51 protein-coding genes and 2 pseudogenes (2 of these 53 cut by a window edge) are annotated in these 57,671 nt (G+C 59.2%); 26 read left to right on the forward strand and 27 right to left on the reverse strand.

Annotated elements, in window-relative coordinates; all coding sequences use genetic code 11:
- From CMG77_RS06555 to CMG77_RS06570, 4 genes are all read right to left on the reverse strand, one after another.
- A protein-coding gene (locus CMG77_RS06555) for an efflux RND transporter permease subunit (protein WP_286806988.1) crosses the window boundary here: on the reverse strand, nt 1-807 show its start. 1,713 nt of this gene lie to the left of the window's left edge; the window shows 807 of its 2,520 coding nt (coding positions 1-807); its start codon is at nt 805-807; its stop codon lies beyond the left edge, outside the window.
- Nucleotides 808-1,123: 316 nt separating this feature from the next.
- Entirely contained in the window at nt 1,124-4,312 is a 3,189-nt protein-coding gene (locus CMG77_RS06560) for a PAS domain-containing protein (protein WP_286876190.1), read from the reverse strand.
- A gap of 39 nt (nt 4,313-4,351) precedes the next feature.
- Nucleotides 4,352-6,007, reverse strand: a complete 1,656-nt coding sequence (locus CMG77_RS06565) for a diguanylate cyclase (protein ID WP_286806991.1) — start codon at nt 6,005-6,007, stop codon at nt 4,352-4,354.
- The gene (locus CMG77_RS06570; protein ID WP_286806992.1) at nt 6,000-6,389 is read right to left on the reverse strand and encodes a response regulator; all 390 of its coding nucleotides are present in this window, start codon (nt 6,387-6,389) and stop codon (nt 6,000-6,002) included. The genes CMG77_RS06565 and CMG77_RS06570 overlap by 8 nt, the downstream gene beginning before the upstream one ends.
- Nucleotides 6,390-6,630: 241 nt before the next feature.
- Between CMG77_RS06570 and CMG77_RS06575 the strand changes: the two genes are divergently transcribed.
- Nucleotides 6,631-6,966 carry an ArsR/SmtB family transcription factor gene (locus tag CMG77_RS06575; protein ID WP_286806993.1) on the forward strand — a complete coding sequence of 112 codons (336 nt, stop codon included), beginning with the start codon at nt 6,631-6,633 and terminating at the stop codon, nt 6,964-6,966.
- A gap of 164 nt (nt 6,967-7,130) precedes the next feature.
- Nucleotides 7,131-8,015 carry an MBL fold metallo-hydrolase gene (locus tag CMG77_RS06580; protein ID WP_286876193.1) on the forward strand — a complete coding sequence of 295 codons (885 nt, stop codon included), beginning with the start codon at nt 7,131-7,133 and terminating at the stop codon, nt 8,013-8,015.
- Nucleotides 8,016-8,131: 116 nt separating this feature from the next.
- Here the strand turns inward: CMG77_RS06580 and lnt are convergent, their stop codons facing one another.
- The 5 genes from lnt to miaB all read right to left on the reverse strand — a co-directional run bounded on the left by lnt (nt 8,132) and on the right by miaB (nt 14,087).
- Nucleotides 8,132-9,640, reverse strand: a complete 1,509-nt coding sequence (gene lnt / locus CMG77_RS06585; protein WP_286876195.1) for an apolipoprotein N-acyltransferase — start codon at nt 9,638-9,640, stop codon at nt 8,132-8,134.
- 4 nt (nt 9,641-9,644) lie between these two features.
- On the reverse strand, nt 9,645-10,544 hold the full coding sequence (locus tag CMG77_RS06590) for a CorC family transporter (RefSeq protein WP_024460706.1): 900 nt from the start codon (nt 10,542-10,544) through the stop codon (nt 9,645-9,647).
- Complete coding sequence (ybeY, locus tag CMG77_RS06595) at nt 10,534-11,046, reverse strand: rRNA maturation RNase YbeY (protein WP_286805114.1); 513 nt, start codon at nt 11,044-11,046, stop codon at nt 10,534-10,536. Before ybeY ends, CMG77_RS06590 begins: the two co-directional genes overlap by 11 nt.
- Nucleotide 11,047: 1 nt before the next feature.
- The gene (locus CMG77_RS06600; RefSeq protein ID WP_286805112.1) at nt 11,048-12,097 is read right to left on the reverse strand and encodes a PhoH family protein; all 1,050 of its coding nucleotides are present in this window, start codon (nt 12,095-12,097) and stop codon (nt 11,048-11,050) included.
- A 613-nt stretch (nt 12,098-12,710) separates the two neighbouring features.
- A complete protein-coding gene (miaB, locus tag CMG77_RS06605; protein WP_286805110.1) occupies nt 12,711-14,087 on the reverse strand; it encodes a tRNA (N6-isopentenyl adenosine(37)-C2)-methylthiotransferase MiaB in 1,377 nt (458 codons plus the stop codon).
- A gap of 170 nt (nt 14,088-14,257) precedes the next feature.
- Between miaB and CMG77_RS06610 the strand changes: the two genes are divergently transcribed.
- Nucleotides 14,258-14,593, forward strand: coding sequence for a DUF1820 family protein (locus CMG77_RS06610; protein ID WP_024460702.1), 336 nt, complete (start codon nt 14,258-14,260; stop codon nt 14,591-14,593).
- Nucleotides 14,594-14,628: 35 nt separating this feature from the next.
- Here the strand turns inward: CMG77_RS06610 and CMG77_RS06615 are convergent, their stop codons facing one another.
- Nucleotides 14,629-14,892, reverse strand: a complete 264-nt coding sequence (locus CMG77_RS06615) for a hypothetical protein (RefSeq protein ID WP_246004354.1) — start codon at nt 14,890-14,892, stop codon at nt 14,629-14,631.
- 112 nt (nt 14,893-15,004) lie between these two features.
- Between CMG77_RS06615 and CMG77_RS06620 the strand changes: the two genes are divergently transcribed.
- From CMG77_RS06620 to CMG77_RS06635, 4 genes are all read left to right on the forward strand, one after another.
- On the forward strand, nt 15,005-15,667 hold the full coding sequence (locus tag CMG77_RS06620) for a 2OG-Fe(II) oxygenase (protein ID WP_286805108.1): 663 nt from the start codon (nt 15,005-15,007) through the stop codon (nt 15,665-15,667).
- Between the two features lie 121 nt (nt 15,668-15,788).
- The gene (locus CMG77_RS06625) at nt 15,789-17,237 is read left to right on the forward strand and encodes a circularly permuted type 2 ATP-grasp protein (protein WP_123637794.1); all 1,449 of its coding nucleotides are present in this window, start codon (nt 15,789-15,791) and stop codon (nt 17,235-17,237) included.
- 1 nt (nt 17,238) lies between these two features.
- Nucleotides 17,239-18,201 (forward strand): alpha-E domain-containing protein, encoded by a 963-nt coding sequence (locus tag CMG77_RS06630; protein ID WP_024460698.1) that lies wholly within the window; start codon nt 17,239-17,241, stop codon nt 18,199-18,201.
- 5 nt (nt 18,202-18,206) lie between these two features.
- Nucleotides 18,207-19,223, forward strand: coding sequence for a zinc-binding metallopeptidase family protein (locus CMG77_RS06635; RefSeq protein ID WP_286805104.1), 1,017 nt, complete (start codon nt 18,207-18,209; stop codon nt 19,221-19,223).
- Here the strand turns inward: CMG77_RS06635 and CMG77_RS06640 are convergent.
- Nucleotides 19,177-19,923, reverse strand: a complete 747-nt coding sequence (locus CMG77_RS06640; protein ID WP_123637792.1) for a proteasome-type protease — start codon at nt 19,921-19,923, stop codon at nt 19,177-19,179. The two genes, CMG77_RS06635 and CMG77_RS06640, sit on opposite strands and share 47 nt — an antisense overlap.
- Before the next feature lie 339 nt (nt 19,924-20,262).
- Here CMG77_RS06640 and CMG77_RS06645 point away from each other — a divergent pair, with 339 nt between their 5' ends.
- From CMG77_RS06645 to djlA, 3 genes are read left to right on the forward strand one after another with little or no spacing between them, the layout of a single operon-like run.
- Complete coding sequence (locus tag CMG77_RS06645) at nt 20,263-20,874, forward strand: hypothetical protein (RefSeq protein ID WP_123637791.1); 612 nt, start codon at nt 20,263-20,265, stop codon at nt 20,872-20,874.
- A gap of 34 nt (nt 20,875-20,908) precedes the next feature.
- A complete protein-coding gene (locus CMG77_RS06650; protein WP_286805101.1) occupies nt 20,909-22,531 on the forward strand; it encodes a protein adenylyltransferase SelO in 1,623 nt (540 codons plus the stop codon).
- A gap of 35 nt (nt 22,532-22,566) precedes the next feature.
- Nucleotides 22,567-23,373: a co-chaperone DjlA gene (gene djlA / locus CMG77_RS06655; protein ID WP_246004425.1), complete on the forward strand. Its 807-nt coding sequence runs from the start codon at nt 22,567-22,569 to the stop codon at nt 23,371-23,373.
- Here the strand turns inward: djlA and CMG77_RS06660 are convergent.
- From CMG77_RS06660 to fnr, 7 genes are all read right to left on the reverse strand, one after another.
- Entirely contained in the window at nt 23,348-24,106 is a 759-nt protein-coding gene (locus CMG77_RS06660; protein ID WP_123637789.1) for a lipoprotein intramolecular transacylase Lit, read from the reverse strand. The two genes, djlA and CMG77_RS06660, sit on opposite strands and share 26 nt — an antisense overlap.
- Before the next feature lie 59 nt (nt 24,107-24,165).
- Entirely contained in the window at nt 24,166-25,383 is a 1,218-nt protein-coding gene (locus CMG77_RS06665; protein ID WP_286805100.1) for an MFS transporter, read from the reverse strand.
- Between the two features lie 33 nt (nt 25,384-25,416).
- Entirely contained in the window at nt 25,417-26,547 is a 1,131-nt protein-coding gene (gene dapE / locus CMG77_RS06670) for a succinyl-diaminopimelate desuccinylase (protein WP_286805098.1), read from the reverse strand.
- A gap of 157 nt (nt 26,548-26,704) precedes the next feature.
- Nucleotides 26,705-27,739, reverse strand: a complete 1,035-nt coding sequence (dapD, locus tag CMG77_RS06675) for a 2,3,4,5-tetrahydropyridine-2,6-dicarboxylate N-succinyltransferase (RefSeq protein ID WP_123637786.1) — start codon at nt 27,737-27,739, stop codon at nt 26,705-26,707.
- Between the two features lie 70 nt (nt 27,740-27,809).
- Nucleotides 27,810-28,160 carry an ArsC family reductase gene (locus tag CMG77_RS06680; RefSeq protein ID WP_123637785.1) on the reverse strand — a complete coding sequence of 117 codons (351 nt, stop codon included), beginning with the start codon at nt 28,158-28,160 and terminating at the stop codon, nt 27,810-27,812.
- A 73-nt stretch (nt 28,161-28,233) separates the two neighbouring features.
- The gene (locus CMG77_RS06685; RefSeq protein WP_123637784.1) at nt 28,234-28,827 is read right to left on the reverse strand and encodes a DUF4202 domain-containing protein; all 594 of its coding nucleotides are present in this window, start codon (nt 28,825-28,827) and stop codon (nt 28,234-28,236) included.
- Between the two features lie 39 nt (nt 28,828-28,866).
- Entirely contained in the window at nt 28,867-29,607 is a 741-nt protein-coding gene (fnr, locus tag CMG77_RS06690) for a fumarate/nitrate reduction transcriptional regulator Fnr (RefSeq protein WP_246004352.1), read from the reverse strand.
- 311 nt (nt 29,608-29,918) lie between these two features.
- Here fnr and CMG77_RS06695 point away from each other — a divergent pair, with 311 nt between their 5' ends.
- On the forward strand, nt 29,919-30,125 hold the full coding sequence (locus tag CMG77_RS06695; protein ID WP_024460685.1) for a cold-shock protein: 207 nt from the start codon (nt 29,919-29,921) through the stop codon (nt 30,123-30,125).
- 80 nt (nt 30,126-30,205) lie between these two features.
- On the opposite strand, the gene CMG77_RS06700 is transcribed toward CMG77_RS06695, so the two are convergent.
- Nucleotides 30,206-31,018, reverse strand: coding sequence for a glutaminyl-peptide cyclotransferase (locus CMG77_RS06700; RefSeq protein ID WP_286805096.1), 813 nt, complete (start codon nt 31,016-31,018; stop codon nt 30,206-30,208).
- 52 nt (nt 31,019-31,070) lie between these two features.
- Here CMG77_RS06700 and CMG77_RS06705 point away from each other — a divergent pair, with 52 nt between their 5' ends.
- Entirely contained in the window at nt 31,071-31,724 is a 654-nt protein-coding gene (locus tag CMG77_RS06705; RefSeq protein WP_123637781.1) for a DUF502 domain-containing protein, read from the forward strand.
- A 25-nt stretch (nt 31,725-31,749) separates the two neighbouring features.
- Here CMG77_RS06705 and mnmC read toward each other — a convergent pair whose 3' ends face one another.
- From mnmC to CMG77_RS06725, 4 genes are all read right to left on the reverse strand, one after another.
- Nucleotides 31,750-33,891, reverse strand: coding sequence for a bifunctional tRNA (5-methylaminomethyl-2-thiouridine)(34)-methyltransferase MnmC2/FAD-dependent 5-carboxymethylaminomethyl-2-thiouridine(34) oxidoreductase MnmC1 (mnmC, locus tag CMG77_RS06710; RefSeq protein ID WP_502691767.1), 2,142 nt, complete (start codon nt 33,889-33,891; stop codon nt 31,750-31,752).
- Nucleotides 33,858-34,379, reverse strand: a complete 522-nt coding sequence (gene fldB, locus CMG77_RS06715) for a flavodoxin FldB (protein ID WP_123637779.1) — start codon at nt 34,377-34,379, stop codon at nt 33,858-33,860. Before fldB ends, mnmC begins: the two co-directional genes overlap by 34 nt.
- Nucleotides 34,376-34,840, reverse strand: a complete 465-nt coding sequence (locus tag CMG77_RS06720) for a flavodoxin domain-containing protein (protein WP_286903821.1) — start codon at nt 34,838-34,840, stop codon at nt 34,376-34,378. Before CMG77_RS06720 ends, fldB begins: the two co-directional genes overlap by 4 nt.
- A gap of 90 nt (nt 34,841-34,930) precedes the next feature.
- Nucleotides 34,931-35,398 (reverse strand): tRNA (cytidine(34)-2'-O)-methyltransferase, encoded by a 468-nt coding sequence (locus tag CMG77_RS06725; RefSeq protein ID WP_286903822.1) that lies wholly within the window; start codon nt 35,396-35,398, stop codon nt 34,931-34,933.
- Nucleotides 35,399-38,313: 2,915 nt separating this feature from the next.
- Between CMG77_RS06725 and mshL the strand changes: the two genes are divergently transcribed.
- From mshL to CMG77_RS06760, 10 genes and pseudogenes are all read left to right on the forward strand, one after another.
- A complete protein-coding gene (gene mshL, locus CMG77_RS06730) occupies nt 38,314-39,948 on the forward strand; it encodes a pilus (MSHA type) biogenesis protein MshL (RefSeq protein ID WP_286903823.1) in 1,635 nt (544 codons plus the stop codon).
- A 43-nt stretch (nt 39,949-39,991) separates the two neighbouring features.
- Nucleotides 39,992-40,879 carry an ExeA family protein gene (locus CMG77_RS06735; protein WP_286903830.1) on the forward strand — a complete coding sequence of 296 codons (888 nt, stop codon included), beginning with the start codon at nt 39,992-39,994 and terminating at the stop codon, nt 40,877-40,879.
- 1,188 nt (nt 40,880-42,067) lie between these two features.
- Nucleotides 42,068-42,235 carry a hypothetical protein gene (locus tag CMG77_RS06740; RefSeq protein ID WP_286903824.1) on the forward strand — a complete coding sequence of 56 codons (168 nt, stop codon included), beginning with the start codon at nt 42,068-42,070 and terminating at the stop codon, nt 42,233-42,235.
- Nucleotide 42,236: 1 nt separating this feature from the next.
- Entirely contained in the window at nt 42,237-43,973 is a 1,737-nt protein-coding gene (locus CMG77_RS06745) for a GspE/PulE family protein (RefSeq protein WP_286805081.1), read from the forward strand.
- Nucleotides 43,973-45,193, forward strand: coding sequence for a type II secretion system F family protein (locus CMG77_RS06750; protein WP_286903825.1), 1,221 nt, complete (start codon nt 43,973-43,975; stop codon nt 45,191-45,193). The genes CMG77_RS06745 and CMG77_RS06750 overlap by 1 nt, the downstream gene beginning before the upstream one ends.
- 715 nt (nt 45,194-45,908) lie before the next feature.
- A pseudogene (locus CMG77_RS15830) lies at nt 45,909-46,322 on the forward strand (type II secretion system protein).
- A 24-nt stretch (nt 46,323-46,346) separates the two neighbouring features.
- Nucleotides 46,347-46,766 (forward strand): annotated as a pseudogene (locus CMG77_RS15835) (type IV pilin protein).
- Between the two features lie 465 nt (nt 46,767-47,231).
- Nucleotides 47,232-47,711, forward strand: coding sequence for a type IV pilus modification PilV family protein (locus tag CMG77_RS15840; protein ID WP_353743462.1), 480 nt, complete (start codon nt 47,232-47,234; stop codon nt 47,709-47,711).
- Nucleotides 47,711-48,484, forward strand: a complete 774-nt coding sequence (locus tag CMG77_RS06755; RefSeq protein ID WP_286903826.1) for a PulJ/GspJ family protein — start codon at nt 47,711-47,713, stop codon at nt 48,482-48,484. Before CMG77_RS15840 ends, CMG77_RS06755 begins: the two co-directional genes overlap by 1 nt.
- A 1,326-nt stretch (nt 48,485-49,810) precedes the next feature.
- On the forward strand, nt 49,811-53,053 hold the full coding sequence (locus CMG77_RS06760) for a PA14 domain-containing protein (protein WP_502691771.1): 3,243 nt from the start codon (nt 49,811-49,813) through the stop codon (nt 53,051-53,053).
- A 264-nt stretch (nt 53,054-53,317) separates the two neighbouring features.
- Here CMG77_RS06760 and CMG77_RS06765 read toward each other — a convergent pair whose 3' ends face one another.
- The gene (locus CMG77_RS06765) at nt 53,318-53,842 is read right to left on the reverse strand and encodes a glycine cleavage system transcriptional repressor (RefSeq protein WP_024460661.1); all 525 of its coding nucleotides are present in this window, start codon (nt 53,840-53,842) and stop codon (nt 53,318-53,320) included.
- 71 nt (nt 53,843-53,913) lie between these two features.
- Between CMG77_RS06765 and CMG77_RS06770 the strand changes: the two genes are divergently transcribed.
- The 3 genes from CMG77_RS06770 to rlmM are packed head-to-tail and all read left to right on the forward strand — an operon-like array spanning nt 53,914 to nt 55,824.
- Entirely contained in the window at nt 53,914-54,144 is a 231-nt protein-coding gene (locus CMG77_RS06770) for a YheU family protein (protein WP_286805064.1), read from the forward strand.
- On the forward strand, nt 54,137-54,772 hold the full coding sequence (locus CMG77_RS06775) for an alpha/beta family hydrolase (RefSeq protein WP_286805063.1): 636 nt from the start codon (nt 54,137-54,139) through the stop codon (nt 54,770-54,772). The genes CMG77_RS06770 and CMG77_RS06775 overlap by 8 nt, the downstream gene beginning before the upstream one ends.
- Nucleotides 54,769-55,824 carry a 23S rRNA (cytidine(2498)-2'-O)-methyltransferase RlmM gene (gene rlmM / locus CMG77_RS06780; protein WP_123637757.1) on the forward strand — a complete coding sequence of 352 codons (1,056 nt, stop codon included), beginning with the start codon at nt 54,769-54,771 and terminating at the stop codon, nt 55,822-55,824. The genes CMG77_RS06775 and rlmM overlap by 4 nt, the downstream gene beginning before the upstream one ends.
- 12 nt (nt 55,825-55,836) lie before the next feature.
- On the opposite strand, the gene CMG77_RS06785 is transcribed toward rlmM, so the two are convergent.
- Nucleotides 55,837-56,127, reverse strand: coding sequence for an antibiotic biosynthesis monooxygenase family protein (locus CMG77_RS06785; RefSeq protein ID WP_123637756.1), 291 nt, complete (start codon nt 56,125-56,127; stop codon nt 55,837-55,839).
- 77 nt (nt 56,128-56,204) lie between these two features.
- Nucleotides 56,205-56,585 (reverse strand): hypothetical protein, encoded by a 381-nt coding sequence (locus CMG77_RS06790; RefSeq protein WP_123637755.1) that lies wholly within the window; start codon nt 56,583-56,585, stop codon nt 56,205-56,207.
- 150 nt (nt 56,586-56,735) lie between these two features.
- Between CMG77_RS06790 and tusA the strand changes: the two genes are divergently transcribed.
- On the forward strand, nt 56,736-57,155 hold the full coding sequence (tusA, locus tag CMG77_RS16130; protein ID WP_502691768.1) for a sulfurtransferase TusA: 420 nt from the start codon (nt 56,736-56,738) through the stop codon (nt 57,153-57,155).
- On the opposite strand, the gene CMG77_RS06800 is transcribed toward tusA, so the two are convergent.
- Nucleotides 57,056-57,671, reverse strand: the 3' portion of a protein-coding gene (locus CMG77_RS06800; protein WP_286903828.1) for a hypothetical protein. The gene runs 83 nt beyond the window's last position; 616 of the gene's 699 nt are visible here — the last part of the coding sequence; its start codon lies off the right edge, out of view; the stop codon is at nt 57,056-57,058. The two genes, tusA and CMG77_RS06800, sit on opposite strands and share 100 nt — an antisense overlap.

The following is a 57,671-nucleotide window of genomic DNA, read 5'->3' on the forward strand; positions in this document are numbered from 1 at the left end:
GGAAGACATGATATGAACGGTAAAACCGGCCCCGATCAAGGCGCCCATGGTGATCAATACCGTGCTCACGGAGACGATCATCGGTGCCACAATAAAAGGGATGTTGCGGAAAAACACCCACAACAGGATGAAGATCACCAGGCCTGCCAAGGGGGCGGAAATGCCCATCTGAACAAACATTTCATAGCCGAAGCGGTCCTCGGCGATGGGCAGACCGGTGATGTGCCAATCGTCCCCGGCCTCAAAGCCATCAATGTGGGACTGCAGCTCCCGACCAATCGCGTAGCTCTGGTTCTTGTCTTCAATCGGCACGTAGATGGCGGCCGCCTTGCCGTCCTCTGACACCAGGGTGTTGAACAACAGCGGCAGGTCTTCCACGTTCTCGCGGATGGTCCGGGCCTGTGCCTGAGTGTCCGGTGGCTCGCGCATCATCCACTCAAAACGCAGAGTGCCCGCGCCTTCCTGGGTAATGTTGTCGACATTCGACAGGGACATCAGATCCGGGGCAATTACCCCGTCCAGCCCTTCGGCAAACTCACTCAGGCTGTGCAGGTTGGCCAGGGTTTGCGGGTTGTACACGGATTGCTCGTTCACCACGCCCACCACAATGGTGTCGTGCATATCGAAGCGCTCCTTCACTTCGTTGTGAAATACCCGGGCGGGGTTGTCCGTCGGTAGCATGTTCTCCGGGTCCGTGTCGATCTGAATCAGCGGCAGCAGGGCGCTGAACGCCAGGGTCAAAAGGCCCAGCCCCCAAAATACCGCCTTGCGGTGGTTAAGCGCCAGATTTAGCAAGCGTCGGGCCATCAATGAATCTCCAGTAGCGAGCAATAGCAATAGTGTTGAGAGTTATCTAAATTAGAAATATCTAATAAATATACTAAAGCTTGAAAGGGTTGTCACGGGGATATCGATTGATTCTATAAATTAGAAATATCTAAATTATAATTTTTTAATGAAAAGACGGTGAGTGTCACGCAGGAAGTACCTGCGAGCCAATGGCATGGGGCCCAAAAGACCCGGAGAGGTGTTCGAGGTAGGTCGGTCAGGTAGGGTGGATAAGCGGTGAAGCCGCGTCATCCACCAAGGCGACCTGGCGGTATGATGGCACTGAAGGGCTGGGTCAGTCGTTCAATCGAGGTAGGGTGATAAAGAATTCGCTACCCCCCTGAGGTCCATCCCGATAGCCGACTTCGCCACCCAGTTGGCGGCTGATCTCGCGGGTGATTGCCAACCCCAGCCCGGTACCGGGCAGCTTCCGTCGGTCGCTACCATCGGCCTGAGAGAACCGCTTGAACAATTCGCTGCGAAAGTCTGGCGCAATACCGGGACCCGAGTCCCGCACGCGAATTTCAATAACGTTCGCTTGCGGTGCGACCGAAATTTCCACGGCACCCCCCTCGGGAGAAAATTTGATCGCATTAGAGATCAGGTTGTTCAGTGCCTGCATCAGGCGCGTGCCATCGACGTTGACTTGTACCTCTGGCCAGCTATCTGGCGCTACCAATTGAACGTCGTGCTGTGCTCCGTAGCTGGTCATCGAGTCGATGGCTTCATCCAGGAGTGGGCCGACAGTCTGCTGCTCGAAATTCATCGGCATTTTCCCTGCGACGAGTTTCTCCATATCCAGTAGGTCATTGATCAGTGAGGACAAACGGTCTGCGTTTCGTTGAGCGGTATGAAGCATCTTTGCGGCTCTATCTGACATCGAGCCCAAAGCGCCTCCGGCCAGCAGGCCAAGCGATCCCTTGATCGACGTCAGGGGAGTGCGAAGTTCATGGCTGACCGTGGCGATGAATTGATCCTTCATTCGCTCCAGTCGGCGCCGTTCGCTGATGTCTTCGATCAAGGACCAGATTACAGGCCGTCCGTCCGGATCCTGGCTGAGCATGCCCTGCAGTTTTACCGGGTAGCGACTACCATCCTTGCGGATGTACTCCTTCTCGAAAGGGCCATACCGTCCCTGGGTTTTCAGATCGTTCAGTGCCCTCTGTTCGTCTTCAGCGTATTCCTCGGGGGTGATCTGCCAGTAACTCAACTGAACAAATTCTTCGCGGGTGTAGCCGGTGGGTTTGATCAGCGCATCGTTCAGATCAATGAAGCGACCGGTTTTGTAGTCGTTTAACGCCATGCCGATGGGGGCGAACTCAAACAGGCTGCGGAACCGGGTTTCATTTCGCTCAAGTGCCTGTCGCGCCAGCTCTTGATCGTGAATATCGTGCAGGTAGCCGTGCCAAAGGGTGCTGCCGTCACTTAGACGCTCTGGGCGCGCCTGTCCCGCAATCCACCGATAATGGTTATCTCGCGTTTTCACCCGATAGGTTCCCTGCCAGGTTTTGAGGGAGTGGTTCGACGCCTCTATGGTTTGTGTGATTGCCTCCAGGTCGTCGGGGTGAATGGTCTCAAATACGGAACTGGCATCTCTGGCGGCCTGGTCCGGTCTGATACCATAAAGGCTTTCGATCTGATGAGAGCTGAACGGAAAGGTCGATCTGCCATCCGGGAAAAGCCGATACTGATATACCATGCCGGGCAGTTGGGCCATTAGTTTGTTCAATCGCTCATTCCCGGTATCGCTTTCCAATAAGTCTGAAACCCAGCGCGTGAGCAGTCGAATGAACAAACGGTCGGTCTCGTCAAAATCCTCTCCTCGTTGGCTGGACGACGAGAAGTTCAGAGTGCCGAAGGATTCACCTTCGACCGTCAAAGTGACGCCTATGTAAGAGCCCAGGGGTAGACTCTGATAGCACGGGTGCTCGGCGTATGGGCTGCTCGGGGCATCCGAAAGAAACAGTTCCGTCTCTCCCCCGGAAAAGAGCAATTGACACCAGGTGGCGTCCAGGCTGAAGGTCTGTCCCGGCTGAATGCCGGTGTCCGGCTCGGCATCGACCCAGCGAGCGGTATACACGTCACTCTCGATCTTGCTGATAATAGCCAACTCCATGCCGAGAAACTGTCTCGCCTTGGCGAGCGCGTAACACAGTTTGTCGTTGACCGTCTCTCGCGTATTGAAAGCGATATCGTTCAGAAGCACCAATACTTCGTGGTGTTTGTTCAATTGAGCGAGCGATTCTTTTTCGCGGGAAATGTCGACAATCAGCCCTTCAAGAACTCTGTTTTCTGACCTGCTTCCTGCGACCGCACGTCCGCGCTCCTCTACATGGTGAATGCCTCCGGTGCGATGGCGTATGCGGTACTCGAGGTGCCAGTCCTCGTCGTTATCGACCGCGCTTTGGATGGTTTGGGCAACCCGCTCAACATCGTCGGGGTGGATCAGTGTGGTGAGATTGATTTCGGTGTTGTTGATCAGCTCCTCGGCCTTGTAGCCGCTGAGGGTTTGGACCTGATCGTTGACGTAAAGTACAGTCGAGGGGGTGTCGTGTCGGCACCGGTAGGCAACCCCTGGCATGTTGGCGATCAGGGAGGAGAACTCTTCGAGACTTTCTTCGATGGTCTGTTGGGCTTTAATGTCCCGGCTGATGTCGGCATGAGTGCCATACATCAGCAGAGGTTCCCCCTCGGCCGTCCATTCGAAGACCTGCCCCCTGTCGTGCACCCATACCCAATGCCCTTGCTTATGACGCATTCGTGCCTTGCAGTCATAATGTCTCGTCTCGCCACGGAAGTGGGCGTTCAGTAGCGCTTCGGACTGGGCCAGATCGTCCGGATGCGCAAGACTCATCCAGGTGTCGATCGATATGGGCGCCAACTCGGCCAATGTATAGCCGACGATTTCTGCCCAGCGTTCATTGAAAACCGTTTCGCCCGTTTGTACATTCCATTCCCAAGTGCCCACATCGGTGCCTTCAATAACCAGGCGGGCTTGTCGCTCGCTGTCTACCAGCGCTGACTCCAGCTCCAGGCGAGAAGCGCTGATGGGGGCTTCGCTCCGCATCAGGTTTTCGCTCAGAGACACGAGGTCCTTCAATTGGTTGTACTGATCCGCATCAATTGACCGGGGGCGAGTATCGAGCAGGCATAAAGTCCCAATCGGGTGATCGTCGGAATCCCGGAGCGCGGCACCCGCGACGAAACGGACAAAAGGTTCTCCGGACACCCACGGCGAATCTCTGAATTGTGGATCGACTGACGCATCTTCGACGGTGAGCGGGTCAGAGGCGGAGGCACAAAGTATGTGCTCCAGTATCCGGTCACCTTCTGGTATGCCGGAAAGGGCTTGTCCGTCACTGCATACCAGCCGTTGTCGACCATTATCCGTCAGTGAAATCAATGCAATCGGCATGTCGAGGAGCTGTCTCGCCATGCGGTTGATCCGCTCGAGGTCAAGTACGGGGGTGCTGGATGTACTCATAGATGTTATGGCTCTATACCCAACCCGGAGGGTTGTGGGTCAATCGGACAAGGCTAAACACACTTGGTTGCGGCCGGAATCTTTTGCGTCGTACAGTGCGTGATCCGCTTTTTCGATCAGCGTGTCGGGCAGTGCATCCGGAAACTGGTCGCTGTCGGTAACGCCTGCAGAGAGCGTACAGTAAAAATGTCGACCGTTGCCAAAAAACCGTATCCCTGCAAATGCCTCGCGAAGCTCATCCACTAACTGAACGGCTTTCTCGGCGGTGCATCCCGGCAGTACCAGAGCGAACTCTTCACCCCCGTAGCGACCCAGGCGGTCCGTGGCCCGGAAGTGTTGCCGCAAAAACGTCCCTACAGAGCTGATGACCAAATCACCTACCGCGTGACCATATTGATCATTGACCGCTTTAAAATGATCAATGTCCAGCATCACGACACTGAACGGCCTTGCGGTTCTTCTGGAGGCCTGCCATTCCGCCTCAAGGGCTTCTTTGATGCTGGCGTGGGTCATGAGGCCGGTCAAGCCGTCTCGCGTCATCGCGTGCTTCAACTCCCGAAGGCGCCGGACCCGGCTTTCGCTCAGGCTGACAAGCAGCTTTGGATCGACCGGTTTTTCCAGAAATGCATCGCCACCGGTCATCAGGGCCTCGGTGCGCTTTTGCGGGTTCGACTCAGCGGACAGGTACACAATGGGGAGGTTGGCCCAGCGCTCGAATTGGGATAACACGGCCACCAATTCAACGCCCGACACATCAGGGAGGGACAGATCCATAAGAATCAGTTCCGGGTCGAACTCGCTGACCACCTGAAGCAGTTTGTCGGGTTCACTCAGCCAACGCACCTCCATTCCGGCGTGCTCCAGAATGTGCTGGCAGTATTGAGCGAGTGGCGCGTCGTCTTCAACAATCAGAACCCGCTCGGGCTCACCGTCTTTCATTTTCAGTAGCCGAGCGGCATACGCCGCAAGCTGGGGAACGTCCAATGGCTTGGCAAAATAGCCTCGTGCGCCACTGCGGACTGCTTGAAGTCTGGCGCGATATGTCTCTTCCGCTCCGGTAAAGATGATTGGACAATGAAAACCGGCCAACAATGGCTTCCAGTAATCTGAGCCGACTGTCTCAGAGTCCTCAATAGTAGAAGCGCGATGATCAACGATCAGAAGGTCGGGAGTGGGGGCATCACGCTGATTCAACTCAGCGGCATCACGCAAATGTCTGACTTCAAAGCCAAAACTCTGTAGCTGCTGACCTACATACTCAGCCAACATGGCGTCTCTCTCCAGCAGCCAAACCTGGTGTTGACCGTCGGTGTCACTCGTTGAACGCGACTCCAGTCCCAGGGCGCTTTCACCACGTTCATCCGCTCGTAGTGCCTTCTGAAGAAGCTCGGCCCAGTGGGTGGTGGATAACCCCGAGGTCTGGCTTTTTTTTCCGTCAAGGTGGTCCGCCAGCCGTCGCTCCAGGGCTCTGGCCTGGTGTCCCAGCTGTGGGAATCCGAAGGTTCCGGCGGACCCGGCCAAGCGGTGCAGGGCGTGGTGTAGTGCCTGCATGGAATCGCTTTCTGGAGAGTTTTGTCTGGCAGTGCCCATGACGCTTTCAATCTCGGCCAGCTCTCTTTTAAGGCGTTGACGATAAGCGGCTTTCAAAGAGTCCAGACGGGAGTTCAAAACCTGGGTGTCGGAGAAGTCAGCCATTAATTCGATCCCAAATCGCTCGGACATCATCGGCCAGTATCATGGGGTCGAAGGGCTTGCGCACGACATCGTTCACACCCAGGCTCCGATAGCGGTCGAGCTCCTCTGGGTGCACTTTGGCCGTCATGAACGCCACTGCGGTCTCGGAGCTGATGGACCCCTGACGGCGCAAGGCTTCCAGGGTCTCGGGGCCATCCATTTCAGGCATCATGACATCCAGAAGCAGCAGTTGGGGCTCAAAAGCATCGACGTTCGCCAGAGCCGCTTGGCCGGACTCGCAGACGAGAACGTCAAGTCCCCCGAGATCGCGCAGCGCCAGGGTGGCGATTTCACGAATATCCGAGTCGTCCTCGACATACATGACTTTCTCGAGTGGGGGCATGCTCAGGTCTCAATTTGAAGGTTCATTTCTAAATTAGCAGACTCCGATTCAGTAATCCACCAATGACCAGGCCTTCGTTTGGACGGCCCCGTCCCGACGGCATACGCGAGTTTTTAGGCCTGCAGACAAGCGAAGTTAGGCCAAATACCAATAAATTAGAATATGCTAAATTAGATATGTTGACAATTTGTCGATATTGCGTTTTTATGATGTCACTGTCAATACGGAGGCGGAAATCCGAATGAACGCATTCACCGCGGGTCTGGAAGAGATGCAGGCCCACAGCCGCGACGCGGCCAACCTGCTGAAACAGATGAGTAATGAGCACCGGTTGATGGTGCTTTGCACCCTGGGGGCCGGGGAGATGTCCGTGGGCGAGCTGAACGAGCACATTCCCCTCAGCCAGTCGGCCCTGTCCCAGCACCTGGCCAACCTGCGTCGGGCGGGCCTGGTGGCGACCCGCAAGGAGTCCCAGACGGTGTATTACCGCCTGGCGGGAGACAAGGCCATGCGCGTGATCCGGGTGCTGCAGTCCATTTATTGCCCGGGGTTGATGCCCGAGCAGGCCGAGGCGTAAGTAGCGATTACAAACGGATACCACGACAGGTTGCGTAGGGCGGATAAGGCCGCAGGCCGCATCCGCCGTAACCGAACCACGCTGCATCCGCCGTAACCAAGCCTCGCCGCCCCAACGCCACCCGGCCGCAATCCGAACATCAAACATCCAATACCGGAGGCCCCATGCCCAAACAACCGTTGGTCGAACCCTTTCTCGATCCGGATACCGAAACCTTCAGCTACGTGGTCTACGACCACGAAGTCGGCCACGCTGCAGTGATTGACCCGGTGCTGGACTACGACCCCAAGGCCGGCCAGACCAGCACCGAGGGCGCCCAGCGGCTGGTGGATTTCGTGCGCGAGAAACACCTGACGGTCGACTGGATCTTTGAAACCCACGCCCACGCGGATCACCTTTCCGCCGCGCCCTTTGTGCGCGAGCAGGTCGGCGGCGAGCTGGCCATTGGAGATCAGATCGTCCAAGTGCAGGAAATCTTCCGTAAGATCTTCAACTTCGAGAAAGAATTCCTGCCCGATGGCAGTCAGTTCGACAAACTGTTTGCCGAAGGGGAGACCTTCACTTTTGGCGAGCTGGAGGGGGAGGTGATCTACACCCCCGGCCACACCCCGGCGGATATGGCCTGGCGGATTGGCGATGCGATCTTTGTCGGCGACACCCTGTTTATGCCGGACCGGGGCACGGCCCGCTGTGACTTTCCGGGCGGTGATGCGCGCCGGATGTACCGCTCGGTGAAGAAGTTACTGGAGTTTCCGGATGAATACCGGATGTTCATGTGCCACGACTACCCGGGTGAGGAGCGCGACCACCAGTGTGAAACCACCGTGGGGGCCCAACGCAAGGGCAATATCCACGTGGGTGAGGGGAAAAGCGAAGACGAATTTGTGCAGCTGCGGGAGGAGCGAGATGCGACCCTGGGAATGCCGCGGTTGATTCTGCCATCGGTGCAGTTGAATGTCCGGGCGGGCCAGTTCCCGCCGGCGGAGGATAACGGTACCCGGTATTTCAAGATTCCGATCAATACGTTGAGTGGGTGTGGTAAGCCGTAAATTGTTGTGTGAGAGGTGACGGCGGATGCGGCCTCCGGCCTTATCCGCCCTACGCAGCCCACGTCACTCCGCGTAGGGCGGATAAGGCCGGAGGCCGCATCCGCCGTCACCCAAATTTAACGCCGCGGAAACACCCGCAACAACACCAATACTATCCCGCACAATATGGCCACCGGCCAGCTCCCCCACCCCATAAACGGCGTTATGCCGCTTCGGGGTTGCACACTGCCCTCGAGATTCGTCTGCACAAACTGCTCGGCCCGCTTTTCAATCTGACCTTTATGACCCACAAAGGCGCTGACTCCATTATTGGTGGCCCGAATCATCGGCCGCCCGGTTTCCAATGCTCGCATACGGGCCATCTGCATATGCTGCAGCGGGCCGATGGAGTCGGCAAACCAGCCGTCATTACTGATGGTAAGCAGCACCTGCCGATCCCGCGCACTGCGGGCCACCAGGTCCGGGTACACGACTTCATAACAGACAGACGCGGAGATTCCCACATCGCCAATCTGCAATCCGCTTTGCTCCCAGGGGCCGCGGCTGATGATGGAGGTGGGCAGGTCAAAGAAGTCGATCAGCCCGCGCAACCAATCCTCCAGCGGCACGTATTCCCCAAAGGGCACGAGGCGGCGCTTGTGGTAGATCCCCAGCGCCGGGCCGAGCCCGACCACGCTGTTGTAGTACTCCCCTTTGCGTCGCTCATCGAAAATGATCCCGGTGATAAAGCCGGTCTCGGTCTCCTCCGCGCGTACATTGAGCGTTTCCAGATAGGGCAGCATCTGGTGGTACACCCTGGGAATGGCCGCTTCGGGCCAGATCAGCCAGTCGTTGTCCCAGAGGTCTTCGCTCAGGCCATCGAGCCGCTTCAGAGTGGGCTCAAAAAATGTCGGGTCCCACTTACGGTCCTGGGGAATGTTGGGCTGGATCATACCGACGGTGACCGGCTCTCCCTGAGGCTGGGTCCATTCAATCTGGTTCAGCCCCCAACCGATGGGCCAAAGGCCAAACACCAGAAGAGTGGCCGCGATTTGAATGCGCGGGCGGGATGGGCGAAGGAGCCATTGGGCGATGATGCTGGCGGTCAACAACAGGATCAGGCTCAGCCCCAGCACCCCGGTTACCGGCGCCCAACCGGCCAACCAGGTATCCAGATGACCGTAGCCGAGGTACAGCCAGGGAAAGCCGGTCAGCAGCCAGCCGCGCAGCCACTCACCCAACAGGTAGAGCGCGGCGAAGGCGAGCAGGGGGCCAAGTGGGTGCTGGCTGAACCAGCGGCCATAGAGGTAAAACGGCAGGCTGAACACCAGGGCGACAAACAGCACAAACAGCCCGGTCATGACCGCCGCTAGTGGGGCCGAGGCATTGCCGAAGCTGTGGATGCTGATAAAAATCCAGGACACCCCAACCCCGTAGAGGCCGATGCCGAATCCCCAGGCGCGCCACCAGGCGGTGCGACCACTCTGTTGATCCAACAAAAGGGCGAACGCCACCAGGCCGAGTAGCGCCAGTGGCCAAAGGTCAAACGGGGCAAAGCTCAGGGGGACCAGACCGCCGGCGGCCGCACACAGCAGCCAGGCGGCCCAGCCCGGTAGGCGCGCCAGCGCCGCTCGCAGTTCGGTCATGGGGTTATTCGATCAGGGTCAGCCGCACCAGATGGATCTGGCGGTTGTCCGCGTACAGTACCCGGAACTGGAAGTTGTCGATGGTGGCGACTTCGTTGCGCTTGGGCAGGTGTCCGAACTCCTGCATCAGAATGCCGCCGATGGTGTCGAAGTCTTCTTCGCTCAGGCCGGCATCGAAGTAGTCGTTAAAGTCGTCGATGGGGGTCAGGGCCTTGACGATAAAGTCGGTATCGCTGACCCGCTTGATGAACTCGTCGCTGACCTCTTCGTCGGTTTCGTCTTCGATGTCGCCGACGATCTCCTCAAGAATGTCTTCAATGGTCAGCAGCCCGGCGATCCCGCCGTATTCATCGATGACCAGGGCCATGTGGTAGCGCTTTTCCCGGAATTCCCGCAGCAGGACGTTCACCCGCTTACTTTCGGGAATGATGTTGGCCGGGCGCAGGATCGACTCCAGACTGAAGTCGGTGTTCTCTTCGAGCATCATGCGCAGCAGGTCTTTGGCCAGCAGGATGCCTTTGATGTCATCAAAGCTCTCGCCAATCACCGGGAAGCGGGAGTGGCCGGACTCGATGATTTTGGGCAGAAACTCTTTGGGGGTTTCGTCGATACGGATGGCGACAATCTGGGAGCGGGGAATCATCAGTTCCCGCGCCTGAAGGAGCGAGACGTCCAGGGCCCCCTCGATGATACTCAGTGCCTCCTGGTCGAGCAGTTTGTTGTTGGCGGCTTCTTTGATGATTTCCAGCAGTTCCTCGCGGGACTGCGGCTCACCGTTGAAGGCCTGCATCAACTTGTGCAACCAGGACCGGTCGGCGCGTTCGGTCTTGTCCGATCGGTCGGTTTTATCGGCTTTATCGGAGTAGCGGGTCTGAAGGCTGCTACTCGGAGGGTCATCGTTCATGGGTTTGAATCTGTCCTGTTGGTTGGCTTGCGCCGGGTATCGGGGCCTCGTCGTAAGGCGACGGGTAGTGTAACCGAGTCAGAATCCGGGTTTCCAGGCTTTCCATCTGGTCGGCTTCCTCCGGATCAATATGGTCATAACCTAGCAAATGCAAGGTCCCGTGCACAAGCATGTGAGCCCAGTGGGCCTCGGGGCTTTTGCCCTGCTCCTTTGCTTCCCGCGCCACCACCGGGGCGCAGACTACCAGATCGCCAAGCAAGGGCAGTTCCAGCTCGGCAGGCAGGTCGGCCGGAAAGGACAAAACGTTGGTCGGTTTGTCCTTGCCCCGATAGCGGTGGTTGAGGGCCTGGCTTTCGGCCTCGTCGACGATACAGACGCTGACCTCGGCATCGGGCTGATGGGCGCCCGCCTCAAGGGCTGCGCCAATCCAGCGTTCGATCAGCTCGGAAGAGGGGAGGCCGTCGTCCTCGGAGGCGACAGCGATATCGATGGTCAGGGGCACGTCAGTCGTCCGGGTGGCTCTCGTCGAAGGCGTCGTAGGCTTCCACGATGCGCTGCACCAGTGGGTGGCGCACCACGTCCTTGGCGGTAAAGTGGGTGAAGCTGATGCCATTGACGTTCGACAGCACCTCAATGGCGTGCCGCAGCCCGGATTTCTGGCCTTTGGGCAGGTCGATCTGGCTGGGGTCGCCGGTGATGACGGCGGTGGAGCCAAAGCCGATCCGGGTCAGAAACATTTTCATCTGTTCCCGGGTGGTGTTTTGGCTTTCGTCCAGAATCACAAAGGCGTTGCTCAGGGTGCGACCGCGCATGTAGGCCAGTGGGGCCACTTCGATCACGTTGCGCTCGATCAGTTTACCGACGGTTTCAAAGCCCAGCATTTCAAACAGGGCGTCGTACAACGGCCGCAGGTAGGGGTCCACCTTCTGGGCCAGGTCACCGGGCAGAAAGCCCAGCTTCTCGCCGGCTTCCACCGCCGGGCGTACCAGCAGAATCCGCTCGACTTCGTCTTTGAGCAGGGCTTCCACCGCGCAGGCGACCGCCAGGTAGGTTTTCCCGGTACCGGCCGGGCCCGTGCCGAAGTTGATGTCGTTGGCCTGGATGGCTTTCACATAGCGCTGCTGATTGCCGCCCCGGGGCTTGATGGTGCACTTCTTGGTGCGAATCAGCGTCATGCCGCCGGAGGCCTGATCGCCACCGGTACCGGATTCGGCGGCACCCTCGTCGGTCACGCGGTCATTCAGTTGGTCCATAAGCTCCTCGATACCGGAGGTTTGCAGGGCAAGGTGAATTTCGTCAGGGGTGAGCTCCGCCGTGTTGGTTTCGCGGTAGAGGCTCTTGAGCAGCTCAGCGGCGGTCTCGGTGGTCTGGGCATCACCGGTCAGCGCGAACTGGTTGCCGCGGTTGCGAATCTGGATATTGAGGCGCTCTTCGATCTGGCGCAGGTGCTGGTCGAACTGACCACAGAGGCTGGCGAGACGGCGGTTGTCGTCGGGTTCCAGGGTCACCCGATGGGTGACAGCGTCGGGGCTGGTTACTGCGTGACTATTCAATGAGGTGTCGTTCTCCTGTTTATGGACTTACTTTAAGCCTAAACCATAAAAATGATGGCGAAAAGGCAAATCTTCGGCCGTTTGTTTCTTAGCCCGGGTGGTTTTGCGAACCCTGGGTTATAAGAGGCTCTTGTGGTTATCTGAGCGTCCGGTCCGGGAAGGGGAAGGCCGTTCAAGACACGCCGTAAATACGGTCCTCTTCGCGCTCCCGGCGCTTCGGGACACTTCCCACATCCATGTGGGGCGTCCACGCAGGCTCGAATCGCGGGTCCCCCGCTCCACGGTCTTGAACGGTCTTCCCCTTCCCGGACCTCTGAAGTAGCGTCTCGCTTGGGTAACGGCGGATGCGCTGCGCTTATCCGCCCTACACGAACTACCATGCTATGCGTAGGGCGGATAAGGGCGAAGCCCGCATCCGCCGTCACCCCTTGTCCGGTGAGCACCCCGTTGGGCGCGAATTTACCCCGGAGGGCACGGTGCCGGGTAACCTCTTCTCAAACCCTCGCTTCACGGATGAAGCGAGGGAGCTACAGGGACGTATTCATCGCGTTTTGAGAAGAGGTTACCCGGTAGCGTGCCCGGACTCCCTACGGAGTCAATCTCTGACGCAGTATCAAGCCGCCCAATCCTGATCCAACTCGGAGCTCAACAAGGTCCCGCGCAGCGAATTCGGTAATGCCTCTTCGATCAGAATATCCGCAAACTTGCCGATCAACGCCGGGTCATCGCAGCGGAAATTTACCACCCGGTTGTTCTCCGTGCGCCCGGACAACTGACCTGGGTCCTTCTTGGAGTACCCGCTGACCAACACCCGCTCGGTATTGCCCACCATCTTGCGGCTGATGTCCTGGGCCTGCTGGGTGATACGGGTCTGCAGAATTTTCAGACGCTCTTTCTTCACTTCCATCGGCGTCTCGTCCGGCAGATCCGACGCCGGGGTGCCCGGGCGGGGGCTGTAGATGAAGCTGAAGGAGGTATCAAAGCCAATATCATGAATCAGTTTCATGGTGGCCTTGAAATCCGCGTCGGTTTCTCCCGGGAAGCCGATTATGAAGTCCGAGGAGAAGCTGATGTTCGGGCGGTTGGCCTTCAGGCGGCGCAGCTTGGACTTGTATTCCAGGGCCGTGTGGCCGCGTTTCATGGCCATCAGAATCCGGTCTGAACCGCTCTGTACCGGCAGGTGAATATGGCTGACCAGCTCCGGCACTTCGTTGTAGACATCAATCAGCGAGTCGCTGAATTCCACCGGGTGAGAGGTGGTGAAACGGATGCGGTCGATGCCGTCGATAGCGGCGACGTAGGTGATCAGCTCGGCCAGGTCGACCACGGTTCCGTCGCTGTTTTCGCCCCGGTAGGCGTTGACGTTCTGGCCCAGCAGGTTGATTTCCCGCACGCCCTGACCGGCCAGGTGCACGATTTCGGCGAGCACATCGGTGACCGGACGGCTGACTTCCTCGCCCCGGGTGTAGGGCACCACGCAGAAGGTGCAGTACTTGGAGCAGCCTTCCATGATGGAGACAAAGGCACTGACCCCGTCGGACTCTGGCTGGGGCAAGTGGTCAAACTTCTCGATTTCCGGGAAGCTGATGTCCACCACGGCGCTGTCGCCACGCGGGGTCTCGATCATTTCCGGCAGGCGGTGCAGGGTCTGGGGGCCAAAAATCATGTCCACGAAGGGCGCCCGCTTGGAGATGGCTTCCCCTTCCTGGCTGGCCACACAGCCGCCCACGCCGATCTTGAGGTCCGGTTTGGCGTCTTTCAGTGACTTCCAGCGGCCCAGCTCGTGGAACAGCTTCTCCTGGGCCTTCTCCCGGATGGAGCAGGTGTTGATCAGGATCACGTCCGCTTCTTCCGGGTTTTCCGTGGCCACCATCTGGTGCGATTCGCCCAGCAGGTCGCGCATGCGGGCGGAATCGTACTCGTTCATCTGACAGCCGTGGGTCTTGATGTAGAGCTTTTTCGGCGTCGGGGTGCTGTGCTCGGTGGTCATGGCAACAACCTGGTTAAAAAATGGTCAAATTCGAGGTCGCGCATTATAGCGATCTTGGGCCTGAAATCCCATAGATTGATCAAAATCTACCCAAAAATGGGTCTATTCAGCACGGGATTTGTGCTATTCTTCGCGCCCTTTCGATTTGTCTGGAAAACCCGAGCAGTACTATGGCCGCAAAACCCGTCTACAAAGTCATTTTCGTCAATCAGGGCCAGGTCTATGAGGTCTTCGCCTGCGCCATTTATCAGAGCGAAATGTACGGCTTTATTGAAGTGGAAGAGTTCGTTTTCGGTGAGCGCAGCCAGTTGGTGGTCGACCCGTCGGAAGAGAAGCTCAAAAACGAATTCGCCGGGGTCAAGCGCTCCTATATTCCCATGCACGCCATCGTTCGTATCGATGAGGTGGAAAAGGAAGGCGCGGGCAAGATCAGTGAATTCAAGGGCGAGAAGGTCACCCAGTTCCCCTACAGCAATTTTGCCCCCAAGCCGGGCTCGGATAACTGAGTCCGGACGCCATCGCTGGCGGCTGATCTTTCTACCTACCGGCTGAAAAACCGGATCAGTCGCCCGATCAGCATCCGCAGGTGGGCCATCATGGCCCAGATGAAGCCCGCACCCCCCACCAGTAAGCTCGCCAATACCACAAGCTCCTGCTCGATCGATGGTTCGATCAGCGTATTGGCGATATACAGCCCAACCACGCCGAGAAAGAACAGCGAAACCCCCAACCGAAACTGGCGGAAGCCCTGCTCCAGAGAGCCGGTGTAGTGCGCCTTTAGGGCGGCGAGCCATGAGTGCTTCATAAAATTGCCGGGTTCGCGATTGAAAAGCGTGTATTCCGCGTTAATTTACGGTATATAGCCGTCTGACGGCGCCGGTCCCATGGCGCCCCGGAACGTAAAGGCAGGACCACGATTGAGCACCCAACCCCTACCGCCCCGGGGCCCCTCCGACGGCGACACGCTGGATTATATCGCCGAGCAACTGGAAACCCGAGGCTATGCGGTGATACCCGCCGCTGTCCCCCCGGCACTGGTGGATCGGCTGTTTATTGAACTCAAGCAGCTCGACAGTGCGGAGTTCAAACCGGCGGGTATTGGCCGTCAGGACGACTTTCAGGTTAACCGGTTTGTGCGCTCGGACCAAATCTGTTGGTTGCAGGGGCAAAGCGAGGGCGCCGGCGGTTTTCTCGATTGGATGGAGCAACTGCGCCAGGGGCTCAACCGCCGCCTGTTTCTCGGGCTGTTTGATTACGAAGCCCACTTCGCCAGCTACCCGCCCGGCGCCTTTTACAAGAAGCACCTGGATGCGTTCAAGGGGCAGTCCAACCGGGTGCTGTCCACGGTCTTTTATCTCAACCCCCAATGGCAATCGAATGACGGTGGCGAGCTGGTGATTTACGCCGAAGACGGTGAGTCAGAGCTGGAGTGCGTCCGTCCCGAATACGGCAAGCTGGTGATTTTCCTCAGCGAAGTGTTCCCCCACGAAGTCCGTCCCGCCCAGCGTGAGCGCTATAGCATTGCGGGCTGGTTCCGGGTGAATAACAGCTCGGCGTTGGTTCCTGATCCGCCCAGATAGTGGCGTCTACCCGGCGCAGGGAAGCAGGAATCCCGCTTGGCCTTTGTGGATTGAGCTGCTATCGTCAATGATTCCGCGCTGTTGCAGCGCGAGCATCACTCACAGCAGTAGGGATCCGGCTATGCAGATTGACTGGCGCGAATACGCCTGTGGCGACTTCTACGACGAACTGATCAGCTCCCCCGGCAACCCGCGCAAAGCGGCCCGCCATCTGGCCAATTACCTTGCCTCTCTCAGCGGCGAGGAGCTTCAGGAGCGCAAGCTCTCCGCCGAGCTGGCGATCAAGACCATGGGGATCTCCTTCACCGTCTACAGCGACGCGGGCAATATTGACCGCGACTGGCCCTTTGACATCATTCCCCGGGTGATTTCCCAGCGCGAGTGGGAAAAAACCGAGCGCGGCCTGATCCAGCGCCTCAAGGCACTCAACTGCTTTATTGACGATGTCTACAACGAGCGCAAGATCATCAAGGACGGGGTTTTCCCGGAAGAGCTGTTGGCGGATTCCAAAAACTTCCGGCCGGAGTGCATTGGCATGAAGCCGGCGTTTGGGGTCTGGGCGCATATCTGCGGCACCGACCTGATTCGCGACGAGAAAGGGCAGTTTTACGTCCTGGAAGACAACCTGCGGGTTCCCTCGGGCGTGTCCTACATGCTGGAGAACCGCAAGGTCACCAAGCGGGTGCTGCCGGAGCTGTTTGAAAACCATACCATTCTGCCGGTGACCGAATACCCCAACCAACTGTTCGATACCCTGGCGGCGATTTCTCCGCGCCCCATGGAGTTTCCCGAAGTGGTGGTACTTACTCCGGGCATCTACAATTCCGCCTATTTTGAGCACTCCTATCTGGCTCAACAGATGGGTGTGGAGCTGGTGGAAGGCAGTGACCTGGTGGTAGAGGATGACATGGTGTACATGCGCACCATCAATGGCCTGGCCCGGGTGGATGTGATTTACCGGCGGATCGATGACCTGTTCCTCGACCCGGAGATGTTCAATCCCGATTCGGTGCTGGGTGTACCGGGGTTGATGCGCGCCTGGCTCAAGGGCAATGTCGCCTTGGCCAATGCCCCCGGCGCAGGGGTGGCGGATGACAAGCTGGTCTACACCTACGTGCCCAAGATGATCAAATACTACCTGGACGAAGACCCGATTCTGCCCAATGTGCCCAGTTATCTGTGCAACGACAAAAAGGATCGGGACTATGTGCTGGCCAACCTCGACAAACTGGTGGTCAAGCCGGCCAATGAGTCCGGCGGCTACGGTATGTTGATGGGGCCCCAGGCGAGCAAGAAAGAGCGGGAAGCCTTCGCCCAGAAGATCAAGGCCAATCCGCGCAACTATATGGCGCAGCCGTTGATGTCCCTGTCCACGTCGCCGGTGGTGACGCCGCGCAACGCCGAACCGCGACACATCGACTTGCGGCCGTTCATTCTTCAGGGGCGGGATCATCATGTCACCCCCGGTGGCCTGACCCGGGTGGCGATGACCAAGGGCTCCTTTGTGGTGAACTCCTCCCAGGGGGGTGGCAGTAAAGACACCTGGATCGTGGTTGAGGGGGATAAATAAGATGTTGTCACGAGTTGCAGAACGTATTTACTGGATGAGCCGATACATGGAGCGCAGCGAAAACGTGGCGCGCCTGGTCAATGTCAACTCTCACCTGCTGATGGATCTGCCCCGGGGTATCCGGGTGGGCTGGGGCTCACTGATCAAAATCAGTGGCACCGGCGATTACTTCAATCGGGGCGATACCGAGGAAGCCGATGAGCGCACGGTGGTGCGCTTCATGCTGTCGGATCGCGACAATCCGGCCTCGCTGCTCAACTCACTGAGCTGGGCGCGGGAGAATGCGCGTATCACCCGGGAAATCATTCCCATGGAAGCCTGGGAGCTGATCAACAACCTGTATCTCGAGGTGAAGGACAATCTGTCCAAGTCGGTGGCCCGGCGCGAGCGCAACCGCGTGCTGCATACGGTCATTGCCAGCATTCAGCAGTTCACCGGTCTGCTGGCGGGCTGTATGAGTCACAACAGCGCCTATGACTTCATCCGCATCGGACGCAATCTGGAACGGGCCGATATGACCACCCGCATTGTCGATGCCGGCTCGGCGAACCTGTTGCCCCACCTCAGCGGTGAGGAAGATGTACTGGAGCCCTACGACAATATTCTCTGGATGAGTGTGTTGCGCTCGCTCAGCGCCTATCAGATGTACAGCCAGCATGTGCAGGACCGGGTGAACGCGGAGGATGTGGTGACCTTTCTGTTGCAGGACGGTATGTTTCCGCGTTCAGTGTCCCACAGCCTGGGTGAGCTGGAATCCTGCCTGCACAAGTTGCCCAACAGTGATGAAGCCCTGCGGGCGGTGACCGGCGTGCGCCGTCGCCTGCGCAGTGCCAACATCCCCGAGCTGCTCGAATCCGGCCTTCAGGAGTACGTCGACAACGTGCAACTGGAAGTGGCGGATATTCACCGGCAGATTGCCAATACCTGGTTCCTGCCTGTCGCCCCTCAGGCCCAGAGCCAATAACCCCTATGAAAGACTTCAAGTGCACCTGCGGCCAGCGCGTTTTCTTTGATAATAGCGAGTGCCTGAACTGCGGGCGCCTGCTGCGGTTTGATCCCGAGCGGCAGGATATGGTGGCGCTGATCCGCGAAGCCGACGGAGTGTTGGTGAGTGCCTCGGGCGAACGCTTTCACGACTGTCGCAATCACATCGAATATCAGAGCTGCAACTGGGTGCTGCCCGCCGGTGATCGTCACCGCTACTGTCGGTCCTGTCGATTGAACAAGATCGTACCGCACCTGGAACGCCCCGGGAATGTGCGCCACTGGGCCAAGCTGGAATCGGCCAAACGCCATCTGATCTACACCCTGATGCAGCTCGGGCTGCCGGTGCAGGGGCGTCATGAGGCGCCCAAAATCGGCCTGCAGTTCGCGTTCCTGGAGGACAGCCGCTCCAACGCCAATGTGCGTGAATCCTATGTGGCCACCGGCCACGCCATGGGGTTGATCACCCTGAACCTGGCCGAGGCGGACGATGCCTACCGGGAGCGGATTCGCCAGCAACTGGGGGAGTACTACCGGACCCTTCTCGGGCACTTTCGCCACGAGAGCGGTCACTATTACTACGACCTGCTGGTGCGGGGGACGGCCTGGGAGCAGGAGGTGATCGAGGTGTTTGGCAATCCCCACGTGGATTATCAGCAAGCGCTGAAAAGCCATTATAAGCAGGGGGGCAACCCGAATTGGCAGGGTACCCACATCAGCGCCTATGCCTGTTCACACCCGCTGGAGGATTGGGCCGAAACCTGGGCGCACTACCTGCACATGTGGGATACCCTGGACACCGCCCGGGCCTTTGGCTCCGCCCCCGTGGTGGCGACGGATTCGGTGGACGAGCTGGTCCAGAGCTGGGTGGAATTGACCGTGGTGCTCAACGCCCTGAATCGCAGCATGGGCCTGCCGGACGCCTATCCGTTCGTGCTGACCGACTCAGTGATCGCTAAGCTTCGTGTGATTCATCGGGTGATTGCGGCTGCCAGTCAATAGGCGGCAGTTGAACGAATGCCTCCACCAGGCGCGCATCCCAGGCTTTTTTCAGTTCCCGCAGATACTCATCGTCTTCATCGAAGCGGTTATGCTGACCGGTGAAGGAGTCCTTCTCGTAGCGCAGCAGCTCGATGGGAGGCCCCACCGTCAGGTTACTGCGCATGGTGGAGTCCATGGAGACCAGGGCGCACAGAGCGCTGGTGTCCAGGTCGGTCTTGGCGGTCAGGATACGGTCCAGAATCGGTTTGCCGTACTTGCTTTCCCCGATCTGCAGATAGCGGGTGTCTTTCGACGTGGTGATATGGTTGCCCGCCGGATACACCATCATCACCCGGGGCTTCTCGCCCTGGATCTGCCCGCCGATGATAAAGCTCGCCTCAAAGTTGGCGCTGGTGTTATCGGAGTGTTTTTCCTGCTGGGCGCGATTGACCTCACCCAGATATTCGGCGGCGTCGCTCATGGACTCAACCGTTTTCAGGCTCTGTTCGGCACCATCCTTTATGTCCCGCTTCAAGCGGGAAATCACTGCTTGGGTGGTGCCCAGGTTCCCGGCGGAGAGCACCACAAACTGACGTTCGCCCTCAATTCCGAAGCGGTACATCTTGCTGTAGGTGCTCACCTGGTCGACCCCGGCGTTGGTGCGTGAATCCGAACAGAACACCAATCCGTTCTCGACGTTGATGGCCAGGCAGTAGGTCATAGTTGGGCTCGCCCAGTAACTCAAAGGGCGCCTAGGTTAAGAGCAGTCATCCGGAGCGTCAAGGAGCGGGTGACCGAAGGGGTGGGTAACCGCTGTCAATTTGCCCGACGAGGCCCCGAATTCAGTGGTCCGACGCAGGTTTTGACGGGGAGGGTTTTGTCGAAGCGCTTTACAGGATTGGCGCCAAAAGCATTGTCGGAGGATGGGTGTTTGCGCGAAAAAATTTAACCTATTGTTTTTAAAGGGTTTTTTAATTCTGGCTCTTTCGTTGCATTAAATGCCATATTGGGATGGCGCTTAAACCCACCAAATATTGGCATATGACACGGATCTGGAATTATGAAAGACGGAATTCATTTCACACAGCGCTGGCTAAAGGGCCTCGCTATAGCTCTGCTGCTTGGCGCACCCCTGGCAAGCGCGGATCTGATTACCTTTGATGATCTGGACCCCTCAGAAGGCAGTGTGTCCGAACAAAGCTATGCGGGGTTCAACTGGGACAGTCGCTGGGGGCTGGGCGACTCCGGTATGTCGGGGTTCGGCGATGCGGCGCACAGTGGTAGCCAGTTTCTGTTCAATCAGGGGTTCGAAAGTAACCTGGAAATTACCCGCGATAATCCCTTTGATTTTATGGGGGCCTATTTCGCGTCGACCAGCAATTACAACAACATGTCGTTCTGGATTACCCTGGTGGCTTATGATGGTCAGGGCAATAAGGTCGGCGAGCTGGTCGACGCGCAGATCAACCCGGACTTCGAAAACCAGCCGCTCTGGATTGCGGCTGACTTTACCAATGTTTCCAGGCTGGTCGTTGACGCTGCCGGTGGCATCTTCGCCATGGACAGCCTGCAGTTCCAGGATACAGCCGTTTCGGTTAACGAGGCTGGTGGCTTCGTCTTGCTGCTGATCGGTCTCGGTGGCCTCTGGGCTGCCCGTCGCCGCGTCCATTAACCCCCGCCATGGGGCCAGATGATATACTGGCCCCATGACCGATACCTCCTCTTCATTTCGTCACCTTCCCCAATTCGATAACCGCTGGTTGAGGGCCTTGCCGGCCGACCCGGTGGCGGACAATGTGCCGCGCCCGGTGACCGGCGCCAGCTACAGCTGGGTTGCCCCGCGACGGGCCAGTAAACCGACTCTGGTTGCCTACGCCCGCGAAGTGGCCGATACGCTCGGGTTCCTGCCTGAAGACTGTGACAGCCAGGCGTTTGCCGAGGTGTTTGCCGGCAACGCGCTGTTGCCCGGTATGGAACCGCACTCCACCGTCTACGGTGGTCACCAGTTTGGTCACTGGGCCGGGCAGTTGGGTGATGGCCGGGCCATCAATCTGGGCGAGGTTCTGAACGAGGCGGGTGAGCACTGGACCCTGCAACTCAAGGGCGCCGGGCGCACGCCCTATTCCCGGGGCGCCGATGGTCTGGCGGTGCTGCGCTCCTCGGTGCGTGAGTTTCTCTGCAGTGAAGCCATGCACCATCTGGGCGTCCCGACCACCCGGGCACTGAGCCTGGTACTCACTGGCGATAAGGTTGAACGGGACATGTTCTACGACGGCAACGTCCAGTGGGAGCCCGGAGCGGTGGTCTGCCGTGTGGCCCCATCGTTTACCCGCTTCGGCCACTTTCAGCTGCATGCGGCCCGCGGGGAGCATGAGCTGCTCCAGCAATTGCTCGACGTGACGATACAGACTGACTTCCCTCACCTCGGCGCGCCGGGCCGTGACACCTACCTGCGATGGCTGGAAGAGGTGGCGGTGCGCACCGCCGAGATGGTGGCCCACTGGATGCGGGTGGGGTTTGTCCATGGCGTGATGAACACCGACAATCTGTCGGTACTGGGGCTGACCATCGACTATGGCCCCTATGGCTGGCTCGAAGGCTACGACCCGGACTGGACTCCCAACACCACCGACGCCCAGGGGCGTCGCTATCGATTCGGCGCTCAACCCCAGGTGGCACTGTGGAATCTCGCTCAGCTGGCCAATGCTATTCATCCTCTGATTGGCGAGGTAGAGCCCCTACAGGCGGTGCTGGATGTCTATCGCGAGGAATATCAGCGCTGCTGGCAGCGGGATATGACCGCAAAGCTGGGCCTGAGCCGCTGGGAGGATGGGGACTCGGTGCTGGTGTCTGAACTGCAGCAGGTATTGCAGAGCGCCGAGATCGATATGACGATTTTCTTCCGCCGCTTGGCGGATTTCCATCCGGATGGCGAGACTCCCGGAGAAGAGGCGGACAGCGCTCAGCTGCTGGAGCCGGTCCTGGAAGCCTACTACCAGCCACCGACCTTCGAAGCCGAGCACACCATGGCCGAATGGTTGCGTCGCTATCGGGACCGGTTGATTCAGGACCGGGTACTGCACGGTACCGAAGACGCTCAGCGGCGGGCCCTGATGAACCGCACCAACCCCAAGTACGTGCTGCGCAACTACATGGCCCAGCAGGCCATTGATCGGGCCGAAGCGGAGGATTTCAGTGAAATTCATCGGCTGCAGGAACTTCTGCGTCGACCCTACGACGAACAGCCAGAGAACGCCGCTTACTTTGCCCGCCGGCCCGAGTGGGCCCGGCGCAAGGCGGGCTGCTCCATGCTCTCCTGCAGCTCCTGATGATCTGAACAGTTAAAGGAAACGATCTATTTATGATGATTCTCGGAAAACTCATTGGCGGTGTGCTTGGCTGGTTTATGGGTGGCCCCTTGTTGGCTCTGCTGGGCTTGGTGGTGGGCCACCTTTTCGATAAGGGGTACAACCAGATTCAGGCGGAGGGCTCGCCCGAGCGGCGTCGGGAAATCGAACAGACTTTCTTCGAGACGGTGTTTCGCCTGCTGGGCCACCTGGCAAAGGCCGACGGTCGGGTGTCCGAATCCGAAATCAAGCAGACCGAAGCCTACATGAACGAGATGGGGCTTACCCCCGAGCATCGCCAGCAGGCGATCGCCTTGTTCAAGGAAGGCGTGGCGACGGAGTTTGACCCCGATGCCCAGGTGGCCCGGTTCCGGGAGGTCTGTGGCCGTCGCGCCAATCTGGTGCGGATGCTGCTGATCTACCTGGTCAACATTGCCCTGGCCGACGGCGAGCTGGATGAGCAGGAAGTCCAGGTGCTGCGTCAGATTGCCCTCGGGTTGGGCCTGTCCAGCGCCATGTTTGAGCAGTTGCTGCGGATGATCCAGGCCCAGAACAGCTTCAGTGGCCAGCAGCGCTATCAGGGTGGGGCCAGCGGACCGTCAGCCCGGGACCGGCTCAGGCAGGCCTATGATGCCTTGGGTGTCTCTCCCGAGGCGAGTGATGCCGAGGTGAAGAAAGCCTATCGGAAGTTGATGAGTGAGTATCACCCGGACAAGTTGATCGGGCAGGGGGTACCGGAGGACATGATCAAGGAGGCCACCGAGCGCTCCCAGGAAATCCGTACCGCCTATGATCTGATCAAGGAAGAGCGCGCCCGCGCCTGAAACCGCGCAGCAATAGCGCCCCGGACAGGGCCCAGAGAATCAGGGTCAGTAGCAGCAGGAGTGCGCCGATAAAACCGAACAGGTCCGGCGCCTTCATCAGTGTGGTCATCAGGGAGTCCTGGTAGTAGAAAAACCAGGGATGATCCTCGGGGAAGGCGTATTCGTGCAGCCAATAGAAGACCTTCACCGGGCCGATCACCCAGAGTGCGACACCGCCAACCGCCAGGCTGGCACCGGTCACCCACAATACCTTCCGCGGCCTGGGTGGTGTCAGCTGGCGCTGGCGCGCGTAGAGCACCAATACGACCAGTAATACCGCCGCCGTCAGGCCCGCCAGATAGTAGTGATCCACCAGCCGAGCCACATCCTGAAGGTGAATGACTTCGGGGAGGCGCATCAGCGTGGTGCTTTGGCCGTTGGGCAGGGTGTACTGAATCTCCGCCAGACCCTCGCCACTGCTCTGAATGCTGCGGGTGATTTCGCCGAACAGGCGCACATGCTCTTCCTGTGATGTCTCGCCAAACCCGGTTTTGTACCGGTTTTCCGGTCCGAAACGCTCGATGTGCTGATCAATTTCCAGGAGCGGGTAGGCCAGGGAAAACCCGAAGTCCACTTGAGCAAGCAGGTGCCAGGCCAGCAGACTGGCGGCCAGAAAGTGGCTGACAAACAGAAGTGGCCACAGCGCCAACCGGTTGAACCAGTGGCTGGATTGATGAAGCAGTGATGTCAGCATGGGCCTTCCTTTATTCGTGGAGGACCCATGATGCCAAGAGTCGAGAGATCCGGAAAGTCTTACTGTTTTGTCTGCTGCGGCTTATAGGAAAACTGCACCAGAATCAGGGCGGCAATGAGTACCCAGCCGGTGCCGCTGAAAATCTGAAGGGCGGTCAGATCCCGGTCGATCAGCACTCCGAACAGAAAGGGTGAGATGGCGGTAGAGATGATCATCAGGGAGCTCATCAGGGAGCGGATGGAGCCGAGCTTGGCAGTACCGTACACCTCGGCCCAGAGCGCACCCCCCACGGGACTGCCGGAGCCAATGGTCATGGCCAACAGCATCATGAACGGCGGCGCCACCCAGTTGCCTTTCAAGTATGCGAGTACAAATACCGCCCCGGTCAGGGGGACCAGGACAAAACGCAGCACCGTCTGGGCACTGAAGCGATCAATCAGAATGCCGGTGACCAGTTGCGCCACCCAGTGGGTGACGCCGTAAATAATGAAACAGCTGGCCAGCCAGGCGGCCGACCAGTCTTTCTCGGCCAGAATAAAACCCTGCTGGATGAAAATGCCGGTCACCATAAACGGACCGCCCAGCACCGTGGGCAGAGCCAGCCAGAACCGGTAATCCTTGAGCATGTCCCGCCGCCCGGCGCTGCGTTTGAGTACCTCAGCGTCCGCAGTGGCGGGGCGGCTGCGGGTGTCCACCGGGGCCTGTTTGAGCAGCCAGAGCATGAGGGGAATGTAGAGCACCACGGTCAGCAGGGCGATGACGCCCCAACTGCCCCGCCAGCCGATCAGAGTGATCAGTGCCACTGCCGCAATGGGCAGAATCACCTCGCCGACCGGTACGCCGCTGGCCGAGACGCTCAATGCCTTGCCCCGGTCCCGGTCGAAATAGCGGGCCATGGTGGTCTGTGCGGTGTGGGGCAGCAGCCCCTGGCCGCAAAAACGCAGAAGAAACAGTCCGAGTAACAACAGCAGGGGGTGATAGGCCAGCGCCATCACGATGCCGGCTAGCGTGAGCCCCACGGCAGAAAGGGAGGCAAAGAAACGCAATGGCAGCCGGTCAATCAGCCCCCCGAACACCATGATCAGCAGGCCGCTGGTCAGTGTGGCAATGGAATACAGGGACCCGTACCGACCGGCGGACAGCCCCAGAGACTCCTGAATGGGCGTACCGTACCAGCTGATGAAAAACGACTGCCCGAAGTTACCCCAGAAAATACTGATAAACCCAAACGCCAACAGTGGCCAGGACTGGGCGATAAAACGAAAATAATTCTGCACAGTACCCTCTCGGTCTTCAGCAGGTGATCGACTTTAGCGGATGAGCAACCGTTTGAGCGTGCTCTGATAGAGCGCGGTCAGGGTGTCCAGATCTTCCGCTTTAACACACTCGTCCACCTTGTGAATGGTGTCATTGCGCGGACCGAGTTCGACCACCTGGGCCCCGGTAGGTGCGATAAAACGCCCATCCGAGGTGCCGCCGGCGGTGGAGAGTATCGGCTTCTGCCCGGTGTGCTGTTCTACCGCTTTGACGACGGCGTCGACCAGCTCGCCCTCGGCGGTCAGGAAGGGTTGACCACTGAGTTTCCAGTCGAGCTCGTAATTCAGCTGGTGTTTATTCAGGATCGTTTCGGTGCGTTCACGCAACTGCGTTTCGGTCACTTCCGTGGAAAAGCGGAAATTGAACACCACTTCGACGTCGCCGGGGATCACATTGGTGGCCCCGGTGCCGCCGTTGATATTGGAAATCTGGAAGCTGGTGGCGGGAAAGAATTCGTTGCCCTGATCCCACTCCTGTGCCGCCAGCTCGGCGAGCGCCGGGGCGGCTTTGTGAATCGGGTTGTCGGCCAGGTGAGGGTAGGCCACATGCCCCTGAACGCCTTTGACTCGCAGGATGCCACCAAGGGAACCCCGGCGACCGTTCTTGATCACATCGCCCACCCGGTCGGTACTGGAGGGCTCACCCACGATGCACCAGTCGATTTTCTCCTGGCGGGCTTCCAGCCACTCCACCACTTTCACAGTGCCGTTCACCGAGGGGCCTTCCTCATCGCTGGTGATCAGAAAACCGATCCGGCCCTGATGATCTGGATGCTCCGCCACAAATTGCTCGCAGGCCACAACCATGGAGGCCAGAGAGCCTTTCATATCCGCCGCGCCCCGACCGTACAGCATGCCGTATTCGACCACCGGTTCGAACGGGGGATGTTGCCACTGACCTTCCGGGCCGGTGGGCACCACATCGGTGTGCCCGGCAAAGGCCAGCAGTGGCCCGTCGGTGCCCCGGGTGGCCCAGAAGTTGTCCACCTCTTCAAACCGCAACCGTTCCACCTGAAAGCCGATGGCCTCCAGGCGCTGGATCATCAGGTCCTGACAGCCGGCGTCGTCGGGGGTGACCGAGCGACGGCGGATCAGGTCGTGGGCGAGTTGGAGTGTGGGGGTCATAGCAGGTCTCTTGGGGTGTCGGCGGATGCGGCTTTTGGGAACGGCGGATGCGGCCTTTGGCCTCCGAGGCGTCGGACCGATCCGCCCCACGGATATTGCCGTGGTTTGCGTAGGGCGGATAAGCGCTTTGCGCGCATCCGCCGTAACCTAACCTAACTTAATTGTTAACGTGCAACGACTCGTTCAACTGCACCGCGGTCTTGTTGGTCACACATTCGACCCGACCGGTCAGGGAGTTGCGACGGAACAACAGGCCGGACTGGTTGGCCAGTTCCCGGGCTTTGACGGTGTTCACCTCATTGCCCTGATCGTCCAGGACTACCACCTTGGTGCCCGCGGTGATGTACAGACCGGATTCGATGGTGCAGCGATCGCCCAACGGAATGCCCGTGCCGGCATTGGCGCCCAACAGGCACTCCTTGCCGATGGAAATGATGATGTTGCCGCCGCCGGACAGGGTGCCCATGGTCGAGCTGCCGCCGCCGAGATCGGAGCCGGACTCGACAAACACGCCAGCGGAGATACGACCTTCGATCATGCCGGGGCCGGCAGTGCCCGCATTAAAGTTCACAAAGCCTTCGTGCATGATGGTGGTACCTTCACCCAGGTAGGCACCCAGGCGAACCCGGGCGGTGTGGGCAATCCGCACGCCTTTGGGCACCACGTAATTGGTCATTTTCGGGAACTTGTCCACGCAGGCCACTTCCAGCAGATCACCAGCCAAGCGGGCCTGGAGTTGACGCTCCGGCAGTTCGTCCAGATCCACCGCGCCCTGATTGGTCCAGGCAACGTTGGGCAGGCAACCAAACAGACCGGTCAGGTCGGTACCGTGAGGTTTGACCAGTCGATGGGAAATCAGGTGCAGCTTCAGGTAACCCTCGGGCACCGACTTCGGCGCGCTGTCTTCGGCCAGCAGCGTCGCGACCAGCGGACGCTTGCTGTGAATGAAGGAGCGGGCAATGGCCGCCTGGGCATCGTCTCCGGCCTGCTCAAGCGCCTCAGCCAGGCCCTGCATCTTGTCGACGTCCAGCTCGATCACTTGGTTGCCGCCCTGATAGTTCAGCGCCTGGGCCACGGCGGAAGCGGTGGCCTCGGCCGGGTTGAGCAGAGGCTGAGGGTAGAAAACTTCCAACCACTCGTTGTTCAGATTCTGGGTGCCGACACCAAGGCCGAGGCTGTACAGTTGAGTCATGGTCATGTCCTGTGGGTCATTACGTTAATACGGAAATTGAAAGAAACGCGATGCAGTGCGAGAGGCCCGCTCAGTGGGCCAACCAGGCGGTGTAATCGTCTGCCTTGAACCCCACGTGGCGGGCATCCCCGGTATCAAGCAGCGGACGCTTGATCAGGGTGGGGTTCTCGAGAATCACCGCAGCCGCATTGTCAGCGGTCATTTGCTCCCGGGTGGCTTCGTCCAGCGCTTTCCAGCTGGTACTGCGTTTGTTCACCAGGTCCATTCCCAGCTCGCTCAGCCAGCCGGTGACTTGGGCTTCGGTCAGCCCGTCGGAGCGTAGATCGTGAAACCGGTAGTCCACGCCCTGGTCGTCCAGCCAACGGCGGGCTTTCTTGACGGTGTCGCAGTTTTTGATGCCGTAGAGGGTAATCGCTGCCATGAAATGTTCACCGGTTTTGCAAAACCGGCAATTGTAGCAAATTTTAAGGTGGGTTTGGCGGGATTGCGGCCTTTTATGCACCCAGCGCCTTGTGAATCAGACGCCCCATCGGCTCCGACAACGGCAGCTTCAGTGCCGCCTCATGGCCCTTCTCCGACATCTTGTTCCAGGTCTTCTGGATGATATCGATCAGCTTTTCCTCATTGTGCTTCTGGGCGAAGTCTTCCAGGTAGTGACTGAGAAAAACCAGGCAGATCACATCCTCCAGAGTCTGCACCTCCGGATCGCGCTTGAGGTTGCGTTTGATCAGCATATCCTGCACCCGGCGGATGGTCTCTTCATCGTAGCCGTGCTCCGCCATGATCTGACCGGCCACCCGGCCGTGGTGCAGGGCGAGCTGGCTGCGCCACTTTTTATAACCGGCCCGGCCGTCGGGGTAGTCGCTGCGTGGACTCTCCCAGCGGCGAATGTGCTGGCAGCGCGCGGCCAGTTGCAGGGGTTCCGAAGCATCCGGACAGAAGACGTTGAGAGTTTCGGTCATGCGTCGGCCGTACAGCCACTCTTTGGGGTGGCTCTCCCCCTGATCCGTTTCCCGGTTCGGGTCTTCGGCGTTGGCGGCGTCGAACGCGGCCAGAGTCTGATCGAGTCGGGTCTGTGAATCGGGCATGGGGCGAGTCAGTCCTGTGGGGTTGATCGGCAAACGGTGTCAGTGGCGCTGGCTGGCCAGTTGGCGCAGTTGCTCCATATCCAGAATATGGATTTCTTTTTTGTCGACAGACAGCACTTTCTGCTGCTGCAGGCGACTGAACACCCGGCTGATGGTCTCGATGGTCAGCCCGAGAAAGTTACCAATATCCGTTCGTGACATGGGCAGTCGGAAGGCGGTGGGCGACAGCTTGCGGCGCTGATGGCGGCTGGAGAGACTCAGCAGCAGGGTGGCTACCCGCTCTTCAGCGCTGCTTTTGCTCAGCAGGCTGATCAGCTGCTGATCCTGGGTGATCTCCCGGCTGAGCAGTTGAAAGACATTGCGCTGCAGAGAAGGGATTTTGAGGCTCAAATCCTCCACCTGTTCAAAGGGGATTTCACAGATGGACGAGGTTTCCAGCGCGACCACGGTGTTGGTATACCGGTTATCGGCGATGCCGTCGAGGCCCACCAGTTCGCCGGGCAAGTAGAAGCCGGTGACCTGTTCTTCACCCTGTTCGTTGAGGGTGGAGGCCTTGACCGCACCGGAGCGGATTGCGAACAAGGCGTCGAACGGGTCTTCGGCTCGATAGAGATGTTCGCCCTTGTGAAGGGGGCGGCCGCGTTGGACGATCCGGTTGAGCTGATCGACGTCATCCAGATGCAGGCTCAGCGGCAGGCACAGAGTGTTCAGACGACAGGTGCCGCAGGAGGTCTGGGGGTCGTGGCTGCAGTTGGTTTCAGAGGTGCTGATCCGGATCATGGCATCTTCCATAAAGGTCGTGAGGCTATTGTTGCAGCTTTGTCTGGCAGGGTAAAGGTGTTGCACCGGTGGGCTCTTTACAGGGGCTCTGCAACGAGTATATAGTCATTTTTGCTGGCCAATCGCCGCATTATTTATGGTTACACCGTCGTACTAACAAGGTCGTCCTGTACACGCTTCAGGCCTGTTTTTAGCACCACGTTTTGTCAGTCATAAGTAAGTGAACTGTGCCAGCGGGTTGTCCCGCGTTCGGAGTCATGTGGTACCGGTGCGGATTTCATTCGACTCAGCAAAACGTTAAGGTTAAGACTATGTCCAGAAGTACAGGTGTTGTTAAGTGGTTCAACGAATCCAAAGGTTTTGGTTTTATTGAGCAGGAAGGCGGCCAGGATGTGTTTGTGCACTACAGTGCTATCACCGGTACCGGCTTCAAGACGTTGGCAGAAGGCCAGCGCGTGGAATTTGATGTGAAAGACGGCCAGAAAGGCCCTCAGGCGGATAATGTCGTTGGGCTCTGAGCTCACCGATGACGCCGTATAAGAAAGCCGCGCAGAATGTGCGGCTTTTTTTATACGCGGCTATCCGCGGTTTGGGACCACTAGGGCTCGGGACTCAAGGAGAGCCGATAAAGTGTAGGCCACAGCTTTCCCGTCACCCAGAACTGGTTATGCTCGGCGTCGTAGGCGATACCGTTGAGCACTGCTCCGGACGTCTCGGGCTGCGCTGTGCGTACCAGCTCGGCCAGATCCAGAGAGCCGATCACCCGGCCATTGTCGGGATCAATCTGGATCAGGCGATCTGAATACCAGATATTGGCCCAGATGGCGCCATCGACGTATTCCAGTTCATTCAGGCGTGTGACTGCCTTGCCGTTTTCGGTAACGGTGATTTGACGTTGTACGCTGAAGTCCTCTGGTGCATGGAAATAAAGCTGGGCGCTGCCGTCGGAGCGGATCAGGTGTTCGCCGTCATTGGTCAGGCCCCACCCCTCGCCGGAATAGCTCATCTCTCGCAGAGGTTCAAGTGTGCCCGCGTCGTAAACCAGTAGTGTTTTTTCCCGCCAGGTCAGCAGGTAGAGTTCATTGTTCAGTTCCGTCAGCCCTTCGGCAAAGTAGCGTGCGGCCAGAGGCCGTTCACGCTCGACCTGCCGACCGTTGTCCTGATAGATGACCAGGCGAGATTGGCCGTATTGGCCCCCGCTTTCATAGAACCGTGAACCACGCTTGAGTAATCCCTGGGTAAACAGGGTGGGGTCGTGGGGTTGCTCTGCCTCGATCTGGAACTGGTACTGAAGAATGTCGCGAGGGCCGGTGTCGGCGCAGGCGACCAGGGACATCATCAGACCGCTAAGCCACAGCATCTGGCCGCACCCGCGGATGAGCGTGTTGAAAGCACCGGAAGATTGTGTCATAAGCGTGGTCCTGGACAGTGAGGGCTCTATGGTAATCAACGGGAAGGCATTTATGAAACGTTGGCAGTCGTTTGTGGGATTGACGCTACTGGGTGGCTTGATGGTGGCGCTGCCCATTGCGATCTTCATCTTTATCCTGCAGTGGCTGCTGGGGCTGGTGACCGCCGTGATTGCCCCGATCAGCGCCTGGCTGGCCAGTTGGGCGCCATTGGCGGAGCAGGTGGCCGACCTGCTCGGCATCGTGTTGGTGCTGGGCGCCTTTTTCCTGATCGGCCTGGCGGTCAAAACCAGCATTGGCCGCTGGATACACAACCGGGTGGATCAGTGGCTCACGCGCTTTGCACCCGGTTACAGCACCATCCGGGAAGTGGTCATGCAGTTTCTCGGCGGTGAAAACAATACCTCGCTACTGCGTGGCCAGGTGTGCCGCGCCTACATCATGGGGCGTCAGAACCCGGTGTCGGTGACCGCCATTGTGACGGCGCGGCACAGCAATGGCGATTGCACCGTGTATGTGCCGACGGCGCCGATTCCTTCGTCGGGGTTTGTCTATCACCTGACCGAAGACTGTGTGGAGTTGCTGCCACACATCAGTGTCGAGGCGGCCATGCGCACGGTAATTTCCTGTGGTAGCGGCTCCCAGATCATCAGTGACCCGCCGGAGCCCGCCCCCGAGCAGCCAGCGGCGTCCACTGACCAGCCTTGAGTCCCGCTTTCGGTGAGCTGAAGGATCAAATCTTGTTGCGCATCAGATCCCGGATCAGAAAACGCGCCGGGTGCAGCGCCTGAATCAGCTCGCGGTCCAGCGGCATGGGCTCCCGTTCGATGTGGGCGACCAGCAGCTCGGCGCTCAGCGGGGTGTAGCACAACCCGCGGGACCCGTGGCCGACATTGATGAACAGACCGTCGTGGTAGCGCCCCGGACGGGGAATGTTCAGTCGGGCGTCCTTGCGTAGCGGCGCAAAGTCCTCCAGAAACGCGGCCCGGTCCGGGGCGGGACCCACCAGGGGCAGATAGTCCGGCGTGGTGCAGCGAAACGCAACGCGTCCCCCGAGTGAGGCCAATGGTTGATCCGCAAAGAGGTTGGCGATCTCGGGGCCAAATTGCGCCAGTTGTTCCAGATTCTGCTGTTGATCCCGTTCCGTTATCGCCGTATCGGTGTCGTGCAGATTGAACGTGGCCCCAAGGCAGTGCTGGGCGCCGTCTGAGGGAGCGAGGTAGCCATCGCCACACAGTGCCGCTTTCAGCTGCCGGCTCCGGTCTGTGGCGTTCACTTGGGTAATCTGTCCGCGAATGGCTTTCAGGGGCAGGGCGGCGGTTTGGGAAAAACGTCGCACCGCCCGGGCGTTTGCCAATACCGCGATGCGGGCCCGGTGCTCGCGGTTGTTCAGGTCCCGGGCGCTCCAGAGTTCTCCCTGCCGGCTGAGCTCGGTGATCGTGGTCTCGCCTCCCAGAGTGATATTGGGGTGGTCGAGTAGTGCTTCACACAGCGTCGCCGGACTCAACCATCCCGCCTGGGGAAAGTAGAGGGCAGGCTGGGGGACTGGCAGGCCGGCGAGCTCGCCCGCTTCGGCGGCACTAACTGGGCGGACCAGCTCTGGCGTAGCCTCGTAACGCTGGGCAATTTGGGTCTGTAATTGACGCTCTTTGTCAGTGGTGGCGACCTGCAGTAATCCGCACGCGGCGCCGTTTGGCCAGTAGGGCCGATAAAAACGCTGGGCGAAGCTCAGACTCAGCACATTGAAACGTGCCAGAGGCGAGTTCTTGGGGGAAAGTTTGGCGTATAGCAGCCCCTGGGGGTTGCCGGAGGCTTCCTGCGCGGCACGGGGGTGTTGCTCCAGAACGGTCACCTGCCAGCCCCGTTCGGCCAGCGCCCGCGCGCTGTGACAGCCCGCCAATCCGGCCCCGACAATCAGCGCCGTGCGCGGCGCATCGGGCCCAAGCCCCGGGCGGGAGGGTAGAGCCCAGGGCAGGGCGGGTTTTTTGCGGTTAAGGCGGTGGGGGGCTGAGGCCTGTGAGGCGGGTNTCTGGGGTACCGCTGCCGGTTGCTGCTCTGAATACTGAGCGGTGAGCATTTCCCGCTTGCGGCCGAAGCCGGGCACTTTCTCCGGCGTGAAGCCCGCAGCGGCCAGGCCGCGCCGGACCACTCCAGCGGCGGTGAAGGTGGCCAGGGTGGTGCCGGGCCGGCTCAGATGAGCCAGGGTAGTGAACAGTTCCGGAGTCCACATATCGGCATTCTTGGCCGGTGCGAAGCCATCCAGAAACCAGGCGTCCAGGGCTGGGCCAGAGTGGATGAAATCAGGGTGATCGCTGCTCAGTAGCTGGGCCAAGCCACTCTGGGCATCATCAAATATCAGTGTCAGGATCACTCGCCCCCGGTCCAGATGTAACCGGTGGAACGCCGGGCCCACGGTGGGTGGGTATTGATCGATCAGTTCATTGGCGAGCGCCCTGAGTTCGGGCCACAGGCTCAGGGCCCGTTGCAGGTCGTCTCGCTGCAGGGGAAAACGGTCCACGCTGATAAAGTGCAGGCGGGCATCGTCAGGGGCCGTTTGTCGCCAGAGTTGCCAGGCAGCCAGAAAATTGAGGCCCGAGCCGAAGCCGGTTTCGCCAATGGCGAAGCGGCGTTCAGTCACGGGCTGTTCGTGCAGAGCCTGGAAGCGCTCGGCCAGACGGTTGTGGTGCAGGAAGACATGACGGGTTTCGGCCAGTCCGTCGGTGCGGGAGAAATACACGTCGTCGAACCGGGTGGAGATTGGCTGACCCGCCTCATCCCATTGCAGGTGAGCGGTTTCCAGGTTCTGATCCGGCCCCGGAGTGCCGGTCTCCGGGGCGTCGNTCACAGGCCGAACTCCCGGGTAATCTGTTCGCACCAGCGTGCGATGCGCTCGTCGGTCAGATCGAACTCATTCTCTTCATCCAGTGCCAGCCCCACAAACTGATCGCCCTCGGGGGTGAGTGCCTGAGAGGCCTCAAATTCGTAGCCCTCCCGGGGCCAGTAGCCGCAGGGGCGGGCGCCCCGGGCCAGCAGTTGCGCGTGCAGGTAGCCCATGGCGTCGAGAAACCATTCGGGGTAACCGATCTGATCCCCCAGTCCGTAGAGCGCCACCGCTTTACCGCGCAGGTCCAGCTCCGCCAGCTCTTCCCAGATCTCCTCCCAGTCTTCCTGCAACTCCCCGTAATCCCAGGTCGGGATGCCGAAAATCAGGTAGTCGTAAAACTGGGCGGTGATGACCGGTTCATCGGCAATGTTGAACATATCCACCCGGTCTTCACCCAGTACCGCGCGGATTTTTTCGCCCGCCATTTCGGTGTAGCAGGTGGAGCTGCCATAAAACAGCCCGATGGCGGCACGGCTCATGACGGTGCTCCATCCGGCAGGAGCGTCGCCCACTGCTCAAGCCATTCCCGGGCGGACTCTTCGGGGTCGTCGCCGCTGCAGGCGTCCAGCACCAGAGGCTCGCCGATTCGCTGCGCGCCGAGGTCGGCGAATGCATCGTCGATGGCTTGGCCGGCTTCACCGAAGGTGGTGTAGCTGCTGTCGCCGAGATTGATCAGGCCGTACTGGCGCCCGGCAATGGCGGGATACTCGCGGGTCATCTGAACGTACAGCGGCTGCAGGTTGTCCGGCAGGTCGCCGGCGCCGGTGTTGGAGGTACAGATGAGTAAAATTTCATCGGGGCTTCGGACCAGGTCTTCCACCTGAGCAAAGTTGTTGATGCTGATCTGGTGGCCTTTGCGTTGCAGNTCCTCNGCTGCGAGCTCGGCGATGCCTTCGGCATTGCCGGTGACACTACCCACCAATATCTGGATTTGACTCATGAGTCCCCTTGCTAATCAACTGTGGTACGAATGCTGGATCAGGCTGNCGCCCTTTGAGCAGGGCATGATACCAGCCTGTTGGAGTTGGCGTCAGCGGTGGCTGCCGGGAAACCCCAATTGNCGCCAGGCCTCATAGGCCACTACGGACACCGCATTGGAAAGGTTCATNCTGCGACTGTCGGCCACCATGGGGATNCGCAGNAGNTGGTCCGGGCCCAGCTCGTCCCGAATGGACGCGGGNAGNCCNCGGGTTTCNGGNCCGAACAGCAGGTAGTCCCCNGCNTCGAACGTCGTTTCACTCGGNTAACGGTGGCCTTTGGTGCTGAGTCCGAACAGTCGCGCCGGTTGCGCCTGCTCCAGGAANCTGGNCCAATCCGGATAGGTTTTCAGGGACTGCCACTCACCGTAGTCCAGTCCCGCGCGGCGTAGCCGTTTGTCATCGAGNACNAAACCCAAGGGTTCAATCAGGTGCAGGTGANAGCCGGTATTNGCCGCCAGACGAATAATATTGCCGGTGTTGGGCGGTATTTCCGGTTCAAATAAAACAATATGGAACATTGGTTTTCAGCCGATTTCGTGTACTATTGTGCGCAAGATCCGGGCCTCGTGACGCTGGTTATAACAAAAAGNAATATAAAGCGTCTTCAAGGCGAGATTTTCTTGGCGATTGTGNGGTTCGCCGGGACNTAGTGCGCNCGATGCGTCATAATACCAGCGTTCAGGCATGTTTATTGCCTCNGTCAACAATAACTCGGGAAGCCCAGGTGGCCAGCCGTTGAGCTTATTTCGTAAACGACCATCCAGTACAGGTACAGTTGGCGTCCAATTCAACNAGGGCGGGGTTTCGCTCGTCTGCGCCGAGGCCCNTCCCATTGAGACTCATGCCGGTGAGGGCGAAACGGCCCGACCTTTTCTCCAGGNNGCNGANTGGCTCCCCGAGAGCGATAGCCAGCGNCAGANGTNGGNTNCTCGANGANCGNGTGGAGCANNTGGGGTTGCGCCGTAANNCCTGTCACCTGGTNTTGGGGCGGGAAGACTACAANCTGCTNCTGGTTGAGGCNCCNGCCGTGCCGNCCTCGGANCTGCGCGAGGCCCTGCGTTGGCGAATTCGCGACCTGATTGANTTTCCCGCCGACCAGGCGGTNCTGGATGCCTTTCTGTTGCCGGAGGANCGCAGCCGNGGCGGNAAGCGCATGGCCTATGTTGCNGTGGCCCATCGCCATCTGATTGANCAGCGTATCGCTCAGGTNGCNGANGCCCGGCTGGATCTCCAGGTGATCGATATTCCNGAGTTGGCNTTGCGCAACCTGGTGTATCGGTTGTGCGACACGGCCCGGGGGGTGGCGCTGGTCAAGCTGGGCGGTGGCACCGGCAGNCTGCATATCGTCCGCGGTGACGACCTGCACCTGGCCCGCCGCTTTAATGTGCCCTATGAAGGTGGGCTGCTGGAAGATCTGCCGGAGGATGTCCTGNTNCTGGAAATNCANCGCTCCCTGGATTACTTCGAACGCCAGATGCGCCAGCCGCCGCCCGGCCAGATCTGNCTGATCGGGGAAAANCTCAGCCCNGATAAAATCACTGAATCACTGACCAATGGNNTGCCGATGCCGGTTTCNTTGCTGGANATCGAGTCGTCGCTGACNCTGGGCGATCAGGTTCAGTCTCACACCCTGACGCTGTGCCTAGCCGCCATCGGCGCCGCGCTGCGANTCACGGAGGGGGACTGATGCAACAGGTCAATCTGTATTTGCCGGAGTTTCACCCCCGTCGGGTGTGGTTGAGCCTGAACCAGATGATCGCCGCGATCGCGGTNGTTCTGGTGTTGATTATCGGCCTGTCGCTGTGGAGTGCGGCNTACACCGATTCGCTCCAGGCNCGCTTGACGGATGAACGCGCGCAGTTGGAGACANTACAACAACAGGTGCAGCGGCTCATGGCCGAACTGCCCGCCCGTCGCGGTGCGACGGTGGAAGAGCAGGTGGCCCGTTTGCGTCAGGAAATTCAGCGGCGGGAGCAGATNCTGCGCCTGATGTCCCAGCAGAATCTCGGCAACGCCGAGGGGTTTTCCGGGCAACTGTTGAGCCTGTCCCGCCATGCCATGGATGATCTGGCGCTGGCGGAGTTTTCGCTGCAATCCGGGGGGCAGTACGTCGAGCTGGCCGGCCGGGTGCGCAAGCCGGAACAGGTGCCGCTGTATCTACAGCAGTTGCGTCAGGATGAGAGCTTCGCCAGCGTGTCATTCGGCGTACTGGAAGTGGCGCGGGAGCCGGATGACCGGGGACCGGGGTTGATATTTTCGGTGCAGCGCGCCGAGGCCGACGAGACCAACGCACGGGGAGGGCGATCGCGTGACTGATTGGCAGCAGAGTTGGCAGCGCTGGGCCGAGCGGGTGGAGGCCTATTCCCTGCGTGAGCGGGTACTGCTCTTGCTATGCCTGATCGCGGTGTTGATCGGGTTCTGGCAATGGTTGATTGAGTTGCCTCAGGAGCGTCAGCGCGAGCAGATTGAACAGCAGCGCACCGCCGTCGCAAACGATCGGGATGCCCAGCAGGCACAGCTGGCCGCCCTGATGAGCACCGAGGCGGACAACCGACCCGCAAGGGAGTTGGAGCAACTGCAGCGGACACTGGATGAGCTGGATGCGAGTCTGGCGAGCCTTTCCCAGGGGTTGGTCAGTGCGGATCAACTGCCGCAGATTCTTCAGGAAGTGTTGATTTCCACCACCGAGCTGCAGCTGCGACGGGTGCGCACGCTTCCCGTTGAGGAACTGCCGTTGACCAAGGCCGCAGATGGCACTGAAGCGGCGGAACCGGTTGAAACGGCGACCGGTGTTTTTCGACACAGTGTCGAGCTTGATGTCAGCGGTGACTTCTTTGAAGTGTTGAGTTTCCTGCGCCGGCTCGAAGGGNTGNCCTGGCGGTTCTACTGGGATCGTCTGGANTACGAAGTGATGGACTACCCGGTGGGCGATATTCGATTGCGGGTTTATACCCTGAGTGCCGAGGAGGGNCTGCTCGGTGTCTAGATTATTGTGCATTGCCTGTCTGATCGGNTGGTCGGCGCTGGTGTGGGCNGACAGTCAGCGCGANCCCACTCGCCCCCTGGATTACCGGGNCAGCCGCGAGTCGGTGTCCNTGACNCTGAACGCAATCATGGCGGGCGACTCGCGCCGCCTGGCGATCATCAACGGNCAGTCCCTGACGGCGGGCGAGATGATTGCCAACACCGGNGGGGTNCGCCTGCTGCAAGTTGAATCCCATTCAGTGATTGTCGGTCAGAGCGGCCGGCAGTGGCGTTTGAATTTGAACGATGAATCCGTACGTCGAACGAGGCCCGCGGAGCAATGAGGCAAACGATTATGGATCCGCATTTTCTGAGAAGAACGATGCACACCGCCGCCGCGCTGATGGCGGTCGTCCTGGTGACGGCCTGTGTTGGNCCGCGCGATTCGCAGTTGGCGGCNGAGCGNGAAATGAGNGAGGTGGCCGAGGCGCAGCGTGAGCAGGCTCAGNCGGTACCCGAGGAAGTGAGCCAGGCACTGGTTCCAGAGCGCCGTCGCAGCGAGGAGGTGGCTCCGGAGCGGTTTGATGTCAGAGTGCGCAATGTNCCCGCCAAGGCGTTTTTTCTCGGGCTGGTGCAGGACTCAGACACCAACATTGTGGTGCACCCCGATGTCAGTGGCAGTCTCTCGCTGGAGTTGAAAGGAGTCACGGTGGATGAAGTGCTGGAAGTGGCACGGGACATTTACGGTTATGACTACCGGCGTTCGGGCAATATCTACACGGTGTATCCCAACGAGCTTCAGACTCAGGTGTTCCATGTGAACTACCTGGATGTTCAGCGGGTGGGGGTGTCGGACACCAACCTGTCGATCGGTCGCAGTGAATCATCAAACAATAACCGCAACAATCGCGGTTCCGGCAATAATTCGGGCAGCGGCGATGACAGTGCCAACNTGCTGGGCCTGCTCGCCGGTGAAGACGGCAGTTCGACCAATGGGTCTGAGGTGTCCCCGGGGGCGCGGGTGCAGACCATGAACCGCACCGATTTCTGGCNNTCGCTGCGCCAGTCGGTGTCCGCCATTGTCGGCGGTGAGGGTGGCGACAAGATGGTNATGGTCAGCCCCCAGGCCGGTATGGTGGTGGTCAAGGCCATGCCTCATGAGCTGAATGCGGTGCGGGAATTTCTGGAGCGTTCCGAGCTGAGCGTAAGGCGTCAGGTGATTCTGGANGCGAAGATTCTGGAGGTCCGTCTGAACGAAGGGTTCCAGGCGGGGATCAACTGGGGCGNCATCAGCGGGCAGTTGGACTACGGCTATAANCGGCTGCGCTCGACCAGCTACTCGGAGCAGGATTCGGCCGTCACCACNATTCCGCCGGGAAGCAGTTCCCGTCAGATTTCCGGGTTGGAAGAACTGCAACGCGGTACTGAAAACCTGTTTACCTCCGTCCTGCAGGTGGGNGATGTAACCGAGCTGCTCGACTTGCTGGAAACTCAGGGCAGCGTGCAGGTCCTGTCCAGCCCNNGNGTGTCNACGGTGAACAACCAGAAAGCNCTGATTCGNGTGGGCTCCGATGAATACTTTGTGACCGGTATCTCCAATAACACCACNTCNAATGTGGCGTCGGTGACCAGCACGCCCAATATCGAACTGTCNTCCTTCTTCAGNGGNATTGCNCTGGATGTNACCCCNCANATCGCCGACAGNGGCGAGGTGATCCTGCACATTCATCCGGTGGTCAGTGAAGTGAATGACCAACTGAAAGTGTTTACCGTNGGTAGCGANGAGTTCGCCTTGCCTCTGGCACAACGGGGTATTCGCGAGTCNGACAGCATTGTCCGGGCGCGCAGCGGCCAGGTGGTGGTGCTGGGNGGCCTGATGCAGGANGATACCCGGGANACCGATGGCAAGCGNCCGNTGTTGGGCGATATTCCACTGCTCAACAGCCTGTTCAAAACCCAGGGGCGNAGCCGCCAGAAAACCGAACTGGTGATTCTGTTGCGTCCGGTGGTGGTNGATGANNGCACCTGGCAGGACGAACTCGATCGCAGTCGCAATCGCATGCAACAGATGGGCGATGGTTATCGCGACCTCTGGGAGCAATAGCGCGGAGCCGGTCATGTACCAGGACTACTTCGGGCTGCGGGAGATGCCGTTTTCCCTCACCCCCGATACCCAGTTCTTCTTCGACAGCGCCGCCCANCGGGCGGTGCTCAATACNGTATTGCTGGCCCTGCGACACAGCGAAGGGTTCATCAAAATNGTCGGGGAAGTGGGCACCGGTAAAACCCTGTTGTGCCGCAAGNTGCTGGCCAGCCTGGGGCCGGAGTTTCTNACCGCGTACATTCCCAACCCCTACCTGACGCCGGACGAACTGAAAGGCTTNCTGGCCCAGGAAATCGGTGTGCCGTCCTCNCCCGATATGCCCGCCTATCAACTNCTGAATGAGATCTACGCCCGGCTGGTGGCNCTCGCCGCGGAGAANCGGCGCGTGGTACTGGTGGTGGATGAAGCCCAGGCCATGCCCCGGGAGACCATCGAAGCCTTGCGNCTGCTGACCAATCTGGAAACGGAAAAAAGCAAACTGTTGCAGGTGGTTCTGTTGGGNCAGCCNGAGNTGGAAGATGTGCTCAANCGCAGCGACNTGCGNCAGTTGAAACAGCGNATCGTGTTTTCGGAAACCCTCGGTACCATCGATCGCCGCACCCTGGCNGACTATCTNGATTTTCGTCTGCAGTCCGCCGGTTATCGGGGGNGCTCGCTNTTTACCCGGGGCGCGGTCCGNCTGATGCANCGCGCNTCCGGGGGNATTCCCCGNTTGATCAATGTGCTNGCCCACAAGGCGTTGTTGGTCAGCTNCGGTCAGGGNCGNTCNATGGTNGGNCGGGCNCAGGTGGCCAGGGCCGTGAAGGANACCACNGANAGTCGTCGGCTGGGGCGCTGGCNGTCCGTCACGCCNTTTGGNTGGACTNCNTGGNTGGCNGTCTCNNTGTTGTTGGTGGGCGTGGGGCTCTGGTGGTACGGGGGCNCGNCNTGAGTCTGATGAATGACATGCTGCGCGANCTGGATCGNCGGGGCGGTACCTCCCCGAACCNGGCCGGCCCATCGACGCACCGCACTCAGCCAATGCAATCGCGCTATTTTGTTGGTGCGGGTNTGGCCGTTCTCGTGGCACTGGTCATAGCCGCACTGGTGTTTTGGTCACTGGTTGGAGCGGGCGGTGAAGGCAGNGCGCCGATGACAGAACAACCGATGCCAGCAATCGATTCTGCGCCGGTGGCTGAATCCACAGTCGCTGAGCCGGAGCCCCGNANGCCGGCNANACNGGANGTNGAGGCGGCATTGAGTCAACCGNTGACTCAGGAACCCGTTGAGGCGGTTCCAGATGAGTCGCAGGACTCCGGCTTCTCAGAGGATCTTCANCTGCTGCTCGACAAGGCTCGCCAGGCCCGGGACCGGGANCGNTTGACGCGCCCNGCGGGAGACAATGCGTANGAATANTATCAGCAAGTGTTNGCCCTCAGTGCTGATCATCCGGAGGCGCTCGCCGGGCTGGCGGCGATTGCCCAGCGTTATCGGGAGCTGGCTGAAGCGGCCATGGACCGGGAGGCTCTGGATGNGGCCCAGCANTTTCTGCGTCGGGCTCGTTCGGTCGATCCGCAGTTGTCGGGGATGCAGAACAGCGAAGCCCGATTGGAGACACTGCGAAANCGTTCGCAAAGCGAAGGTACGGAGCCGGAAACCGAGAAGGCGGCAGACGCCTCCTCGCTCAATGTACAACTCGATCTTGCCAGCGAAGATCGACGGCGCGCGCAACAGGCGCGCCAGTGGTGGTCTCGGGATCAGCGNNGCCGGGCCCNGNATTTTCTGGANCAGACGCTCGCNCAGTGGCCGGNNGATNGGGNNCCNCCNNCNNTGAGCACNGTGGCNTTGGNGGAGTTNTACNTGNAAGAGNGNAANNNNTCANANGCNGAGCAACTGTTGAANNANTCNCGGGNATTGNCCGANGATGANCNNGCNCGCCTGGGCGCNGANCTNTGGTCTCTNCGNGGAGATAATGCCCGGGCNCTGNCACTNTTGGAGAACGCGGCNGANCANNCTGACNGNCAATGANCCNTACCGNGCTTTGTGGGCGCGCCTGAANTATGAGCAGGGNCGNCACGAGCANGCGGCCAATCANTACCGNCAGNTACTGAATGACTTTGGCGCACAGCCGGCCTACTGGTTGGGGCTGGGGCTGGCGGAAGATGCCCGCCAGCGAGCGGCGGCGGCACTGCAAGCCTTCGAACAGGCGCTGGCCAGTGGCGCTTACGATGGCCGTGAGTCCATTCGCCGGTACCTGGAGGGGCGTGTCGACGCACTGGCCCGTCGAACCGAAAACCGGGAACCCTGATATGGTTGATACTCAACAGAACACTCGCAAACGTATTCGCATCGGGGATCTGCTGGTTGCCCAGCAGATGATCACCGACGACCAGCTCTCCCACGCGTTGGAAGAGCAAAAGCAGAGCGGCCGGAAGCTGGGGAACACCCTGGTGGATCTCGGGTACGTGGACGAGAATGCACTGCTCAACCTGCTGTCCGATCAGTTGAATATTCCCTTCGTCGAGCTGCGTCAGTTCCGGTTTGACCAGGAGTTGATCCGGCGCTTGCCGGAAACCAGTGCTCGTCGTTATCGGGTGCTTCCGCTGCGGGAAGATCCCGACGGTCTGCTGTTGGGGATGGCCGACCCCACGGATATTTTCTGTCTGGATGAACTGACCCGCCAGCTCGATCAGACGATCAAACCGGCGGTGGTCCGCGAGTCCGAGCTGCTGGATGTGCTCGATATCGCCTACAGTCAGGCGAGTGAAATTGCCTCGCTGGCCGAAGAACTGGATGAAGAGCTGGAAAGCTCCGCGATCGATTTGACGGATTTCGCCGCCGAGGCGACCGACAGCGATGCGCCGGTGGTCAAGCTGTTGCAGAAAATTTTTGAAGAGGCGATCACCGCCAAAGCGTCGGACATTCACATCGAGCCGGATGAAACCGTATTGCGGATTCGCAACCGCATCGACGGCGTGTTGCTCGAGCAGGTGATGAACGAAAAGCGCATTGCCCCGGCCCTGGTGGTGCGTCTGAAACTGATGTCCGGGCTGGATATTTCCGAGAAGCGCAAACCCCAGGACGGGCGCTTCAATCTGAAGGTGAAAGGCCGCAATATTGACGTGCGTCTGTCCACCATGCCGGTGCAATTTGGCGAGTCGGTGGTGATGCGTCTGCTTGACCACACTGATGGCGTACTGCCTCTCGGCAAGGTCGGCATGCCCCCCGCGCTGGTCGACCGGTTTCGTAAAATCATTGCTCGCCCTCACGGGTTGGTCTTGGTCACTGGTCCGACCGGCAGTGGTAAAACCACGACGCTGTACGGCGCGCTCTCGGAGCTCAACAAGCCCGAGAAGAAGATCATTACCGTGGAAGATCCGGTGGAGTACCGTTTGCCACGTATCAACCAGGTGCAATTGCACGAGCGTATCGGCCTGACCTTTGGCAGTGTGCTTCGGGCGTCACTGCGCCAGGACCCGGACATTCTGCTGGTGGGGGAGATCCGCGATGCGGAATCCGCCGAAATTGCCCTGCGCGCGGCCATGACCGGTCACCTGGTATTGTCCACCCTGCACACCAACGATGCCCTGACCTCCGCGCTGCGTCTGATTGATATGGGCGTCGATGCCTACCTGGTGGCCACGGCACTCAAGGCGATTGTGGCCCAACGCCTGTTGCGCCGCATTTGTACCAGTTGCATTCAGGATCACGAGCCGGATGCCAACGAACGCCAACTGCTGGCGGCCATCGCGAAGGGGCGCGATCTCAGCCAGGTGCAGTTTAAACAGGGGGCGGGCTGCCCCCATTGCCACAATACCGGCTACCGGGGTCGGGTCGGGGTTTTCGAATTGTTGGAAGTCAATGGTGCCATGGCTGAAGCGCTGCGGGACAACAGCCTGAATGCGTTTACCCGAGCGGCCCAGCAGAGCCCCAACTATCGCCCCCTCAGTCACAGCGCACTCGACTATGCGATTGAGGGCATCTCCACCCTCGAAGAAGTCATGAAAGTCTCAGCACAGATCGAAGATGAGGCAGAGCTGATCTGATGGCCCTCTACCAGTTCAAAGGCCGCAACGCCGAAGGTCGCCCCGTATCCGGCCAACTGGAAGGCCCCAGCCCCGACGCCGTCGCTGGCCAACTGGCCGGGCGCGGGGTGACGCCCATTGCCATCGAGCCCTATGAACACCGCCCCAGTTGGTCTGAGCGCTGGCAGGAGTGGCGCCACAGTGGGCAGGTAGAAACTGTTGACCTGATCATGTTCTGCCGACAGATGTACACCATTACCCGGGCGGGCGTGCCTCTGGTACGCGGCATTCGCGGCCTGGCCGCCAACCTGCGCCATGTGACCTTTCGCAATACCCTGGAGGACATTGCCGACCGTCTGGAATCCGGTTTGGAATTATCAGTAGCGATGCGTCACCACCCGAACGTGTTTAACAACCTGTTTATCAGCGTGGTGAGTGTGGGGGAAGGCAGTGGCTCTCTGGAGAGCGCCTTCAAGCAGTTGAGTGAGTATCTGGAGCGGGACCAGGAAACCATCAAGAGCATCAAGGCGGCGCTGCGCTATCCCAGCTTTGTATTGATCGCCCTGGCCATCGCCATCATGGTCATCAACGTGAAGGTGATTCCCGCCTTTGCCAATATGTTTTCCCAGTTTGGCGCGGACCTGCCGTTGCCAACCCGCATTCTGGTGGGTGTGTCCGATTTCTTTGTCGCTTTCTGGCCCTATCTGCTGTTTGTCGCCGTGGGCAGTTTTTACGGGTTTCGTCGGTATATCAAAACCGATAAGGGGGCCCGAGTCTGGGGCCGCAAAAAACTTGGCCTGATTGTGATCGGCGACATTATCGAACGGGCCTCCATGGCCCGCTATGCGCGTTCNTTCAGCGTGATGNTGCGGGCCGGNCTGCCNGTCAACCAGGCGCTGGANCTCTGTGCCCGGGCCATTGATAACCCCTGGCTGGGTGACAAGATCCGNGAGATTCGGGCCGGTGTGGAGCGCGGNGAAGGGCTGTTTCAGACCCANATGACCAGCGGCATGTTTACGCCNCTGGTGCTGCAGATGATCGCCGTGGGGGANGAGAGCGGNCAGGTGGANCAACTGCTCTCGGANGTNGCCGAGTTCTATGAGCGGGAGGTGGANTACGATACCAAGCGNCTGAGNGANCGNATNGAACCNATCATGGTGGTCATNATGGCNAGTTTTGTCCTGATTCTCGCCCTGGGCATNTTCCTGCCCATGTGGGAAATGTACAACATNCAGCAGTGAGCNTATGAGCCNGANATCCCNGCGGGTGTTNGANTGGTTGTTGATNGCCNCGNTGATCGGCATCGTNCTGGTGTTCGCTNTNGGNCTGTANGGNCGNATGGCCGGNGANGTGCAGCGGCTGAGNTTNGAGCTGGCNGCCCAGAACTTCAAAACGGCGGTNTCNGGAGTGCGGGCTCACTGGTNNATTCAGCGGGCACAAGGNGANNCAGNGCGGGATGTGGTNGTATTCAGCGAGCTNCCGACGATGCCNGTGGGNCTGGAAGATGCNTCGGACATCAGGGTCTACCTGAACNCTCAGGGCTGGCCGGTGAANACCCGNTCCCGGNGCGAGGCCGCAGACGGGCNTCTTGACCCCGAGGAGTGNCTGGANCTNTGGCGGGCGTTTCTGCATCAGGCNCCGCCTGTNAGCCTGGAGGGGGCTTTGGCGCCCAATGCGGTCTTCGGGGTGGCCAAGGTGGGCGAGGGGCGGGAAAGCGCCTGTCGCTACCGTCAATTGGTTGNCGANAGTGGTCGTCGATATTTTGACTATCTTCCGTTTGATGGNCGGGTTTTGCTCAGCTCGTCACTGGAATGACGNTTTTTATCGGTTTAAGTGTTGGCATGGAAGTTGAATTCACCTATATTAGGTGAAAACATGCGCCAAGTGCGGAGTTCGGCGCCAGNAGTGGTTTTTACAGGTTTTACAATAACTCATGACCNTTAATGGAGTTCTCTTATGAAACAACAATCCGGTTTTACTCTGATTGAGCTGATTGCGGTAATCGTTATTTTGGGCATTATCGCCGCCGTGGCAGTGCCCCGGTTTGTGGATTTGTCGGATGCGGCTCGTGAAGCGGCTGTTGATGGAGTCGCGGGCAACCTGGCGAGTGCCAGTGCATTGAACTANGCTGCAGCGGTCGCNACTGATGCGGGAATACAGGATGCGCCAACTCCNNNNACGATTGAGAACTGTACCGATGCGGCCGNTNTGNTGGANGGNGGAGCNNTACCCGCAAACTATGAGATCGNGTCCNTGNCGGTTGGTGATGGTGCAAACGTNACNTGTACNGTNCACTCNCCNAATGTGGCTAATACNGAGGCNGANGCGNANTTCACCGTTTACGGNGTTGCAGCTCCAACGACNCCATAATNNAGTNNNCNNGGANANANCNGAGTGNNCCGNTTNAAAGGTTTCACTCTAGTNGAGNTGNTTGCAGTCATTACTGTTTTGGCAGTTTTGGCTGCATTTTCGCTTCCCAAGCTGATTGATTTCTCATCGTCCGCGAAGAGGGTGGCAGCAGAGGAGTTGGCAGCGACTTTGTCGACCGCTAGCTCTTCCAATTTGGCTACCTTTATTTTGAGGGAAGAGTATCCAGCGGCTATTTCCCAATCGGCCTTCCCAATGAACGCCTGCAGGAATGCCCGTTTTCTGTTGGNAANCGGNTTNCCNNCAGGCTATCGGATTGAAGCGGCCGGGTCCGGCGATGGCACGGTATNGCATATGGCTACTGTTCAGTGCGACGTTGTNGATGANTCNNACANCGCTATCCGCGCCAGCTTTACGCTTCACGGAATCNANCCAAGCAGNTCCTAACGTCCTCNGCNANAGGTCCGACCATGCCCTCAGCGNGCGCAATGTACAATGGCCGGAAGTCATCGGGTTTCAGCCTGATCGAGCTGATCGCGGTGATNATCNTGCTGGGCATTATCAGCGTGGTGGCAGTGCCCCGNTTTTATAGCACCGACGCCGCCGCCATCCAATCCGCTCGCGACCAGGTCCTGTCNGCNTTCTTTACCGCGCAACAANTNGCCATGGCCCGTGCCAGNACGAGCAATNCCATNCANGTAANNGTTGTCNNGTCCNGTCTGAATGTGACGGAAAANGGCACTNCCGTGNNNGCCACCGGNGGAACCTNNCCNCTGACNCTGCCCGAAGGNGTNNCCATTACGGNCGGAACGGGCACCTACTCCTTTGATAAATTGGGCCGGACCGATCCNGGACAGATTGTGNTNGCCCGCGGTTCNACGTCGGCCACNGTNCGTGTGGAGGCCAGCGGNTATGCCTANACGCCCTGAGTTGCGTCGTCAGCGCGGNGTNACCCTGATTGAGCTGATCGTNTTTATCACCGTGATTGCACTGGCGCTCGGNGCNTTGCTGGGCGTCTATCGATATTCGGTGATCAACAGCGTGGACCCGCTGGTNCGGGTGCGGNTGNTNGAANCCACNCANTCNCGNCTGGATGTGGTGCTGGCACAGCCCTACGANGCCAATACGCCNCCNGGCGGAGTGCCGGCCTGCGANAGTCAGGCNCCGCCGGGNCGNCCNNCNCCGCCGGTCTGTGCCGATGCGGGNGGTGTNAGCAGCTTNGANGGTGANACCGANTCNCCNTATNCNGGNTACAACCGTACCGTCGCGGTTGAATTTGCGGGGAGTGAGTTGGGGCTGACCAACAACCGCTGGGCCAAGCGGATTACNGTGACCACCACCGCGCCCAGCGGNGAATCACTCACCCTCTCAGCCTACAGGACAAACTTCTGATGTGCCGGTGCCGGTCACGACAAGCCGGGTTTTCCCTGGTGGAATTGATCACGGTCATCGTGGTGCTTGCGCTGGTGGCCANCATCGGCACCGGCTTTATCGTCAGTGCCACAGATAGCTATCGGCAAACCCAGGCCCGGGCGGCACTGGTCAATACCGCCCGACAGGCGCTGGAGCGGATGACCCGCCAGATTCGCGGTGCCATGCCCTACAGCGTGCGGATTACCAATNNTGGCGACTGTGTGGAGTTTATGCCGGTGGCGGGTGGCGGTATNNACCGTGAGCCGGTACCCGATGCGGCCAATGGCGCGCCCCCTCACACNGCNATCCAGACCGCGCCGCACTCGGTGGNCTTTGGCACNGCGGATTACCTCAGTATCGGNGCGATGGACAGCGGCGAGCTGTATGGNGGNAGNCCGGTGTCGCTGGCGCCGGTCAACANCCGCACNNCCACNGAGGTGACATTCCCCNGCCGGACCTGGCAGCGCAANTCCATNGGGCGGCGCTTTTTCCTGCTCAATCAACCCCAGGCNTTNTGCCTGTTTGGTGGTCAACTGCGTTTNTATCCCGCGCAGGATCGTACGGCGGCNAACGTTGATCCTGGCAGTGACTTTGATCTGTTGGCCCGCAACGCTCAGGCNTCGGGCAGTCCCTTCGTNTTGTCTGCCGCGAGTGANAGTCGCAATGTGTTNNTGCAGATGAACGTCGCCTTCAGCGANGGCGGNGAAACCATGATTTTTGAGCAGGAGGTATTGATTCGCAATGTCCCCTGATCTTTTTCAACATCGTGCTATGCGGAAGCAGGACGGCTTTCTGTTGCCGGTTGCGCTGTTTATTANCGTCGTGATGGGCTTCGCCTCCCTGGCGTTATGGCGTACTACAAGCCAAAGCGGTATTGCCAGTGTTCAGGAGGTGGTTACCGTGCAGGCGCTGTACGCAGCAGAAAGCGCGGTTCAGCGGGGCCTGAGTGAATTGTTCTACCCCAATGCCAACGCTCGNCCCCCGGTTGATAATCGCTGCGCTTCACTGAATACCAGTATNGACTTCTCCGGTATCAACGGTCTTAACCTGTGCACGGCACAAGTTCAGTGTGAGCTGGCGGAGCCGGGCTTGTACAACCTTTCCGCCAGCAGTCAATGCGGCAGTGGTCCCACGCGAGCAGTGCGCTCTCTGACGGTTCAGGCGAGGTTTTGATGGGACGCTTCTTCAGTTTCAACACTCGGTTCGCCTGTTTCCAATTTTCGTGCGTCTTAGCACGCTTTCTTCTTTTCATTGGGAGTTTGCTGTTCTCTCCGCTGGCCTGGTCCGTCGCCTGTGACGCGGTATTCACTAACGGAGTTCAAAGTCACTCTTCAACTGGGAGTGTCAATGCAGGTTACCAGGCTGAAATTAACGGTGGCGGTGGTCTTATCTCTACACCAGAACTGATACAGCAGTCCTCGCCGGGGCAAGCTATTTGCGACTCGGGTACGTGCCAGGCAACGGGTTATCCGAGTACCCCGAGCTCCGTTGCTGTTCTTCAAAGCAACGGTAGCTCGGGCTCTGTCACGGCTTCAGGGGGCAATACGAACATTAATGCTGGTCAGTATGTAAATATAACCGTTCCCCAACGGGTGAGAGCTACCTTCAACAGTGAAGGTGGTGAATATCGAATGCGAGCCTTNTCNACTGGTTATCAATCCGAAGTCCGCTTTCGGTCCGGGGATTATTGGATTACTGGTGATATGACGCTTGGTCAGGAAACCGAGGTTACCAAGCAAGGTGGAAACTCGGACCCGGTCCGGATATTTGTCGACGGTGATGTTGTACTTGGTTATGACATGGTTACGTCTGGGTTCAGTCCAGGACAGCTTTTTATCTACGCAANGGGTTCGATCACTGTCAGACAGTTCTCCGCCATCACAGGATTTTTATATGCTGATGGGCTAATAACAACCGAATATCAAGTGGTTATTAACGGGGCCTTATCTGCGGAAGAGGTACAGCTTGCTCAAGAGACTATCGTCAGTTATCCAAGTGCCATAGCACCTGACCTGGACTATACGCCGTTTTGCGATCCTACGGGTGGCACTCCTGCGACCTTAATCGCGGATTGGCGGATGGACGAAGCTGGTTGGAGCGGTACCGCAGGTGAGGTGATCGACAGCAGTGGCAATGGCAATAACGCGACAGCGCAAAACGGCGCTGATACGGCCGATGTTGCTCCGGCGCTTTCAGGCGATCCGGGTACTTGCGGATATGGGGAGTTTGATGGAGTAGATGATTATCTGAGTGTGCCGGGTTTATCCGGAACCCTCAATCGCACCGCCAGCATGGCGTTCTGGATTAAAACCACACAAACCGGCAACTCGACGGCCTGGTCCTCCCCGGCTGTGGCTGGTATAGAGGAGAACGGGGGCGCCGACGATATTTTCTGGGGTTGGTTGAATCCGCAGGGGCGGATTGGCTTGACGGTGGGAAATAATAACACAACGGTTTCGAATGCTCAGGTGAGTACAGGAAACTGGACACATGTGGCGCTTACGCGAAATCACGAAAGTGGTGAGTANCAGATTTTCATCAATGGCGCGTTGGACAGCAGAGGAACCACCGGAACAGGCATTATTGGCAACGGCTTCTCGAGCATTGGTCGAGTAGAAAACACCAGCAGTAGCGTGGCGTTAAATTATCTTCAAGCGCAGCTTGATGAGGTCCGTATTTACGAAGGAGTGCTGACAGAGTCTGAAGTGCAGGCGATTTTTCAGGCCAGACACCCTTGCAGCCAGAGTATTTGTCCGACCGGAACGCCGGTGCCTGGGCTCTTTGGCGAGTTCTATAACAACATGAATCTGGCGGGCGCACCTGAGGGCACCCGCGTTGATGGCCCGGTGGACTTCGATTGGGGACTGGGCGGTCCTGGGGTAGCCGGGGTGGGCGACGATGAGTTCTCGGTACGCTGGAGCGGACGGTTACACATCACGCAAACAGGCGGCTATCGTTTTCAGACCCGGTCTGATGATGGTGTTCGCCTTCGCGTAGACGGTGATCTGGTCATCGATGAGTGGGCTCCTCAGCCAGCAACCAACGATACCAGTGGTGTTGTGAACCTGGAAGCAGGGCAGAGCTACGATATTGAGCTGGAATATTTCGAGGAATTTATCGATTCTGAAATCCGGCTGCGCTGGGACGCGCCTGGCGCTACGAGCGGCTTTGTGCCGATTCCTATCGGTAACGCAAATGGCACCGCCACCGGTCTCTATCATTGCCCCGGTAACCGAGTCGACTCCTACACCCTGGTGCACGCCAATAACGGTGTGACCTGTGAAGCCTTACCGGTAGTGATTACCGCCAGGGACAGCGCTGGCAATGCGGTTGTGCCCGCCGCGGGCACAGTAGTGGACTTGCTGGCCGATCCGGTGCCGGATTCGGGAGATACTGCCTGGGTTGGTGATGGCACTTATGTTTTTTCAGGCTCGGAGAACAACTTTACCGCCTTTCTGCGTCAACTCAGCCCGGCTGAGGTGGGGTTGTCGGTGACCGATGGCACAGCTTCCGGCAGCTCCGGCCCGGTGAACTTTGCTGATACCGGGCTGGTGTTTTACGGGGATCGCTCCGGTGGGCCTCTGCCCAATCAGGTGGCCGGCACCGAAGACCTCAATCCGGTCATTCGTGCGGTGCGCACCGATGATGAAACCGGCTCCTGCGAGGCGCGAGTGGACAACCAGACCCGTACGGTGCAGCTGGGCTATGAGTGTATCAACCCCGGCAGTTGCCGTGCGGGCCAAACCCTTAGCCTGGCATCAACCTTCATTCAGGCGAACAATGCCGGTGCAGGTCCGGCCTACTCGCCCGTCTCTCTCGGCTTTGATGACGAAGGCTACGCGGACATTCCGCTGGAGTACTCCGACGTGGGTGATATTCGCCTCTGGGCACAGTTGAGTTTGCCAGAAGAGGGCGAGCAACCGGCGGTGGACCTGGTCGGTCAGAGTAATCGCTTTATCGTCAAACCCCACACCTTGGTCGTGACCGACGTGCAGGGCGCTGCGGGGCAATCCAATCCCGGCGGTACGGGGTCCGGAGCTGGTTTCGTGGCGTCGGGAGAGCCGTTCTCAGTGCGGGTCGAAGCCCGGAATAGCAATGGCGCACTGACTCCCAACTTCGGCAATGAATCGCCAGCACAGAGCGTCCGTCTTGAACTGAGTGAATTGGTTTACCCCTCGGGCGGCAGCCTCGGAAACCTGGGCGGTGCAGGGAGTCTGACTCGCGAAGATAACGGCGTAGCGCTTGGCGATGGGGTGAGCTGGGATAATGTGGGCACCATTACTCTGGAACCCCGCTTGGTCGGTGACGATTATCTCGGTGTGGGCGACTTGGTGGAAGTGACCGAAAGTGATCCCGTGGGCCGGTTTTATCCATACGACTATACGCTGAATGGAAGCACCGTCAGCGATGCCTGCGGATCCTTCAGCTATATGCATCAGGCTGCGATCGACCTGTCCTATACCGTCAGTGCCCGCAACCTGAATGGCGCTGTGGTAAGCAACTACGACGATACCACTCTGGCGTATGCGGGCACCGCGAACCCTGGCTACGTCGCCGAAAACGATGACGCCGCCAATGGCAGCGAATTAAGCGGGAGGGTTCAGGCGGAGAACGAGGCCGGCTGGAGCGGCGGGGTACTTACAGTAACTGATTCTAGCGCCGCTTTTCTAAGAGCATCCAATACACTCCCGGATGGTCCCAGGGCGGACTTGCAATGGGGTTTGACCCTGATGGATTCACTGGATGGCCGTCCAATGGTAGACCTGGACATGAATGCCAACACCAGCGGTGACTGCGCAGCAGCGGGAAACTGCAGCGCAGTCGCTCTGGGTGATCCGCTCAACCTGCGCTTTGGCCGGCTCCGTTTGAATGATGCCTTTGGCCCCGAAGTCGTTGACCTGCCAGTGCCTTTTTATACCGAATACTGGAACGGTTCAGAATTTGTCCGCAACGTCGATGACAGCTGCACCCGCATCCCCCGGGAAGCGATAACCTATCAGCCGACCGGCAATCTGGTGGACGACAGTAACCGCACGGTTCCTGTTGGCGGCGGCAGCACCACGGGTCAATACGCCAGTCTCGACGGGGTGGGGGTCAACTTCAGTAGCAGTGATTCCGATCACTACTTCACCGCACCGGGGGAGGGCAATACCGGTTCGTTCGATATCGAGCTTGACCTGACCAACCGCCCTTGGCTGCGCTTCGACTGGAATCAGGACGGTGATTTTCTGAACGATATTCAGATGCCGCCGGCGAACATCGGTTTTGGTTCTTACCGGGGGCACGATCGAATCATTTATTGGCGAGAGGTTCTGGAGTAGGGCGTGCTGAGCTTTAAGGTTTTCGGTGGATGACGCGCTTCGCGCTCCGAGACGTCGGACCGATCCACCCTACGGGTGCTGAAGTTCAAATGTGGCACCGAGGTATCAGCGAGGAACACCTATTGCAGACTCTCGGAGGCATGGATGCCGACGAGAAGCCCCCAAGGATGGGTTCACGGCGGGTCTGCAATAGGTGTTCCTCGCTGATACCGGAGCGTGACGAATGCACCGATAAGGCTTTGTAAGTGATACTACATGGGTATCCTACGGTTGGTCCTCTTCCAGACGGATATCAATCGCCAACTGATCCGCAATGGAATCCAGATCATCGTGTAGCTCGTCCATATCCACCGACTCCGGAACCTCAATTACTCCGTTGGCCTGAAACAGTGGCTCGCCGGACCAGGGCATACTGGAATAATCGGTTTCCAACTCGCCCATATTGATGCTGCGCTCGGCGAACGCCTGGGCGATTTCCAACACGATACCGGCTCGATCCGGCCCCGCCACGGTAAAGCGGAAGGCGCGGAAGGGCGCGCGCTCGGTGGCTTGTGCGGATTCCACCACCAGCTTCAGCCCCTGTCCGCCCAGCGCCTGCAGGGCGGCGGTCAAGGGTTCGCGCTGCGCTTCGGGCACCGCAACCTGTACAATACCCGCAAACTTGCCGGCCAGGTGCGATAGGCGACTTTCCAGCCAATTGCCCTCGTGCTGCTGGATAATCTGCGCCAGTCGCTCCACAATGCCCGGCTTGTCGTCACTGATCAGCGTCAAAATCAAATAGTGTTGCATCGTTGTCATCCACTTCAGAGTTGTTATGCCACCATTGTGGCGCAACCCCGGAAAAAAGTCATTGTGAAGCCATGATCATTCCCCATCAGCAAGTATCCGCCGACGCCCTGCGAGGCCTTATTGAAGAGTTCATCACGCGTGAGGGCACCGACTACGGCTGGGAGGAAACCAGCCTGGAGCGAAAGGTACAGCAGGTACAAGCCCAGATTGAGCGGGGCGATGTGGTGATCGTGTTCGACCCCGCCACCGAAACCGTCAGCCTGCTTCCGGAGCGGGATGCCCGGGAGCTCGGGGATGACTGATTGGCTGAAAAATACCCCGCCGAACCCGTCGGCCCGCTTGCTGCTGGCCCACGGGGCGGGCGCGCCCATGGACAGTGACTTCATGAACGCCATGGCCGAGGGGCTCTGTGCCCGGGGCGTTGACGTCTGGCGGTTTGAGTTTCCCTATATGGCCGAGCGGCGGACCGCGGGCAAAAAAAAACCGCCCAACCGACAGCCCGAACTGTTGGAAAGCTGGCGAATGGCTATTGCGTCGGCGCAAGCAACGGCGCTTCCCCTACTGGTGGGCGGCAAGTCCTTGGGAGGACGGATGGCCAGCCTGGTGGCGCATGAGCCCGGGGTCTCGGGGCTGGTTTGCCTGGGCTACCCCTTTCATCCGGTGGGTAAGCCGGACAAGACCCGTCTGGGGCCCTTACAGGCGGTTCAGGTAACGACCCTGATAGTGCAGGGTACTCGCGATGCGCTGGGTAATCGGGACGAGGTCCGGGCTTATGATCTACCGGCGACCCTGAACTGGCTCTGGCTGGACGATGGTGACCACGACTTCAAACCGCGAGTGAAGTCCGGGTTCCGTCAGCAACAACATTGGCAGTCGGCGATCGAAGGTATCGTCGACTGGATCGATCAACACTGGGGAGATCGCCCGTGAACCATCTGTTTTTACACTGTCGGCCCGGTTTTGAAAAAGAGTGCGCGGCAGAAATCCAGGAGCTGGCGACCGCCGCCGGTGTGTACGGGTTTATCAAAACCCGCGAAGGGCAGGCCTATGTGATCTACGTGACCCATGAGCCCGACGGTGCGCAGAGGCTGGTGGGGCAACTGCATTTTATGGATCTGGTGTTTGCCCGGCAGTGGTTCGTGACCACTGCGCCGCTGGCCAACCTGCCCCCGGGGGATCGGGTCGGGCCGCTGGTGGAAGCGGCCCAGGCGCTTCCCGCCGCCCGCTCCCTGGTAGTGGAAACACCCGATACCAATGAGGGTAAAGAGCTGTCGACGCTCGGTAAAAAGCTGACCTCACCCTTGATGGCCGCCCTGAAAAAGCAGCGCCTGGTGGACCCCAAGAGCCGTTGGCACTGGCATCTGCTGGTACTGTCCGGCCAGTGTATGTACCTCGGCGTCAGCCCGGTGGACAACCGCGCCGCCTGGCCCATGGGAATTCCCCGCCTGCGTCAGCCCAGAGAGGCCCCGAGCCGGGCCACGTTGAAATTGGAAGAAGCCTGGCATCACTTCATCCCAGAGTACGAGTGGGATGTTCGCCTCGCCGGCGGGCTTAGAGCGGTGGATCTCGGGGCGGCGCCGGGGGGCTGGACCTGGCAATTGGTGCGCCGGGGCATGTTTGTCGATGCGGTGGACAATGGCCCCATGGCGGAGTCACTGATGGAGTCCGGCCAAGTCACTCATCATCGGGAAGACGGTTTTGTCTATCAGCCGAAAAAGTCGGTGGATTGGCTGGTCTGTGATATTGCCGACAAGCCGGCACGGGTGGCGAATATGATTGCGCTCTGGGTCAGCCAGGGTTGGTGTCGGGAGGCGGTATTCAATCTGAAGCTGCCCATGAAGCAGCGCTATGCCGAAGTGGCGCGCTTGCGGGAGCGAATCGAGCAGCAGTGTGAAGCGGCGGGGCTGGATGTGGCGCTGGCGTTCAAGCAGCTGTATCACGACCGCGAAGAAGTGACCGGCCACATCATGCGGTTGCGCTGATTGTGCGCCTTGCTAGACGGGATTCTTGTCCAGCAAGGTGATTTTTTCAAAGTCCGCGAGCGTCGGATTTAGCTGGTTCATGACCTCGTGACGCTCGTCGCTGTAATACCAGCGTTTCCAGTCGTGCAGGGAGCGCCACTTGGACAGCAGGTAGTGGTGGTTGGGCCGCTGCAAGTCCCGCAGGGTTTCACCGCTGAGAAATCCTTCGGCCTGATAAGCGGATTTGAGCGCTTTGCGCGCGGCCATTTCGTAGGTACTTTCCATTCCGTCGGCAATGTGGCGTTCAACGAGCACGTAGATCATGAATGATTCCGGCTAATGAAAATAAAGGCGTTAAAAGCGCTATTCTAGCGCCCGCGCCCGGGAATGCAAAGCGCGCGTCAATGCCACTGGCTGGGCGGACTTTCGTTGCGCTGCAGAATCCACTCCGCCAGCGCGACCCATTCATCCAGCAGCTCATGCAATAACGCGACGCGCTCGGGGTGGCGTTGATGGTCGTGCAACGCCTGTTGCCCCAGAGCCGTCAGCGCTGCGAGTATTTCTCCAACCGTTTGCGCGTGGAGGTTGCTGAGCAATTGGCGATTGAGTGCGGCGCTGGTGATTTCTGCGGTGGTTGGGGCCGGCGCTGAGGGGAGAGACCTCAACGCCTGCTGTATGGCTTGCGCAAGATTCGGGTTATCATGGCGCAGTAGATGAGAGGTGATGGCCAGAGCAGTGGGCGTTAAAGCACTATGTGCAGTATGGCGATTGGGTGACGGCATAAAGACTACCCCTGTAAAACTCGACGCCTCGGTTCGCTGAAACAGCGCTTCGCTCCTGCGGGCGGATCTCCTACTTCAAGTCTAGCAACGAAGTATGTGCTTTACCGGCAAAAGCCGAAAATTTCGTCTTGATGATAACGGGAAGGGTCGATGTCTGATCACAAAGAACGTCCGGGGACCATTCACAAAGCGTTGGACGCCCGGGGCCTGGTATGCCCGGAACCGGTCATGTTGTTGCATCGGGCGGTGCGTGAGGTCGCGGCGGGTGAGGTGATCGAGATGATTGCCACCGATCCATCCACGGAGCGGGACGTGCCCAAGTTCTGTCTGTTTCTCGGGCANGAGTTNGTGCTGGAAGAAAGNGAAGGGGAAGAGTACNGGTATTACATCCGCAAGAGTGGNTNACTTCAGGTAGGTCGGGTTAGCGCGNCAGCGCGTAACCCGACAANANCNACNCNAGNNNTCTTGAATCAATACCCATCAACCAACAACGAAATTGCCGCCAAAGCCTCCGGATCTTCCGCCTTGATCTTGTTGGCGATCTGGTGCTGGAAAAAGTACCGGAATTGATCGCTCTGCTGGGCCGGATACAGGCAGGCATCGCCCGGCAGGACCGGGGTGCTCACGATCTTGTTCATGTCGGTGAGCATGCCGTAAATGCTGCCGTCATGCTGCAGACGCCAGCTGATGACTTCAACCAGGTTCAGTTTGTTGGTTTCTTCGGTGGCGAGCACTGCGTGGGTGCCAATGGTATCCGGCANCTCCTGAACGACATCGTCGTCGTTNTCACATTGGAGCTCGTAATACTCCGCCGCCGTTTCCAGTTCGACCACCTTGTGGATGGGGGCNTCGAAGAAGACATCATCAATGCCCGGATCGTAATACCCTTCCCACTGGCCGTTGAGCGGGTCGCAGATGTCCGGGCAAGCCACGATATCATTGAGCCAGGGCACCAGACCCACCACCTCGCCATTGGCGCGCAGACCCCAGCACAGGATTTTCAGGCTGAACAGNCGATCNTCGCTGGTATCGTTGGAATACAGCATTTCCAGGCCGTCNANTTCCGGNGCCAGNCGGACNAAGCGC

Origin of the sequence: Marinimicrobium sp., from assembly GCF_002695945.1 — a bacterium.
Classification (GTDB): Bacteria; Pseudomonadota; Gammaproteobacteria; order Pseudomonadales; family Cellvibrionaceae; genus Marinimicrobium; species Marinimicrobium koreense.

What these genes read in the sequence shown, in the direction of transcription:
- CMG77_RS06560 (WP_286876190.1), bottom strand. Translation starts at nt 4,312, where the DNA reads ATGAGTACATCCAGCACCCCCGTACTTGACCTCGAGCGGATCAACCGC.
- CMG77_RS06565 (WP_286806991.1), bottom strand. Translation starts at nt 6,007, where the DNA reads ATGGCTGACTTCTCCGACACCCAGGTTTTGAACTCCCGTCTGGACTCT.
- CMG77_RS06570 (WP_286806992.1), bottom strand. Translation starts at nt 6,389, where the DNA reads ATGCCCCCACTCGAGAAAGTCATGTATGTCGAGGACGACTCGGATATT.
- CMG77_RS06575 (WP_286806993.1), top strand. Translation starts at nt 6,631, where the DNA reads ATGAACGCATTCACCGCGGGTCTGGAAGAGATGCAGGCCCACAGCCGC.
- CMG77_RS06580 (WP_286876193.1), top strand. Translation starts at nt 7,131, where the DNA reads ATGCCCAAACAACCGTTGGTCGAACCCTTTCTCGATCCGGATACCGAA.
- lnt (WP_286876195.1), bottom strand. Translation starts at nt 9,640, where the DNA reads ATGACCGAACTGCGAGCGGCGCTGGCGCGCCTACCGGGCTGGGCCGCC.
- CMG77_RS06590 (WP_024460706.1), bottom strand. Translation starts at nt 10,544, where the DNA reads ATGAACGATGACCCTCCGAGTAGCAGCCTTCAGACCCGCTACTCCGAT.
- miaB (WP_286805110.1), bottom strand. Translation starts at nt 14,087, where the DNA reads ATGACCACCGAGCACAGCACCCCGACGCCGAAAAAGCTCTACATCAAG.
- CMG77_RS06610 (WP_024460702.1), top strand. Translation starts at nt 14,258, where the DNA reads ATGGCCGCAAAACCCGTCTACAAAGTCATTTTCGTCAATCAGGGCCAG.
- CMG77_RS06615 (WP_246004354.1), bottom strand. Translation starts at nt 14,892, where the DNA reads ATGAAGCACTCATGGCTCGCCGCCCTAAAGGCGCACTACACCGGCTCT.
- CMG77_RS06625 (WP_123637794.1), top strand. Translation starts at nt 15,789, where the DNA reads ATGCAGATTGACTGGCGCGAATACGCCTGTGGCGACTTCTACGACGAA.
- CMG77_RS06630 (WP_024460698.1), top strand. Translation starts at nt 17,239, where the DNA reads ATGTTGTCACGAGTTGCAGAACGTATTTACTGGATGAGCCGATACATG.
- CMG77_RS06635 (WP_286805104.1), top strand. Translation starts at nt 18,207, where the DNA reads ATGAAAGACTTCAAGTGCACCTGCGGCCAGCGCGTTTTCTTTGATAAT.
- CMG77_RS06640 (WP_123637792.1), bottom strand. Translation starts at nt 19,923, where the DNA reads ATGACCTACTGCCTGGCCATCAACGTCGAGAACGGATTGGTGTTCTGT.
- CMG77_RS06645 (WP_123637791.1), top strand. Translation starts at nt 20,263, where the DNA reads ATGAAAGACGGAATTCATTTCACACAGCGCTGGCTAAAGGGCCTCGCT.
- CMG77_RS06650 (WP_286805101.1), top strand. Translation starts at nt 20,909, where the DNA reads ATGACCGATACCTCCTCTTCATTTCGTCACCTTCCCCAATTCGATAAC.
- djlA (WP_246004425.1), top strand. Translation starts at nt 22,567, where the DNA reads ATGATTCTCGGAAAACTCATTGGCGGTGTGCTTGGCTGGTTTATGGGT.
- CMG77_RS06660 (WP_123637789.1), bottom strand. Translation starts at nt 24,106, where the DNA reads ATGCTGACATCACTGCTTCATCAATCCAGCCACTGGTTCAACCGGTTG.
- dapE (WP_286805098.1), bottom strand. Translation starts at nt 26,547, where the DNA reads ATGACCCCCACACTCCAACTCGCCCACGACCTGATCCGCCGTCGCTCG.
- dapD (WP_123637786.1), bottom strand. Translation starts at nt 27,739, where the DNA reads ATGACTCAACTGTACAGCCTCGGCCTTGGTGTCGGCACCCAGAATCTG.
- CMG77_RS06680 (WP_123637785.1), bottom strand. Translation starts at nt 28,160, where the DNA reads ATGGCAGCGATTACCCTCTACGGCATCAAAAACTGCGACACCGTCAAG.
- CMG77_RS06685 (WP_123637784.1), bottom strand. Translation starts at nt 28,827, where the DNA reads ATGCCCGATTCACAGACCCGACTCGATCAGACTCTGGCCGCGTTCGAC.
- fnr (WP_246004352.1), bottom strand. Translation starts at nt 29,607, where the DNA reads ATGATCCGGATCAGCACCTCTGAAACCAACTGCAGCCACGACCCCCAG.
- CMG77_RS06695 (WP_024460685.1), top strand. Translation starts at nt 29,919, where the DNA reads ATGTCCAGAAGTACAGGTGTTGTTAAGTGGTTCAACGAATCCAAAGGT.
- CMG77_RS06700 (WP_286805096.1), bottom strand. Translation starts at nt 31,018, where the DNA reads ATGACACAATCTTCCGGTGCTTTCAACACGCTCATCCGCGGGTGCGGC.
- CMG77_RS06705 (WP_123637781.1), top strand. Translation starts at nt 31,071, where the DNA reads ATGAAACGTTGGCAGTCGTTTGTGGGATTGACGCTACTGGGTGGCTTG.
- fldB (WP_123637779.1), bottom strand. Translation starts at nt 34,379, where the DNA reads ATGAGCCGTGCCGCCATCGGGCTGTTTTATGGCAGCTCCACCTGCTAC.
- CMG77_RS06745 (WP_286805081.1), top strand. Translation starts at nt 42,237, where the DNA reads ATGGTTGATACTCAACAGAACACTCGCAAACGTATTCGCATCGGGGAT.
- CMG77_RS06765 (WP_024460661.1), bottom strand. Translation starts at nt 53,842, where the DNA reads ATGCAACACTATTTGATTTTGACGCTGATCAGTGACGACAAGCCGGGC.
- CMG77_RS06770 (WP_286805064.1), top strand. Translation starts at nt 53,914, where the DNA reads ATGATCATTCCCCATCAGCAAGTATCCGCCGACGCCCTGCGAGGCCTT.
- CMG77_RS06775 (WP_286805063.1), top strand. Translation starts at nt 54,137, where the DNA reads ATGACTGATTGGCTGAAAAATACCCCGCCGAACCCGTCGGCCCGCTTG.
- CMG77_RS06785 (WP_123637756.1), bottom strand. Translation starts at nt 56,127, where the DNA reads ATGATCTACGTGCTCGTTGAACGCCACATTGCCGACGGAATGGAAAGT.
- CMG77_RS06790 (WP_123637755.1), bottom strand. Translation starts at nt 56,585, where the DNA reads ATGCCGTCACCCAATCGCCATACTGCACATAGTGCTTTAACGCCCACT.